Genomic DNA, 57671 nt, shown 5'->3' with positions numbered 1-57671 from the left:
CGTGCCACCGCATTTAAATGCCCTGCTAGCGCTTTGGCATCGATATTGGTTCCTTCAAGCATGCGACTTGCATTGCCACGCAAAGTTTTCCAATCAATAAAGCCTTTTTTATTCGGCCAAATGCCCAGCATCAGGTTTTCTTCTGCGGTCATGTTGTCAATGATCATTGGCTCTTGTGTCACCAAGAAAACCCCAGCGGCTACCATTGCTTTGACATCAACATGCTCAAGTACACGACCATTTAAAATAATTCGCCCAGATGTGGGGGTGACTTGTCCCGAAATAATGCCAACCAATGTGGATTTACCTGCACCGTTTTCACCCAGCAAGCCATGAATAGAACCTTTACCAATCTCAACCGTGACACCGCGTAGTGCTTGAACCACACCATAACTTTTAGTCACATTCTCAATGCTTAGGATCTTCTCATTAATTGCCTTATCAATATTCCGTTCATGTAATCCCATTTTTTCTCTCAACATTGCTTATTTGTCATCACTGGAACAAGTCTGCTTTACTCAATACGAATTAAGCATAGGGAATGCCCCAATCCTTCTCAGCCACTGCCCCCCAATGTCTTGCATCGCTTGCATTGTCCTTATTGATGACAAAAGCAGGAATAATCAGTGTTGGTCCTGTTTTACCTTTTACGATGACGCCTTTTTCCCAAAAATACTTGGTGTTGTGGTATTCACCCAAAGGCACTTCTGCATTTTTCAATGAATGCTTGGTTAGCATTTCAACCGCAATCTCACCATAAGCAATTGGGTCTTGAGATACACATGCATCCATATAGCCTTCCTGAATCCATTTCAAAGCAATTGGCTCACCATCAATCGTCACGAAAATAACATGGCCTTCCTCACCGACCTTCTTCCAGCGATTTCTTTGTTGCAATGCAGTCGCAATACCGCGAGCAGGAGAGTCTGAAGGTGCATGTACTGCATCTAGATCAGGATGCTCAGATAAAGTAGATAAAGTTACCGCCAGCATTTTTTCCAGTTGCCCTTCAGTCGGTCGAGACAAATAGGTAATTTCTGGGTATTTCGCAAAAACTGAATCCATGCCTTCTTTACGTAAACGCCATGCCACAGAAGCCAAGGCACCAAAACAATTTAAGACTTTACCTTTTGGCTTTCCGTACTTTTTGACCAGACGACTTACAATTTCCTCTGCAGCAATGACACCGCCTTGAAAATTATCAAAACTCACAGTAATTGCGACATCACCACCATCCGCAGGCGTATCGATAATACCGACAGGAATTTTTTGCTGGTTATAGCGCTGGATGGCAGAAACAATCGCCTGACTGTCTATTGAATCTGAAATAATCGCCGATGGTTTTGATAAGAGTAAGCTCTGCCACTGCTCAAGCTGACGGGTACTGTCAAAGTTTGCATTGGTGGCTTGAAACTCGCCTGAGTTGGCTTGCACCGCACGTTTAACAGCTTCTTCCTGAATCACAAAAAAGTAGTAATCAAGACTTTTATTGGAATATGGAATTGAAAGACGAGTTGCGGTTGATGTAGAACGACTACATCCTATCAGCCCTCCCCCCAAACTCAGTCCTATACCTGCTGCAACTGCGCTTTTAAATAGATTACGGCGGGTTATTCCGCCCTGATTTGATTTTGTCATTGGAATATCTCCTTTATTCCTTATTTATTAAATCTAGTAATACTACATTTTTAATTAAACTGTCAATAACATCCCATGCAGAATATTTAAAAAATAATCTTTAGATACAATAAATAGATACTTAAAATTAAACAATAAAAGCTTAAATATATAATAAACACGGATATTTAAGAGAAATATCAACCATTTTATTCTGGTAAATCGATTTTAGTTTTATAACGATAAAATATAGTTTTACTATATTATCGCATTTTTACGTAAGAGGTTCCATCAAAACACGCCACCACCATCCCCACCGCTTCACGGGTAAACAGACCATTTTCGACCACACCTGGAATTCGATTGAGCTCAATCTCTAATGGTGATGGATCTTTGATTATTGGCCCACAATGGCAGTCTAGAATAAAATGACCACTGTCTGTCACGACGGGTTGCCCATCACGCATTCGACGTTCAATCCGTATATTGTCAATACCATGTTCTGCAAGTACACGTTTAACCATTGCTAAGGTTTGCTTCCATGCAAATTGCACCACCTCAACTGGAAGCGGAAAGCCACCCAAACAATCGACAATCTTGGTTTCATCACAAATACAGATCATTTGTTTAGAAGCGTGTGCGATGATCTTCTCCCAAAGCAAACAAGCACCACCACCTTTGATCATATTAAACTGGTGATCAACTTCATCTGGACCATCAATGGTCAGATCAATTTCACCGATCTCATTGGGATCCGTGATTTCAATCCCCACCTGTTGTGCCACCTCAATGGTTGAACGAGAAGTGGTGGTACACGTCAAGGTTAATCCATGTTCTCGGATGTGTGCACCCAACTCTCGAACAAAAAAATGCGACGTCGTTCCAGAACCTAAGCCCAATTTCATACCATCATGGATAAAATCCTGAATTACTCGGCGTCCTGCTACTTTTTTTGCTTCATCCTGTTGATTACTCATTCAGTACTCCTGTTACTTACGCAGCTTCACTGCTATTTTTTTAATCGATCAAATCTTATCCGTGTGCCATAAATCAAGCGCCGGCAATTGATCAGGAAATTGACTACCACTTGCGATTGCAATGGCAGTGACTAACATATTGGTCACCAGATGATGGTTCAGACGTGAAGCCAACGGCGTCATAAGCTCTGTATGCTCATAAGGCTGCACGGCAATCAGCACATCTGAAATCTGTGCCAATGGACTATCATGTGCCGTAATCGAAACCACTTTTGCACCACGTTTACGAGCAATGCTAGCAATCTCAACCATTTTCCGTGTATGTCCAGACTGCGAATAAATCAAAATAACTTCTTCAGGTCTGGCGCTATCGGCATGAATACGTTGGTGCTTTGTACCAAGCAAGGCCTGACAGCGGATACCCAGTCGTTGAAATTTATGTTCTGCATCCACAGCATTGATTTCAGACATTCCAGTGGCATAAATGCCAACCCAATTTGCTGCTTGTAGGCAACCTGCTCCCGCCGTGATTTGCTCTGGCACTAAATCTTCAGCCAAGCGCTGAATTGCATTCAGTGAATTACGACAGGTTTTTCGCACAATATTTTCAATACTGTCATTGGGAATAATTTGCTCATAAGCAAATGGTGCAGATGGCACTAAGCTCTGCGCCAACTGAAGTTTTAAATCCTGATAACCCTCAAAACCAAAACGGCGGCAAAAGCGCATAATGGTTGGATCACTGACAGAACAGACTTCAGACAGACTCGCCATACTCATCTGGATCACTTCAGATGGGGATGTCACCACAAAATCAGCCACACGTCGTTCAGCACGATGCATGTTTTCACTTTCTTGAAGAATCCGCTGTAACAAACTGACGGTCATACCACCACACTCCTAGCCGCCACTTGACAGCACATCAAATCAAACTTGTAATAAATCCGCCAAACGACTTAAACGTTGCTTGGCAGAAATTTCTACTTCTGGGCCACCGCCCCAAGGTACAACAAAAAAAGGCACATCGGCACCCACTGCGGCTTGTTGATCAATGGGTGTATCGCCAACATAAGCCCAGCCGCCAGAAACCAAATTCATCGCGTCCGCCACAGCCAACAAATGTTTTGGATCTGGTTTACAGGCAGGTACCGCATCCGCACCCAAGGCCACATCAAATAATTCAGATAAGCCCAATTGCTGCAACACTTTAGCAGTGATTGCATGGGTTTTGTTGGTACAAATGCCCAATTTTATCCCAGCCGATTTTAACGCCTCAAGATCTTCACGTACGTGTGGAAAAATTCGGGTATGCCCCGCAGGATTGGCCAGATACGCCTGTTGGTAACATTGTAGAGTTTGCTGTAATGTTACTTCGTCATACGTAACATCCAATTCATCTAAAATATCGATAATCAGCCGACGTGGGCCATTGCCAAGAAATTTTTCAACAAAATGCGCCTCAAGCTTGGGCCAACCATTTTGAGCAAAGCCAATATTTAAAGCCTCCGCAATATCAGGCGCACTATCAATCAGCGTGCCATCTAAATCAAAGATAAATGCAGAATAAGCAGTCATAAAAAACTCCTGAGAATTATTGGTCAAAAATTGGAGAACTTAACGCGGTAAGCGTTTGCCCCAATACGGGATAGAGACTGCGATACATTTCATGCGCTTGTGCATACACCTCAGTGACTGCCAAATTTGGCTGTTCTCTAGAAATTGCCCGAAAGTTTTTGATCGCACTCTGTGCATCGGGCCAAACCCCCATTGCCAAGCCAGCAACCAATGCAGCACCAAAGGCGGCACCTTCAGCAGCACCATCGGTCGTCACCACCTCACAACCAAATACATCGGCCTGGATTTGTCGCCAAAGGGTAGACTTTGCGCCGCCCCCAGAAGCTTTAATCACATGCTTTTCAATCCCTAATGGCTGCATTAAGGAATACATATCCGCCAAGGCATGCACCACCCCTTCCATCACAGACCGAGCAACATCACCACAATCATGTCGCGCAGTGAGACCGATAAGCGCACCACGCGCTTTAGGGTCGGCATGTGGGCAACGCTCGCCATACAGATAAGGTAAAAACAATAAGCCCTTTGCACCCGCCGTACTCGCTGTTGCTTTGGCAACAATTTGTTCAAATGAAAGATGTTGCCCGTCAGCAATATGACAAAAATTCTCACGAAACCAATTCATTGCACTGCCAGCATTGAGGGAGACACCCATACAATGCCATTTATCAGCAGCCACATTGCAGAAAACCTGCAAACGACCTTTTGGGTTTTCTTGTGCTGTATCTAAGGCAGCAGCGAGGATCCCACCTGTACCAAGTGTGGTTTGCAATTCACCCGGCTCAATCACCCCAGAACCAAAAGTCTGAATTACCGAATCCCCGCCCCCACCCGCAACAGGCAATCCCTCTGGAAGACCGAAGAGTGCTGCACCTGCTGCTGAGACGTGTCCTGAAATCACTTGTGATTCAAATACCGGTGGGAGTATTGCAGGATTAATTCCTATCTTTTCAATCAAGCCCATCGCCCATTGTCGTGAACGCACATCAAACAAGCCTGTGCCAGAAGCATCAGAAACTTCAGTGGCAATCACCCCAGTCAGACGTAAACGCAAATAATCTTTCGGGTTCAACATGCTACGCATACGCGCAAACAGTTCAGGCTCATGGCGTTGCATCCAAAGAATTTTGCCACCGGTATAGCCCACCAACATTCTGTTATTGGTTGCCGCAAGTAATCCATCTAAACCACCAGCAGCCACGACAATATCATCACATTCAGCTTGATTACGTTGATCATTCCATAAAATAGCTGGGCGTAAAACTTGCTGTGAAGCATCAAGTGGAACCAAGCCATGCATCTGCCCAGACAAGCCTATACACAATATTTGCACTGGAGGCGCTTTGGCCAATGCCCCTGCGACAGCCTGACGAGCACCCTCCACCCACAATTCAGGATCTTGCTCAGTCCAACCTGGTCGAGGCCTAGACAATGGATAAGTTGCGATATCGGCTGCAACAACTTTTCCTTCAATATCGATCAATAAAGCCTTACATCCTGAAGTTCCTATATCTATCCCTAGAAGTACTTGCATAAATCAATTCTCCACGCCGTGGTGTAAACGAATATGTTTGAAATTAAAATATTCAAGCAATCCTTCACGACCATGTTCGTAGCCAACGCCACTTTGCTTACGCCCACCATAAGCAGCATTCATTATTCCAGCGTCAACGTTATTGATCGCAACATTGCCATAGTCAAGACCCGCTGAAACCCGATGAATTTCTGTCAAATTTTGTGCATAACAATAAGCCGCTAAACCATAAGGCGTATCATTGGCATAGCTGATTGCCTCATCCAAATCATCAAAATGCGCAACCCCAACCAAAGGACCAAACGTTTCTTCGCTCATGACTTGCATACTATGCTTACAATCCGCGATCACAGTTGGGCGAAAAAAATGTCCTTTGGCATATTGGGTCCCCTCTGGTGCTTTACCACCAGCCACCAATCGTGCACCTTTAACCAAAGCATCTTGGAGATGGATACGCGTTTTATCCAAAGGCTCAGCAGATGCCATTGCGCCGAGATCAGCGGCTGGATTTTCCAAGCCATTATCGACACTCAATGCATCAGCCGCCGCTGCAAGTTGAGTAACAAACTCCTCATATACTGCGCGATGTACATAGATGCGATTAATCGCAATACAGATTTGCCCACAATTACGGAAGCTACGACGTGCTGCACCTTTGACCGCTGCATCAAGATCGGCACTCGCAGTGACAATCATCGGGCAATTGCCACCCAACTCTAAAGACAGACGTTTCACTTGTGGGCAGCTTTGTTGAATATGCAAACCCACTGCACTTGAGCCTGTAAATGCAATTTTATCCACTTGCGGATGCTCGACCAGTGCCTGCCCCACTTGTGAGCCTTTACCTGTCAATACATTGACTACACCTGCAGGAATACCCGCTGCATGACATTTTTGTGCAATTGCCAAAGCAGTAAATGGCGTCAATTCAGCAGGTTTAATAACGATGCTACATCCAGCAGCAAGGCTGGCACATAATTTCCATCCCACCAACTCAGCGGGATAGTTCCATGGTGTAATTGCAGCAACCACACCAATCGGTTCACGTACCACTAAACTTTGGAATCCTTGTTGATCATTGGGAATAATTTCACCATGCACTCGCGTGGCTTCTTCAGCATAAAAATGACATGCTTCAGCGAGTTTTAGAATTTCACCTTTTGCTTCATTAACAGGCTTGCCTTGTTCCGCTGTCATGATCATTGCCATATTTAAGGCATCCGCAGCAATAAGGTCGCCTAAACGATGCAAAGCGATCGCACGCGTTTTTGGCACAAGCTTAGACCATGAAGCAAATGCATGACGTGCAGCAGAAACAGCCGCATCAATCTCATCCGTTGTTGCTGCAGCAATATGACCAATCACCTCACCCGTTGCAGGGTTTAGCACAGGCAAGCGAGGTCCTTTACCTTTAGAAAATGTTCCGTCGATATATAAAGTACTGTCGAGTACAGCGATTGATTCAGCTAAAGCATTATTTTTCATCATTTACTTCACGCCTTCCTATGCGAGTAATCTTGTTATTCATTGTTAAAATATATAGTAATACTATTTTTATGCAAGAATAATTTATAAATTATCTAAAAACCCTTTGGAAAAACATCAAAATCAATAATAAAAATAAAATAATTTATAATTAAAAAACAATTATATAAATACATAATCTATTAATATAAGCGAATAATCTCTGCATATACTCAATACACTACTTGACCAAAGCTAAAATTAAAAAGTAGTATTACTAGATAGAACAAATGATAAACAAAGGAAGGATTCTCCATGTTACCCACATCACTCAACAGCGCCAAATTGGTTGGACGTGTTTGGCTTCCTCACAAAGGGCCATCGGTTGTCATCTTACGTGACAACATACTGATTGATGTCACCGAGTCGGTCATCTCAATGGCTGATTTTCTTGACCATGATCCTGCTGGTCGTTTTGACAAACTCTCAGGTGAAGTACTTGGAAGAGTTGAAGATTTGGTGCTTGATCCTACAGAAATGGGTTACCACGCAGATCATCCTTGCTTACTTGCGCCCTGTGACTTTCAATCCTTAAAAGCATGTGGGGTTACTTTTGCCAAAAGTATGGTTGAACGTGTCATCGATGAACGAACCTCGGGGGATCCTGCTCGTGCCGAAGCATTACGTCAACGTATAGGTATACTAATCGGGGGCAGTTTATCGAATATTCAAGCGGGTTCTGAGCAAGCAGCCGAAGTTAAAGCGACCTTGATTGCTGAAGGTTTATGGTCACAATATCTCGAAGTCGGGATTGGGCCAGATGCCGAAGTCTTCACCAAGTCACAACCCATGTCTGCTGTAGGTTATGGTGCACAAGTGGGAATTAATCGGATTTCAGCATGGAACAACCCTGAGCCAGAAATAGTGTTGGCGGTGGATAGCCAAGGCAATATTCGTGGTGCAACGCTGGGCAATGATGTCAATCTACGCGATGTTGAAGGCCGTTCAGCGCTATTACTCGGTAAGGCAAAAGACAATAACGCATCATGTTCAATTGGCCCGTTTATCCGTCTATTTGACTCAGATTTCACCCTTAGCGATATTGAGAATGCCACGCTTCACATGTCTGTAACTGGTGCAGAAGATGGTTTTAGCATGTCGGGACACTCCAATATGGCGGAAATCAGTCGCAAACCCGCGCATCTGGTCGCACAAACCTACAATGACTCGCATCAGTACCCAGATGGCTTTATGTTATTTTTAGGCACAATGTTTGCACCAACACAAGATCGAGAAGGTCAAGGTTCTGGCTTTACCCATAAACCAGGTGACGTGGTCGAAATCTCGACTCCGCTTTTAGGCACATTACGCAACACGGTTGTTTATGCTGATCAAGCACAACCATGGACTTATGGAACCCGTGCACTGATGCGTAATTTAGTAAAACGAGGAGTGCTCTAATGAAATTAGTGGTCACTGATCAAGCCTTTGGTAATACACGACATGAGCAAGCAGCCGCACAAGTTGCTGGGGCAAGTTTTGCAGCATTTCAATGCCATAATGAAGCAGAAACAGTACAAGCCGTTGCAGGAGCAAATGTAGTACTCAACAACTTTGCACCCATGACCCATCGTGTGATGCAGGCCATGGCAACTGGTGCAACCATTGTACGTTATGGCGTTGGTGTCGATAATGTTGATCTCGTCGCCGCAAAACAACTTGGGATACAGGTATGTAATGTACCTGATTATGGTATTGAAGAAGTCGCTGATCATGCAGCTGCCATGACCTTGATGATGGCTCGTAAACTCAATCAGTATGATCAAGGTATCCGCGTAGGTGAATGGAAGATCGACCAGATGGTTACAGGTATTCGTTCGTTGCGTAATACCACTGTAGGTTTAATCGGGCTGGGACGTATTGCGAAAGCTTATGCCTCACGCCTCGCAGTCTTTGGTTGTCATATGATTGGCTTTGACCCATATGTCACCGAAGCGCAAGCAAAAACACTAGGCGTTCACCTGATGTCACAGGATCAAGTGATTTCTTCTGCCCATGTTTTATCGCTACATGTTCCACTGACTCCTGCAACACGTCATTTGATTGATGCTGAGGCGATGGCAAAAATGCCTCAAGGTTCAATCATTATAAATTGCTCAAGAGGTGGACTGATTGATGAATCAGCATTAGCCACAGCCTTGGTCAATGGACAAATCTCAGGCGCAGGACTCGATGTCTTTGCACAAGAGCCATTACCAGCAGACTCGCCTTTACGTACAGCACCTCATTTAATCATGTCTCCACATGCAGCGTTTTTTTCTGATACATCGGTAGATACCTTACAGCGCTTAGCCGCTGAAGAAGCATTACGCAGTTTACGTGGTGAACCGTTACGATGCTCACTCATCACATAAAATGGAAAAGACAAAGAGAAAAGATATGGATTATCGCAAGAAAATGGACTTAAGCAATAAACTGGCACTGGTCACAGGTGCAGGTCAAGGCATAGGTGCAGCAATTGCTGAAGCACTTGCTGCGACAGGCGCCGAAGTTATTTGTACCGACATCTTACTGGATCGTGCAACAACAACTGCACAAGCGTTAAAGGCCAAGGGCTATCTTGCACGTGCGGAAAGCTTAGATGTCACGGATAGTGCAGCGATTAACGCGCTTGCTCAAGCATTACCAGCGCTGGATATATTGGTATGTAATGCGGGCATTGTGACGAATACCCCAGCTGAGCATATGACAGATGAGGAGTGGGATAATGTCATCAACATCAACTTGACTGGCATCTTTAAGACTTGTCGTGGCTTTGCCCGTCAAATGCTGGATGCTGGGCGAGGATCGATTATCAATATTGGTTCAATGTCAGGACAGATTGTCAACGTGCCACAACCACAATGTCACTACAATGCCTCAAAAGCAGGCGTGCATCATTTAACTAAATCTCTTGCGGTTGAATGGGCTCAACGTCATATTCGGGTGAACGCTGTTGCCCCCACCTATATTGAAACACCGCTATTAAAAAACCTTGAAAACCAAGATAACTTAGTCAATCAATGGCTGGATATGACACCTGCTAACCGTATGGGGCAAGCGCATGAAATTGCGTCTATTGTGCAATTTCTGGCTTCAGATGCCTCAAGTCTAATCACAGGTTCAATCATTACGGCGGATGCTGGTTATACCTGTATTTAAAATCAACACGCTCAATGCGATCTATTAAGCTTGGGTCTAACTCGAAAATAAAGGAAGATGATCTTATTCAAGCATTGGAACAGAATCAGATTATGGGGTATGGTACAGATATAGTGGATCAGCAATCCAGTTGAGCGGCTTGTTGTTTAATCAAGCCGAATAGCCCAAAGCAACTCGAACCTCATCTGCTTAATTTATCCATTACAGGAGATGACTAAAACAACCACTGAAACATAGCAATGATTATTTTCAACGCTATTTCGATATTGAAAGACGATTTAAACAAGAATATCCCAAGGATTAAACGGAATTTAATTGACTGGACAAACAAAGTGAAAATAATGCTGAAAGAGAAAAAATTCTTGTGAATTTATTGAAATTTTCTTTTTTAAAAACTTAACTTATACCCTACTCGCTCAAAACCTATTCATTTTAAATACACTGCTTTTAAGTGTAAGACCCTAAATGATTAGGTTATTTAAAACAATGAATTGAATCAATGGATGTTGATCTCAATACAGTAAAAATCAATTCTCATGGACAGGAATAACAAGGGAGAACACTATGGCTGGTTTATCAATTTGGCATGTGATCATTTTTGCAATTGTGGTTATTTTATTATTCGGGACATCTAAGCTTAAAAATATTGGTAAAGATGTTGGCGGCGCAGTCAAAGACTTTAAAAAATCAATGCGTGAGGAAGAAAACATCGCATTGAAAGAGACCAACACGCTTGAACATGAGGAGACCAAGAAACCATCCGACTCAACCATTAACAGCTAAGTTTAGGGATGATATAGATGTTTAATGTTGGAATGTCTGAACTTTTTGTGTTTGGCATTATCGCTCTTCTGGTACTTGGGCCAGAAAAACTGCCAGAAGCCGCTCGTTTCGCGGGGAAATGGTATGCCAAACTCATGCATTTTGTGAACAATGCCAAACAAGATATTGACCGTGAACTCGGGTTATCCGAACTACGTGAGCAAGTCCAACAAGAAATGCAGCGTATGGCCGAGCTTGAACAAAAAATGCAATCCCAACTTGCTGAACTTCGGCAGCAAACAGAGGCAAGCGACGCTAAACAACAGCTACAAAGCAGCGCTACTGAAAAAACAGTAAAGTTTAACAGTTTGATTTATCGTGACTTATTGAATAATCAAGCCTATTACTCAGTATTTACACCCCATTATTTGCAGAACTATTTACAGCATCAACACGCATCTGATGATCATCAGACAGAGCCTAAAGCCTCATCTCTGGTAAAATTAAAGGTGATCGCATGAATACACAGCTCCCTCAATCTTCATCACCCGCTGTGATTGCAAAAGACCTACCGTCTGAAGAACTACAGCAAATGCCACTGATTGAACATTTAGTGGCGCTTCGTCAACATTTGTTTAAAACGGTAGGGGTTCTATTCGCACTATTTTTTTGTTTATTGCCTTTTGCCAATCGAACGTATCAACTACTCTCAGAACCGTTAAGAGCTCAGCTTCCTGCCAATTCATCCATGATCGCAACAGATGTTACTGCAACATTTATGGCACCATTTAAGCTTAACTTTTTTGTGGCGATTCTGCTGGCAATGCCTTTTATTATTTATCAGCTCTGGAGTTTTATTAAACCCGCACTTTATGAAAAAGAAAGATCACTGGCACTTCCCTTGTTGTTAGGTAGCATCCTATTATTTTACGCAGGGATTGCCTTCGCTTACTTTATTGTACTGCCTTCTATTCTGCATTTTTTCATCAGTGTCTCCCCCGAAACCGTCGCACCCATGACCGATATCAATAGTTATCTCAGCTTTTGTTTAAAGTTATTTTTGGTGTTTGGGGTAACTTTTGAAATTCCAATGATCACACTTTTATTGATTTTAATTGGTGTGGTTAGCACTCAGAGTTTAATTGCAAAACGCCGCTTTATTATAGTGGGCTGTTTTTTTATCGCTATGTTTGTAACACCACCTGATGCAATTTCCATGATTATGCTTGCGATCCCAATGTGGTTATTGTTTGAACTAGGTTTATTATTTGGAAAATTACTGGAAAAGCGAAGAAAGCGCTAAACTCATCCAACTAGCTTAAAACACTTAACCTAAAATCTGAAACTAAACCCAAAATTTAAACCTCAAAACGCTTAAAATCAAAGAAATGGCATGCTCATCAATGAGCATGCCATGCAAGATTATGCAATTTTAATAATCGGTTTGAGTGTAATACCCTTGTGACTATCTATCGCAGCTTGATTGATTTCATCAAATGCATAGAATTTTACAAGTTGGTCAAATGGAAATTTCCCTTGTTGATATAAGCGGACTAACTCAGGGATAAATTTCTTGGGCGAACCACTCCCCTCAACGACACCTAAAATAGTTTTCCCACCCAATAACAGATCGTTTACATCAAATTGTGCAGTTGTGCCTAATTGAGGTGCACCTACCACGGCGATTTTGCCTAAAATACCCAGCGCATCAACACCTTGTTTTAATATCTCAGGTCGCCCAGTAGATTCCAATGCAAAGTTGGCTCCACCATCGGTAATCTCTTTAATCGCAGCCACAGGATCTTGAGTTTTACTATTGATCACATGGGTTGCACCCAATTGTTTTGCCAGCTCCAAACGAGATTCAACAATATCAACAGCAATAATGATCGAAGCACCACACACTTTTGCCGCAAGCAAAGCACTCAGACCAACAGCACCAGCACCCCAAGTCACAAAACTACTGGAAGGTGTCACTTTTAAAGCATTTATACATGCACCAGCACCTGTTTGAATACCACAACCTAATGGTCCTAATAGTTCAATTGGTACGTCTTTGGTCACTTTAACCGTGTTATTTTCACGACTTAAAGCATAGGTTGCAAAGGAGGATTGGGCAAAAAAATGATCATTTACCACGCCATGATCATGGGTACAAAGTGCATGATTCCCTTCTGAATCCGCCCCACTAAAATTTCGTCCAAAAAACTCTGAACAATAGGCAGGATTTCCAGTATTACATTGGGTACATTTTCCACAATACCCGTAACTTAAGACCACATGATCGCCCACTTGAAGCTCGGTTACATTAGGGCCAATCGCCTCGATAATTCCTGACCCTTCATGTCCAAGGACAGCAGGCAGCGGAACCGGATAATATTGATCACGTACAATCAGATCGGTATGGCACATTCCTGTAGCAACCACTTTTACCAATACTTCATCACCTTGCGGCTGACGTATTTTTAAAGCTTGCAGCTCAAAGTCAGCACCTTTACATGGGGTCACTGCGGCAATAATATCTTTTAATTCACTCATCGTATAACGTCCTGTAATGATTTATTTAATTGTTTAAAAAGGATAATGTGGCGCTTGAGCCTGTACTGTAATCCATTGCCATTGGGTAAATTCATCGGCATTGGCAGGGCCGCCAATACGCGTACCATTACCTGATGAACCAAAACCACCAAATGGATTGACCGTTTCATCATTTACGGTCTGATCGTTGATATGTAGCAAGCCCACTTTAAGCTGCGCTCCGAGTTGCATACCTCGTCCCACATTGGAGGTAATAATGCCTGCTGAAAGCCCATAATCGCCGTCATTGGCTAATTCAATGGCCTGTTCATCTGAGCTAAACGGGATCAACACGGCAACAGGACCAAAAATCTCTTCACTAAAAATCGAATTGTTTGCAGTCACATCGGTCAGTACAGTCGGTTGAAAAAACACCCCATCGGCATGTCCACCGATTTCCAATGTTGCGCCTTCATTAACCGCAGCGCTGACCAATTGTTCTACACGTTGCGCTTGTTTGGCATTGATCAATGGCCCAATGGTGACATTCTTGTCACAAGGATTCCCTACCACAAAATTCTGCACTTTTTCAATGACACGCTGTTTGACCTGTTGATAAATTTTTTGGTGAATCAAAATCTTGCCAGAGGTCATACAAATCTGCCCAGAATGTAAAAATGCACCCCATGCAATATTTTCTGCTGCCAACTCAATATCCGCATCATCCAAAATAATCAGTGAGTTTTTCCCACCCAATTCTAGAGAGACTTTCTTTAAGGTCTTTGCCGCATTCGCCCCCACAATCCGTCCAACTTGGGTTGATCCCGTAAATTGGATACTGGCAATATTTTTATCCAAAGTCAGTGCTTCACCAACTTCTGCCCCACCTGGCAATACATGCAGCAGCCCCTTTGGCAATCCTGCAAGTTCAAAAATCCGTGCAATCACATAGCCACTGCACACTGCTGTACGCTCATCAGGTTTTAACACCACCGCATTACCAAAGGCCAAAGCCGGTGCCACAGCACGTAAAGCTAAGTACAGTGGAAAGTTAAATGGAGAAATGACCCCAACAACACCTAAGGGCAAGCGTTTCGCTATACTTAATTTGCCATTTTGCGTAGGTAATAATGTGCCCTGTTCAGTTGCAGGTGAAGCAATACAATGTTTAAGCACTTGAATCGCAATACTCACTTCAAAGCCTGCTTTCAGTTGTAATGAGCCACTTTCCTTAACCAGCCACTCAATCACTTCCGCTTGATTTTCTGTCAGTAAAGCAGCAGCTCGCTCAAACACTGCCTGACGCTCTTGATAATTTAAAGCCCACCACTGTTGTTGAGCGGCTTTGGCTTGTTGTGCAGCACTCACCACATCAGCGGCAGAGGCATAACCGATTTCACCAAGCACTTGACCTGTTGCAACCTCAATCACACTGTAGGTGTCTTGGGCTGACTGCCATGAACCGTTAAATAATTTTTTATCCCAAACTTCTTTTGTGAATATAGACATGATGACCTCTTCAAAATTTATTTAAACAATTGCTTTACTGTTCCAACTGCATCCTTGTAAAAAATGACGCAATCAATGTGTTACACCTGCTTTAAATTAAAAAATGTAAAAAACACGAAAATTCAAACCGTAATCCTTCTTAAATCCGCTTTCTGTTCGTGTGTCTGAAAGCAACTGCGCACTTAATTGAGTTTTTGCATTCAGCATTTGCTGAAACTCCAATCGCGCTTGTTGTTTTTCCATGTTCTGATCCAGTTTGATTCCATCCAATTGTTGCTCACCCCCATAATTTGCGGCATAACCGAGGGCTATTCTCTGTTTAGAATTCAAGTCGTAACGTAAGTTAAATTGAGTTTGATAGCTGGTCGCTTGTGAAAGTGTTTGATCGCCCTTTCCCGCTTCATCGTTGTCTCCATACAAAATCACATCTTGATAAAGTTCAAAAGCAAGCTTGCCATATAGCGGCTGTACCCATGCCAGTTGAAGATCATACTTAAATCGGTTTTCGCCTAAATTCACCGCGTCATTTCGATCATATTGCCCAAATGGCAGATAAATAAATGGGGTAAATGCCAGATAACGACCCGATGAACCTTGTTCAGGTTGATTAATCAACCAAAAAGCAGAAGCAATCACTGGATCTGCAAAACCTGAGGCATTGTTTAAATCAGTATCGCCAATTTGCGTATGCCGTATTGTTCCAAATGGTAAAATTATTTGAGGTGTTGCACGTAAACCAGCGATGTCGGTGTAATGAATTAAGCGCGCAATACCGATATCCGATTTAGATTCAGCTCTGGTTTTATCGCCATTTTGGTAATAACCCTCCATTTGACTATGTTGATAATAGAACACACCTGCATTGGTCCCTTTTGGCAATGCTGTATAATCCCCCACGTTTACGTCAATCGCATGGCTATACTGTACAAACATGCCACTCAACATAAGAAGCAGGCTATTTTTATTGCTAAAACGCATCATTTATTCCCTTTAGTTTCAAGCATCCTTTTCACTACTCATTGCACTTGTTTAAATTTTGAATCAAAAATCAATCGATTTATCCATGACGAATTGACCATCTACACTTGATAAATCGTTTGATAGATTTGTTTTAATCAAATATGAGCCATAGAATATTTGCAGTTAGCGTGCCAATATTTTTATAATTCATAATCATAGACTTAAAACAAGGTTACATTTCCAATGTCCAATAAATGGACAGCATTGAGAATGCACTGTCCAATCAATGGACAATCACTGGGGGCATAAAACAAGGATGGGGGTTAAATATGAATAAGGATTAAAAACAAGAATAAGGGCTAGTTAAGTTTAAAAATAATGCGTACATAATAAGTTGATATTTAGGCAACGTTGAGTTGCCCTAGCATGATGAACAATCAGAAAAAAAGCCCAAGCTGTTCCGACAAGACCTAATATACAGTCCCAAGATCAAGCTTTGGATGGAGTAAACGTTGCAATAAAATCAGTATTAATTGCCAATATATTTATATATCGTTGTTCTTGAAATGTTTAAGCGTTTCGCTGTCCTTGCGATATTGCCATTTTCTTCTTGTAATACCTGCACAATCATTTGCTTGGTCAAGCTATTTAAGTTTTTATTTTCATCTAATATCAATTGCTTACTTTGCTGCTGAATCGCTAAATCAGCTTCAGGTAAATATAAATGATTTAAAATTTCACTGTCTTTAAACGCTGCAGATAGCTTCACCACATGAATTAATTCACGAATATTTCCTTCCCATGTGTGCCTATCAAATTGTTGCTCTACATGGCTCGACCATTGTGCTATACCAAATTGATCCAGAACGTGGTGTAAAATGATCTGTTTATCTTGACGTAAGCGTAAGGGTTGTAAATGTACCTGAAAACCGCAAATACGATAATATAAATCACGGCGGAATGACTGCTGTTGTATTTTACTTTTTAAATCCTGATGTGTTGCACATAACAGTTTAAATGCTGACTTGATCGGTTTACGTCCTCCAACCCGATAGAACTGCTGATCTTGTAACACTCTTAAAATTTTCACTTGTAAATGTAAAGGTAAATCACCAATCTCGTCGAGAAAGAGTATGCCCTGATCTGCCAGTTCAATTAAGCCTTTTTCGCCTTGCCGTTTAGCACCTGTAAAAGCGCCGCCTTCATAACCAAATAATTCTGCTTCAAGCAAATGATCTGGTATTGCACCGCAATTAATTGAAATAAAAGGCAAATCTACATCGAGCTTCTGATGTAACTGCTGAGCAAAATGATCCTTACCTGTACCTGTTTCTCCGGTAATCAATACAGGAATATCGGCTTTTAATGCTTTTAGCGCTTGATCAAGCAAATGCTGTGTCGTGAATTTGCTTGTTTTATTCTGCAACGGCCCATTCACACTACGTAGCTGGGCATAAAAAAATGCATGGTCAAAACTTTGAATTAAAAAACAATCACTCGAATTTAATGGATTCAAATGCTCGGTTAGCAAAAAATGATCCATTGGTTGCTGCAACAATTGCTCAATAGAACAATTCAGCAATTTCAACGCCATTTGGTTGGCTTTGAGGATTTTTCCTGATTGATCCAGTACGATCATGCCCGTATAGGCATTGTCCAGCAAATCTTTGGAATGTTGAAAATAAAGGACCCGTTGTTCAGGTTGTAGTGCTACCTGAATAATCTTATTTTCCAAAATATAACTTTGGTAAAGTAAGTGACGCAACCAATTGCTCGCCAAAAGCCCTTGTGGTGAAGTGATATCTAAAGCGCCGAGTACATCACCACAGCCATTGAATATCGGAACCGATGCACAAGAATAATTCGAAAATTCATCCAGATAATGTTGATGCCCTGTCATGATCATAGGCTGTTTAGACATCACACTACATGTCGGTGCAATCGCACCAAACACAGAGGGCTCAATAATACGACCCGTGCATAAATAATGATATTGGTCATCTAAATCAGGATTGTGACGTTCAGCAATAATTTTAAGCTGATGATTAATTAAGAAAACGATAACATCCTGTTGCCCAAATAAGCGCCAGACATCATTTAATACACCTTCAGCCAATGCAGCTAATTTTATATCACCCTGTGAAAGGTCAGCGACAGGAAACTCGTCTAAGTCAGTGATTTTGGAGAAAGGACTTAAGCCCGATTTTTTTGCACTTTCCCAAAGCTGTAAGATGGGTGAATCTCGTTGCAGAAGCTCTGGCAGTTCTCCAGTATTGTAAAAGTTATATTTAATATTTTGCCAAGAAAATTCAGATAACCCATCCATAAGCCTATTCCAAATCCAGCAGTTGCTTTCGATCATCCCGTTGATGATCCTAATATAAAATCACCCTCTCTAGAATATGACAAGGGCTAAATACAATTAAATATGTAGCGCAAAATCTGCACCGTCACAAAATCCCATACGGAGATTTAAAATAAATATTCATGTAAATCAATTACCTTTAACATTGCATACTGTCTTTAAATGCCGCTTAGACTTCATTTTTAAAGATTATTTTTCAATCTAAATAAAATGAAATCAAACAATATGTTTGGGGTCTGTTGAAAATTCGTCTATGTTTGCGACTATGTGTGTTTTTTAGGCGATACTAGGCGCGAAATACGAAATTTAGTCATTCTAAATGATGAGAAACATCGTTTCGCAAGGTAACACGAAGCGGCAAAAAACACGCTAGTCCCCCGCTGCGCCTTGCGCTGCAAACAAAGCAGTGCTTTGTTCTTGCTCAGGGTTGTGGCTAAAATTATCTCAGCCTTCGTTATGAAACTTGAAAATAGTCTCGCTATTCTCTTCGTTTCATGCCTTGCCTGCTCAATTTTAACCTACAACGCAAGCCATTTATGAAATATCAACAGCCCCTCATCAATGAAATTATAAATGGCGCAAATAACACCATGATGATCCCTGAAATAATCATGGATAGACTGGCAATCACCCCTTCTAACTCATGACGTTGTCTTGCTCGCGCAATCCCCATCGCATGAGCGGCATTTCCTAGAGCAGCGCCTTGTGCAATACGGTTTTTATAGCGCATCCATAACAGTAAAAAATCACCAAATAACATCCCCACTAAGCCGGTTATGACCGTAAACAAAGGAATTAAACTGATTGAGCCGCCAATTTTTTCAGTCAATTCCAAGGCAAATGGAATAGAAATCGAACGCGCCAAAAGACTATTTTTCAAAATTTCGTCGAAATTGAACATACTTGCCAATAGCCAGCTACTTAAGATTCCCACCAGCATAGACATACTAGAACTGACGATTAAAACGAAAAAATACTGTTTGACGATCGCTCTATAACGAAATACAGGAATCGCAAATGCCACTGTAATTGGTCCTAACATGGCAACCAAATATTGGGTGTATAGGTAATAGTCTTGAAAGCGATGCTGAAATATAAAGATCAAAATAATACTGAGACTCGGCACTACAATAATCGGAGAAAAATATATTTTCTGGGTAAAAACAAATACGCGCTTTGCCACGAAATAACACAGTACCGTCCACAGCAAGTAAAAAACGCCCCACAACTCCGTCATTCCACATCATCCTGTTGCAAGAATAGTTTCACCATCAACACAGAGCTTGCCATCACCAAAGCGGTACTGAGTAAAATCACTAGAAATATTTTCCAACCACTGATCAAAAGTAATTGCTGATACTGAATCACACCGACCACTGGCGGAATAAAAAACAGTAACAGCTCACCCAACAGCATATCTGCACCTAGACTCACCTTTTCCAAGTTGAGCCATTGCATTTGCAATAAAATCAGCAATATAAAAAAACCGAAAACACCTGATGCAATGGGTAAATTGAACAGTTTTTGCAACATATATGCAAAACCCCAAATCGCTATAATCAAGCTGATTTGGTAGCTCGCGCGCTTAATGGTGGTTAACTCAGATATTGTATAAAACACTGTCATTTACATCCATATATTCATCATAACTCAAGCTAAATTTAACGGTACATACCTTTTTTCAACTTAAAATTGAGTGATATATCCGCAGTTTGCAGTGCATTAAAGAAAAAATATAGCTACAAAAGCAGCCGATAAAAATATAACAGTTTAGCCATTTTTTAAAAATCTGTTATATTTTTTCTCCTCATTTTCTGTACCTACATCCCAACTAAATAATGGTGCAAGATCTCAGGGTCTGTTGACAATTCGTCTATGTTTGCGACAACGAGTGTTTTTTAGGTGATACGAGACACGAAATACGTAATTTAGTCATTCTAAATCAGTAGTTCGTAACGATGTAGCAGCAAAAAACACTCTAGTCCCGAAGGGTTGTGGCTAAAATTATCTCAGCCTACGTTATGAAACTCGAAAATAGTCTCGCTATTCTCTTCATTTCATGCCTTGCCTGCTCAATTTTTGCCTACAACGCAAGCCATTTATGAAATATCAACAGACCCTAAACATTATTTCTAAGTAGGTAGTTTTTATGGAACGATCTATGGTTTTTTCCAAACTTAATCATGACGGTCATGGGTCTATAGCGGTCCAATGCCTCAAGCAACGATGGGGCATGCAATGAGTCTCGGATTAACTGCACTAGAACTGGCAAGAATTCAGTTTGCTTTCACTGTGTCTTTTCACATTATTTTCCCTGCAACCTCCATTGGTTTAGCCTGTTTCCTTGCACTGCTGGAATGGAAATGGTTGCGTACACAAAACCCAGTTTACAAAGACCTTTTCAAATACTGGATTAAGATTTTTGCTGTTGCATTTGCTATGGGTGTTGTTTCAGGCATTGTCATGGCCTACCAGTTTGGTACCAACTGGAGTGAGTTTTCGCGTATCTCAGGCAGTGTGACGGGACCATTACTCACCTATGAGGTTTTAAGCGCATTTTTCTTAGAAGCAGGCTTCTTAGGAATCATGCTTTTTGGTTGGGGCCGAGTCACCGCAAAAGCACATTTTTTTGCCACACTTATGGTCGCCATCGGAACCTGTATTTCCATGTTCTGGATTTTGTCCTCTAACAGTTGGATGCAAACACCACAAGGTTTTGCAATAGAAAATGGCATCATTGTCCCGACAGACTGGTGGGCAATTGTATTTAACCCATCGTTCCCCTATCGCTTTGCACATATGGCAACAGCTGCATTTTTAGTGTCTTCATTATTGGTTGTGGGCACAGCTGGCTGGCATCTGCTTAAAGGTCGTCGTGATGAATTAATTAAAAAATCATTCTCTATGGGTTTATGGATGGTGCTGGCAACCTCTTGTTTACAAGTGGTTATTGGTGACAACCATGGTTTAAACACCTTAAAACATCAACCAGCGAAATTGGCAGCAATTGAAGGACACTGGGAGACCAACCGTGACCATGCGATGCCACTTCTGCTGTTTGCGACACCAAACATGCAACAAGAAAAAAATACAACTGAATTCGGTATTCCCTATTTAGGCAGTTTGATTCTAACCCACTCCTTAGATGGCGAAGTCACTGGATTAAAGGACTTTGCAGCTGAAGATCGTCCAAATGTAGCCATCGTTTTCTGGAGCTTCCGTGTCATGGTGGGTCTTGGCATGTTAATGGTATTGCTGTCTTTAACAGCCTTATGGTTACGCAAAAAGAATCGCCTCTATGAGTCTACATGGTTTCATAAATTTGCCATTGTGATGGGGCCAACGGGTTATATCACTTTACTCGCAGGTTGGGTTACAACAGAAGTGGGAAGACAGCCTTGGGTGGTTTATGGCGTGTTACGTACCAAAGATGCGTTATCGCATACCGTAACAGCAGACCAAGTGGGACTCAGTCTGATCATTTTTGTACTGGTGTATACCGTTGTATTTGGTGCAGGGATTTATTATATGTTCAGACTCATGAAATCTGGACCTGAGTTTTTAACTCATTTAGATCCTGAAATAACCGGTTTAGGACATTTTAAAACCCCATTACGCCCCCTCAGTGCTGTGGATGATCCAATCGATGGACAACAAGCGCCGCTAGATCAAAATAAGGAGAAACATCATGATTGATCTCGCTTTAATATGGGTCGGCATTATCGGTTTAGGTGTACTGATTTATGTAGTGATGGATGGCTTTGATTTAGGCATTGGAATTCTCTTTCCATTTATTCCAGACCGACAAGAACGTGATGTCATGATGAATACGGTCGCCCCTGTCTGGGATGGTAACGAAACATGGATGGTGCTTGGCGGCGCGGGATTATTTGCAGCCTTTCCGCTGGTCTATTCTACGGTACTCTCTGCTTTACACCTTCCCATTATATTTATGGTGGTCGCATTGATTTTCCGTGGTGTTGCCTTCGAGTTCCGCTTTAAAGCAACTCGAACCAAATACTTATGGGATCAAGCCTTTATTTGGGGATCGATCTTATCCAGCTTTTTCCAAGGGGTTATCCTTGGTGCATATATCCAAGGTATTCAAACCACTGCGGGTATTTATAGTGGCGGTGTATGGGATTGGTTTACCCCTTTTTCACTTTTCACTGGTTTAGGTGTTGTTGTCATGTACGCCACTTTAGGTTGTGGCTGGTTGATTTTAAAAACGGAAGCGCGTTTACAAGACATCATGTATACGCTGATGCCAAAGCTATTAATCACGTTAATGGTTATTTTTGCTGCTGTCAGTATCTATACCCCGATCACACATCCTGAAATTGCCCAGCGCTGGTTTGCATTACCAAACCTTATCTATTTCAGCCCTGTGCCTATTTTAGTTGTACTCTTTTCTGGTTTAATTTTACATGCTTGTAAGCAACGACATGAGATCAAACCTTTTGTTTATACGCTGGCATTGGTTTTTCTGGCATTTACTGGATTTGTAATTAGTTTATGGCCAAACATCATTCCACCTTCAGTTTCAATTTGGCAAGCCGCTGCACCAGAATCAAGTCTTAAATTTACCTTGGTCGGTGCGGCAATTCTGATCCCAATTATTATCGCTTATACCTTCTTGTCTTACTGGGTTTTCCGAGACAAAGTCCGTATTGGTGATGAAGGCTATCATTGATCAAGGAGTTTTAGATGAACAAATACATCAAACAACTCAACCCTGTAACATGGTTTATTTTGTTGTGGTGTTTCGGTTTTGCAGCATTGGCTTTAATTGCGGGTTTATTTAGATTGATGCTTAGTTTTGCCTATTAGGCATATACTTGTTGATGATCTGACTAGCGAAGAAAGGATAAGCATTTAACTATGCTTATCCTTATTTATAGCCAAACCACCTAATTATTTATACAACTGATTTGCATCAAGTCATTGATCAGAAATGAAGCTTAAGTATTTGTATAAACTTTTAGAAACTGCTGGTTATCAATTCACTTTTTGTGCTTTTGAAGCATAGATACTTATCCTACCGTGGGGCGACAAGGATGTCGCCGTTGAGCGGGGGTATAGGATGTACCCCTCGCTCAATAAAAGATTTTTGTCCCTTTTTATCTCTAAAAAGGGAGGCATCGCCTACGCAAAGATATTTAAACTTTGAATGTAAGGTGTGGCATTGCAAGCTTTTTAGAATCAAACAATTTATTTTCTCCATACAATTGATTTAATTAAAAATGTTAATTAAGAGAAATTATATTCTTGTGTCTCAGTTTTTACAGGTTAACTATACTTGGACGCTTAAATGTCCTGACTACTAAAGATGATGCCCCTTATTTTTAATAGGGGCATCACTCGATTTATCGGATTAAGCAAAAATTAGAATTTAAAGGTATAGGTTGTGATAAAACGATTTTCCACAAAATCTTTGCCTGGCATGTTTCCAACACCATATTTAATATTGGCATCAATATAGCGCCATTCCACTCCAAGCCCCTTTAACCATCCTTCTGGAACAGTATAGTTTACAATCAAATTTTTCTCGGTTTCTTTATTATCCTTAAAGCCAGCCCGATAAATGTCACTACCATTTAAATAACGCAAGGTCAGTTTCAAGCCCGGTACGCCATGATCTTTAAAGTCATAACTATATAAGGCATGCCAAGTAAACTCTTTCGCTTTATAAAAAGCAATTGCAGACCAAGTCTGTAAATATCCTTGCGGAACATAACCATTTAAAAGTGGAATATTGTCCTCACCGAAGTGTTTTTGCACACCCGCTAAAAAGGTATTTGGGCCATGTTGTGCACTCGCTTGTAATCCTAGAGATTGAACATCGATGTTTCCAAAATAAGCATCACCATCCTCTTTATAATTAAAATAACGTGCATCTACTTTTAGCTTGGTCTCATTGACTTTTTCTGTATAAACCGCATTGAAATAGTGTTGTTGATAAATATCTTCCAACTGACCAAACCAGTATGAACCAGTGAAGTTTGGGGTAAACTTATAGTCTAAGCCGATAAAATTTAAACCATCACTTCTTTTGTTGGGATCTGTGGAGTTGCCCAAAGTGAATTTTCTATATTCATCATCATCTCGGGCATTAACACGGGTAAAACGGCCTGCAGACAGTTTTAAATTTTGAATGTCTTGGCTTTCTAACATTACCCCAGCATAGGTTGTCACCAATTGTCGAGAATCATCAATAAATAAAACCGGTGTTTTTGGAAAAAGCTCCCCCACTTTAAGCTCTGTATTTTGATATTTAAGTTTTAAGGTGGCACCTAATTTTAAATAATCCCGTGCTTGTTGGGCTTCACTTTTGTCATATTTAAAAACGGTATCTAAACGTTGATCATAACGATCATTTAAACGTAGGGCATATTGAAAACCAAAATCCAAACCGACTTGTAGCGCAGTGTCGCTATAACCCGATTCAAAGCGCCCAGATGCCGCCTGCGACCAACTGCCGAGGTCATGTTTGGTATCTTCGTAGTCACGTTCATTATAGAAATTACGTAAATAAATACTGGTGTTACTCTCTTCTAAAAACTCGGCATAAGCAGCATCTATACTCAGACATCCAAACAGCGTATAAAGTGCAACTCGTTGAGTTCTATAAAGCAGATCTAGCTTTAACATGGGAAATCCTTTCCTGAATCTTTGAAATTCTTGTTGTGTAAGTTCTAGGGTGTTCTTTGTCTTATCCTCCAGACAAAAACTTTTGCACTTCCTTAAAATATAAATAAATTCAAAATGATATAATTAAGGAAATACATCAGCATTATTCATTATCAGAATTATTAATGTAATTTTCCATGTATAATGTGGTATATGTTTATACCTTTTCAGTCATACCACTGCTATTTTAAATCTAGATAAACAATTTTTTGCTGTATAAAACCCCACATTAAGATATTGAAAAATAAATATTTTTTATTATTTTGATGATCTAACAACATTGTTATTTTCAAGCTATAGCATGACAGCATCACAGTTTTATCATTTGAGCGGGTTAAATATACCTTTTAAGTATTTAAAGATACCGAATTCAGTCTAGATAAGGGGATTACATTCAATTAAGGTATATAGAAGGATTTATGAACCAAGCAAGATTAGGAATGATGCTGGCTCAACGCACAACATATCTTAAAAGATATGACGCAAGCCAGCATTATGGCAAGATTAAGGAGATAGCCATGACAGCCAATAATATTAGAATTTTCGAGACGGAAGAAGTACAGAATTTCATTAACCTACTCAGCGGACTTGAGCAAGACGGTGGAAATCCTCGTACTAAGCAAATCATTCATCGGGTGGTTTCTGACTTATTTAAGACCATTGAAGATTTAGAGATTTCTTCTGACGAATATTGGGCTGCAATTGCATATTTAAACCAGTTAGGTACCAGTCATGAAGCAGGCTTACTTTCTCCTGGTTTAGGCTTTGACCACTTCCTTGATATGCGTATGGATGCAATTGATGCCGCTTTGGGTATTGAGAACCCAACCCCGCGTACCATTGAAGGCCCACTTTATGTCGCAGGTGCACCTGTTGCCCAAGGTTTTGCTCGTATGGATGATGGCAGTGATCCAAATGGTCATACCCTGATTTTGCACGGTACAATTTACGCTGCAGATGGTCAACCACTGCCAAATGCACAAGTTGAAATCTGGCATGCCAATACCAAAGGTTTTTATTCACACTTTGACCCAACTGGCGAACAACGGCCTTTTAATATGCGTCGTACTATTATGACAGATGCTCAAGGTCAATACCGTGTACAAACGATTCTGCCCGCAGGTTATGGCTGTCCACCAGAAGGCCCAACTCAACAATTGTTAAATCAATTAGGCCGTCATGGTAATCGTCCTGCACATATTCATTTCTTTGTATCTGCAGATGGTCATCGCAAACTCACCACGCAAATTAACGTTGCTGGCGACCCGTACACCTATGATGACTTCGCCTACGCAACACGTGAAGGCCTTGTTGTTGACGCAATCGAACATACAGATGCAGCAGCGATCCAAGCCAACGGTGTTGAAGGTCCATTTGCCGAAATGGTATTTGACCTCAGACTTAGCCGTCTTGTAGATGGTGTTGATAACCATGTGGTTGACCGCCCTCGCCTACAAGCTTAATTCAGCTAAAAGTCATTTTGTGAATCTTGAAATCAGGCGAGCTGTAACGGTTTAGCCTGATTTATTTTATGGAAAAGATATTTAGATGGATATTCATACTTTTGATGCAGCAAGCAATACTATTTTAGCCGTTGTACCTGAAGATGCGAAAGCTCTGGCTCGACTGCGTGCCATTCTACAGGCAGGGAAATTTCCTACGGTTACAGTGATTGGCAAATATAATCATGGTAAAAGCCGACTGCTAAATGAGCTTATTGGTCAAGATATTTTCTCAGTCGCGGATAAACGAGAAACGGTAGCCCTCTCCGAACATCTGCAACATCAAATCCGCTGGTTAGATGCACCGGGTTTGGATGCTGATGTGGCGACAATCGATGATCAACTTGCTCAAGATGCGATGTGGAATAAAGCGGATATTCGCCTCATGGTCCATTCGGTACGTGAAGGTGAGTTTGATCCTTATGAATTACACTTATTCCAGCAATTCGAGCAAGATGCAAAGCAAACCCAACGTCAAAGCTTACTGCTGCTTACTCAAATTGACCAAATTCCAGATCAAGCCGTTTTAGCGCAGATTATTGAGAGCATTCAAAATCAAGCACCAACTGCAACGATACGACCTGTATCAGCTACACGGCACCGTCAAGGTATCGAAAATTCCAAACCCGTACTGGTACAACGCAGTGGTATCCCCGAACTACAACACACACTTCATCTGATGCTTGAGCAAGTCCCCGCAATACGTCAATTTGAAAAAAAACAGATCATTGTTGATCTAAAAACGCGCTTATCCCAGCACCTAGAAACCATTCAAAGCAACATTCAGCAACTTACAACAAGCTTACAGCAGCAACGCCAAAATTTTGAGCGTGATCTCAATCAAATATTAGATAAAGTGCGTCAAGATTTACAACCGGTCCTACAGGTCTCTGGGCAGGATAATTCGCTAGAACCAGATTCTTTTGCCAATATGTATAAAGTAACCGCAGGCAAACGTGATCGTAACCGTATTCAAGTGGCTTATTCTCGTGCCTGTATCGAAATCAATAGCCATCTGGTGCACTATGGTGTGGTGGGTTTACCTGATACGCAAAAAAGTAATGTCCGCAGTCTAGATACGGTCATGGTTGCGGTGATGGGTGTCTCGGTCAAACTGCGTAAGGATCTCAATCTTATTTTTGTGGAAGAATCAGGTCGTCAGCGTTTACGTGGTGAATTTGCCCATTATTTGGAATTGTCTTCTGATCGAATGCAGTTGCAACAGCAATTACTTAATTTGCAGCAGCAACAGCAGCTCATCATACAAGCTCAACAAGCATCAACCACTTTGGAGCAGGTATAATGACCGTCCATGATTCGCATGATTCGACTCAGACGCTGATTGCGAGTAGCAAAGCTTTTGATCAGCAGGAACAGGATATCATCCTGCATTTAAATAAGATGCACACTTGGCATCAGCAACTGGCGATCAATCTTAATAAACAACGTATCAATCCCATTGGACTGACATCATATAGTCAGATTGCCCAAGACATCGCAGTACTCAATTCGCAGCTTGAAAGCTATCTCAGCCATTGGGAAACACAATTAGAAACCCTACATGCTGCACAATCCATCGCAGATCATTTTGACGATAAGATTATTTTGCTGATTTTCGGAAAATTCAATGCGGGTAAAAGTTCATTCTGTAATGTATTGGCAGAGTGTTTTCACAGACGCCAGCAAAGCGTTGAATATTTTTATCTCGACTCAGGTCAAATTATCAATAGTCAGGAGCATTTTAAAGAAGGTGCCACAGAAACCACCACACGCTTACAAGGGGTTTGTTTAGCAAACAATCTCATTTTACTGGATACCCCAGGACTTCATTCTGTTACGCCAGAAAATGAAGCATTAACCCAACGCTTTATGGATAGTGCGGATGGTGTCCTTTGGCTCAGTAGTTCCTCCTCACCCGGTCAGGTCAAAGAATTAGCGGCTTTGGGACAGGAATTACGCCGACATAAACCGTTATTGCCAGTGCTTACACGAAGTGATTATTTTGAAGAAGATGAAGTCGATGGCGACATTTGCCAGATTCTATGCAATAAAACCTCTAACCAACGTTATCTGCAAGAAACCGATGTTCAAACCCGTGCTATTGACCAACTGATCGCAATGCAAGTTGATCCTGTGCTGTTGCAATCGCCAATTTCAACCTCCTCTCAGATGTTGAAAAATGCGGATTTCAATGATCAGGCCATGCAAATGGCAGGTTTTAATCGTTTATTTGATGCACTTTTACATTTGATCCAACCTGCTCTAGCTTATAAACAGCGTAAACCTGCGGAAGCCCTGTTACATCATTTACAAGAACAAATTCTAACGCCTTTACAACTTGAGGTTGTGCCACAACTGCATCAATTACAGCAGCAGCTAAGCAATGCTATGAGCGCTTTGCTGCAACATAAACAGCAGATCATTACGCAAACATGGCGCAGTATGATTGCAACCCTGCCAAGCTTATTAGAGCAACATGCCGAGCAGCAAGCGGTGGATGAATTGTATAGTGCACTGACCCAACAGGCTCAACAGCTTCTATCACAACATATTGCAAATACTTTATCGGATTATCAACTGCAATATGCCCCTCTCAGTCCGTTACAGTTTGCTGAGCATCTGGCGTATGAAGTGATTTATGCTGATGATGCAACCGAGATCTTGGCCATTGGCCATGACCGTTTATATAGCGAGATCTCACATAGTTTATGGCAAAAGCTTGATCTATATAGCGATGAAGTTATTTCACAATGCCAAGAACTGCTGAGCAATCTTCAAGAGCAAATTGCCACCATCCAGCAAGGCTTAATCAATGACGAACAGGAACTACAATACATTGCGAATTCATTAAGAATGAAGGGATAAAGACTGATAATGTCATTTTAAAATCAATATTTTAAAATCATGGTTTCAAATCATTAACTCAATAGATCTCATTCATAAATCAAAAAATGATCATATTGAGTGAATTAGATTGGTATTAAAAGTCCCTTCTCCCGTTGGGAGAAGGCGAGGATGAGGGGATTTTAGCTTGATCTCAGCGCAGACCTATACTCGATTAATCCCCATCGAGTTGAAGTGGAATCCCTTCTTCTTCAAAGACTTGTCGAATACATTCTAAAATCTTAGGCAAATAAGGACTTTGATCCATATTTCTCACGGCTAATGAAATAGGACTATAGGCCTCTATATCCAAAATCGGAATATAGACCAGATTTTTCATGCCTATTTCACTGGCGCTTTCAGGAATAATGCATATCCCTTCCCCTGACGACACCAAACCCAAAGCCATATGGATTTCTCGAACTTCAACCATATCTTTCGGTACCAAGCCTAATTCGGTAAAAATGGATTGAATCAAGGTTGAGAAATTGGGCTTCTGTGTGGCTGGATAAGAAAAAATAGGTTCATTGATAATTTGCGATAAATAAATACCTTTATCAATATAACTGGTTAAATGATGATTTTTATGCGCGGCTAATTTTAATTTCTCTTTGTACAATAAAATGCGCTTAATCGATGGATCACTAATTCTTAAACGACCAAAGCCTAAATCTATTTTACCAAGTTTGAGTGCTTCGATTTGATCCTTGGTACTGTGTTCAATCAGCTCAACCTGAATATCAGGGTTATTTTGACGAAATAAATAAATTACCTGAGGCAATAACGCATACAGCAATGAACTGACATAACCAATACGGACAATTGTATTCATTGAACTAATACGCTTCGCCATTGAGGTGGCTTGCGCAGTATGAGTCAAAATTTGTACCGCATGTTGGTAAAAGAATTGTCCTGCTTCAGTTGTTCTTACTGGACGTGTGCCACGCTCAAATAAAAGAATACCGAGTTCTTCTTCTAACTTTTGAATCTGACGGCTCAATGGCGGTTGAGCAATACATAATTTTTCTGCAGCTTTGGTAATACTCTGCTCTTCGACCACTGTAACGAAATAACGAAGATATCTTAATTCCATCTCTATAAATCCCTTTTATATACCTTTTAAGTATCTAAAAATACCAAAATCGGCCTAGTTAAAGATATTACATTAAATTAGGGTATATAAATAGATTGATACTTAAGAAATAACCACGATGTACAAGTCCATAGAAACGCTGTTAATCGAAATTCCAACGATACGTCCTCACAAGATGGCCGTTGCGACAATGCAAACCCAAACCTTGGTCCTGATTAAAATCACGACTGAAGATGGTTTAATTGGCTGGGGTGAAGCGACCACAATTGGCGGTTTAGGTTATGGCGAAGAAAGCCCTGAAAGTGTAAAAACCAATATTGAAACCTATTTTTCGCCATTGTTAAAAACACTGTCTGGTGCCAATATTGCCCAAACAATGCAAGTGATCCATCGTAATATCAACGGTAATCGTTTTGCGAAATGTGCTGTTCAAACTGCATTATTAGATATTCAAGCGCAACGTTTAGGTCAACCCCTGAGTGAGATTCTAGGCGGTCGCTTACGTGACAGTATTCCTGTGCTTTGGGTTTTGGCGTCGGGCAATACCGAAAAAGACATTGCCGAAGCAGAAAAAATGATTGCGTTAAAACGTCACAATGTCTTTAAGTTAAAAATCGGTTCACGTCCTGTTGAACAAGATGTTGAGCATGTATTGGCAATCAAAAAAGCCTTGGGAGCAGACATCTCAATTCGTGTAGACGTTAACCGTGCTTGGTCTGAACTGAATGCAATTAAAGGAATTCAAATGCTTCAAGATGGTGGCGTTGACCTGATTGAACAGCCTTGCGCAATACATAATATTGATGCCATGCAACGTCTTAGCCGTAAGTTTGATATCGCGATCATGGCAGATGAGTCGTTAACAGGTCCACAAAGTGCTTATAACTTGGCAAAAACCAATGCAGCCTCAGTTTTTGCGGTAAAAGTTGCGCAATCTGGTGGTCTGATTGAAGCATGCGAAGTCGGTAAAATCGCCAATCTGGCAGGTATTGATCTTTATGGTGGCACTATGCTTGAAGGTCCTGTTGGAACAATTGCCTCAGCACATGCCTTCTCTACATTTAGCAATCTCGCAGCGGGAACTGAATTATTTGGCCCACTGCTACTGACTGAAGAAATTTTAAAAACACCGCTTCAATATGGCAATTTTGAGCTCAAAATTCCAACTGGTCCGGGCCTCGGCATTGAACTAGATGAAGACAAAATCGACAACCTACGTCGTCAATAATTCAAGGAGCTGACATGCTTTTCCAAGTACGAATGGATGTACACATCCCCCTCGATATGCCCGTCGAAAAAGCCAATGAAATTAAAACAATTGAAAAGGCTTATTCACAAGATTTACAACGTCAAGGGAAATGGCGTCATATCTGGCGTATTACAGGTCAATACTCAAACACCAGTATTTTTGATGTAGAGAGCAATGAAGAACTCCACAATATTTTACAGGGATTGCCTTTATATCCTTATATGAATATCGAAGTGACTGCCTTAAACCGTCATCCGTCTTCAATTCGAGAAGATGACCATTAAGCAGCGGGTGTAAATTCATTGACCAAATAACTGTGAGATAAGTTCTTTCTCACAGTTTTTTAAGTTTCTATACATGTCTATCTTTGCTAATGCGGCATGTATAGAAATTTAAAAACATGGATAAAAGGTTCGTCTTATGATTGATAAAAGTAAGCTCTCGTTGACTGAGGTTCTGTCACAAATCAAAGATGGTGCAACCATTATGATTGGTGGCTTTGGAACAGCAGGACAGCCCGCAGAGCTGATCGATGGGCTGATTGAACTTGGCGTTAAAGATCTGGTGATTGTCAATAACAATGCAGGCAATGGCGATTACGGTCTGGCTAAACTGCTTAAATCGGGTGCAGTCCGTAAAATCATTTGTTCTTTCCCTCGTCAGTCTGATTCTTGGGTATTTGACGAACTCTATCATGCGGGCAAGATCGAACTGGAACTGGTTCCACAAGGTAATCTTGCGTGTCGTATTCAAGCTGCTGGGATGGGTTTAGGTGCAGTATTTACCCCAACAGGCTTTGGCACCTTATTGGCAGATGGTAAAGAAACTCGTCATATCGATGGCAAAGACTACGTGCTTGAATATCCGATTAAAGCAGATTTTGCACTGATTAAAGCACATCAAGGCGACCGTTGGGGCAACTTGGTTTATAACAAATCAGCACGTAACTTTGGTCCAATCATGGCGATGGCTGCAGATGTCACCATTGCACAGGTTTCAGAGGTGGTTGAACTGGGTCAGCTAGATCCTGAACACATTATTACCCCAGGGATTTTTGTTCAGCATGTGGTTGCAGTTGATGCAGCCAATGGTAATGGAGAATAACAATGAGCTACCAAAAACTAAGCCGTGACCAAATTGCTGAACGTGTTGCCCAAGATATTCCCGATGGGGCTTATGTCAATTTAGGCATTGGTTTACCAACCAAGATTTCAAAATATCTGCCAACAGATAAAGATGTATTTCTACATTCTGAAAATGGTTTATTGGCTTTTGGTCCTCCACCTGCCAAAGGTGAAGAAGATCCTGAGCTGATTAATGCTGGTAAGGAATATGTCACCATGCTAACGGGTGGCTCGTTTTTCCATCATGGTGATTCTTTTGCCATGATGCGTGGTGGACATCTGGATATTGCTGTATTGGGTGCATTCCAAGTGGCAGCCAATGGTGATCTTGCCAACTGGCATACCGGTGCGCCAGATGCGATTCCTGCGGTGGGTGGTGCAATGGATTTGGCTGTAGGAGCTAAGAAAGTGTTTATCACCACCGATCATGTGACCAAGCAAGGTGAACCTAAGATTGTTGAAGAACTGACTTATCCAGTAACAGGTAAGCATTGTGTTGATCGTATTTATACCGACTTATGCGTGATTGATGTGACTACAGATGGCTTAAAAGTGCTTGAAAAAGTTGCAGGTCTGAGCTTTGAAGAATTACAGGCTTTGACGGGTGCTCAGTTGATTGATGCGACACAGGGATAATAAATCCTTCCTTTGCGGAATGATTAAATCTCTCCTAACGGAATGATTAAATCTCCCCTAACCCCTCTTTATGAAAGAGGGGAACTTCTTCTTTTACAAAGAGGTGAGCTGCGGCTGTAGCAGCACAAGGGAGATTATTTAAGGATATAAACAACATGAAAAACGCTTACATCATAGATGCCATCCGTACCCCATTTGGTCGTTATGCCGGTGGTCTTGCGGTAGTCCGTGCAGATGACCTCGGTGCTATTCCAATTCAAGCATTGATACAACGTAATCCAACGGTAGATTGGCAGCAAGTTGATGATGTGATTTATGGCTGTGCCAATCAGGCCGGTGAAGACAATCGTAATATCGGGCGTATGTCAGCATTATTGGCGGGTGTGCCATACCAAGTGCCAGCAACCACTGTGAACCGTTTATGTGGATCATCACTGGATGCGATTGCCATGGCAGCCCGCGCCATCAAAGCCAATGAAGCAGATTTAATTATTGCCGGTGGTGTAGAAAGTATGAGCCGTGCGCCCTATGTGATGGGTAAGTCGGACAGCGCTTTTGGACGTAGTCAAAAGATCGAAGACACCACTATGGGCTGGCGCTTTATCAATCCAAAACTTAAAGAATTGTATGGTGTGGACAGCATGCCACAAACCGCTGAAAACGTGGCAGAACAATTCAATATTAACCGTGCGGATCAAGATCAGTTTGCGCTGAATAGCCAACAACGTACTGCAGCAGCACAAGCTCAAGGCTTTTTCCAAAATGAGATTGTGCCTGTCACTATTCCACAGCGTAAAGGCGATGCTGTGCTTGTGGATACGGATGAACATCCACGTGCATCAACCACTTTAGCTGCGCTGACAAAACTTAAAGGTGTGGTCAAAGCTGATGGCACAGTCACGGCGGGTAATGCATCAGGGATTAATGATGGTGCTGCGGCATTATTAATTGCTTCAGATGAAGCCGTAGAAAAATACCAATTAAAACCACGTGGCAAAATTATTGCAGCAACCACGGTGGGTGTTGAACCACGAATTATGGGCTTTGCGCCAGCGCCTGCGATTAAGAAACTGCTTAAACAAGCCGATCTTAGCTTAGCGCAAATGGATGTGATTGAACTGAATGAAGCTTTTGCAGCCCAAGCTTTGGCGGTAACCCGTGATTTAGGTTTGGCAGATGATGATGCACGTGTCAATCCCAATGGTGGGGCGATTGCTTTAGGTCATCCTTTGGGTGCATCAGGTGCCAGACTGGTGACCACAGCCTTAAATCAACTTGAACAAATCAAGGGTGAATATGCCTTATGTTCAATGTGTATTGGGGTGGGACAAGGTATCGCACTCATTATTCAACGTGTTGATCAAAATTAAGGAACGAGCAATGCCAACTTTTCAATCAGCGGATGCACAAATTAATTATCAAAGTTTTGGAAACCCTAACTCCCCTGCACTGGTCTTTTCAAATTCCTTAGGGACCAACTATGGCATGTGGCAAAAGCAGTTCAATTATTTTAAAGAACGTTTTTTTGTCATTTGCTATGACACCCGTGGACATGGTTCTTCATCTGCGCCACAAGGTCCTTATACCTTGCCCCAATTGGCTGAAGATGTGATTCGATTACTGGATCATTTAAATATTGAAAAAGCCAGTTTCTGTGGCATTTCTATGGGGGGGTTAACAGGTCAATGGTTAGCCATCCATTATCCACAACGATTTAATGCTGTTGTTATCAGTAATACCGCAGCAAAAATTGGACAAGAACAAGCATGGCTAGATCGTGCCCAACTTGTCCGAGAACAAGGTTTAACCAACATCGCAGCAACCGCTGCATCACGTTGGTTTACAGATCCCTTTATCCAAAGTCATCCTGCAATTGTCAATAATCTGTGTAACGACTTAAGTGCTGGCAGCGCAATAGGTTATGCCAATTGTTGTGAGGCTTTGGCTAAAGCGGATGTCCGCAATCAACTCAAAGATATCACGATTCCAGTTTTGGTCATTGCAGGGACGCAAGACCCTGTAACTACAGTCGCAGATGGGCAATTTATGCAACAGCACATTCCAGAATCCCAACTTGTGGAAATTCAAGCATCGCATATTTCAAATATTGAATGTCCTGAAGCTTTCAATGCTGTACTTGAAAAATTTCTCTCAGCAATTTTTGCGACTGAACTTTGACACTTTATCTTTGACACTTAATTTTTGAAGCAGCATAAAGGGATAGAACATATCCCTTTATTTTTTGGCATTTCACCAAGACTTGATAAAGCATATTTAAAATAAAATGTTGAGATAAAATTAAGTGTATTTATTTAAAAGTATAAATATATACCCACAAAGTAATAGAAAATTACATATAAAAATAACAATCATTTTATTTAATCAGGACCTGCATATCGATAAATCTGTTGTTTTTAGAAAACATCTAAAAGTATTTCTTTCTCAATACTCTATTTCTCAACAATAATGAAAAGGATATTTCAATTGAAAAAAAGCCCCTCAAATAATCAACTGAGCGATAAACACCACTTAATCAAATTAGGTGTTTTAAGTTGTTTATTGCTTGCAGGATGTAGTTCATCCTCTCGTTTAGAATCAAACCCAGTGCAAAAACAGGTCACGATTCAACGTGACAATTTTGGCACACCGCATGTCTATGCCAAGGACACTTATGGTCTTTTTTATGGTTATGCCTATGCAGTCGCAACTGATCGTTTATTTCAAATGGAAATGTCAAAACGTACAGGTTTAGGCACTGTTGCTGAAGTGCTCGGCCCCGATTATCTACAATATGATATTGCAACCCATAGTCGTTTTAATCCTGAACAGATTAAACAACAAATTGCCCAACTTTCTCCTGAAGATCGTGCCATTTTCGATGGCTATGCTGCTGGTTTTAATAAGCGTGTCCAAGAGGTTTTGGCCAATCCAGCGCTGATGCCTAAAGAATTTATTGATTATGACTTTAAACCATCGACGTGGCAGCCAGAAGATATCGCAATGGTCTGGGTGGGCTTAATTCTCAATCGGTTTTTTTCAGCCAGTTCAGAAGTCTCAAATTTAGATTTACTGACTCAACTACAAAAAGAAAAAGGTCCAGAAACAGGATTAAAAGTTTATCAGCAATTACGTTGGTTAGATGATCCGAGTGCTCCTACAATTATTCAATCTAAAGTAAAACCACAAGTTTCAGCACGTCAGCAACACATGTTAGAAGGTATAGCGCCTATCTCAGACCAAGCAGCCAAAAACTATTTAGCTCAAGCGCGTATCGCATTGGGTAAAAGTGTGGTTGATGGCGTCCCTACAGCCAGTAATGCTTGGGTGGTCAAAGGAGATAAAACGGTAGAAGGCCAAACGGTTTTATATAATGGCCCTCAACAAGGCTGGTACACGCCTGCAATTACTTATGCGGTTGGGTTACATGGTGCTGGCTATAATCTCACTGGGATTACCCCTGTCGGTCTACCTGCTATTTTATTTGGAACCAATGGAAAAATTGCTTGGGGTTCAACTGTCGGTTCGCTTGATACCAATGACGTCTATCAACTCAGCTTAAATCCGAGTAATCCAAAACAGTATCGTTATCAAGGCAGTTATATTCCCTTTGAACATCAACAGATCAAAATTAAAGTCCATAATCAACCAGACCACGTTTTAGATGTGTATCAAAGTAAACAAGGCTTTGTCAGCACATGGGATGAAAAAAATCATACCGCCTATGCACAAAAACGTAGCTGGGAAGGTGTAGAGATTGAAACTTTATTGGGCTGGGCCAATGCTGCAAAAGCGAGCAACTGGCAAGAATTCCTAGATCAAGCCAAACGTGTCGCGGCTTCGATTACATGGTTTTATGCCGATACCCAAAATAATATTGGTGTCGCTGCATTGGGTCGTTTACCGATCCGCCCTGAAAACCAGCATATTCAACTGCCTGCTCAAGGTGATGGCTCAATGGAATGGCAGGGTTTCTATGATTTCTCAGATAATCCCAAAGCCTATAACCCTGAAAAAGGCTATATTAGCAGTTGGAACAATAAAGCTTATGCGGATTTACGTTCCGATTCCTCCAACTTCTCTCATGTTGACCGTGTCAATGAACTGATTGAACCCCTAGAAAGTAAAGCAAAATTAAGCCAACAAGACATTTGGGATATCAATAAAATGGGCGCTTGGTCTGATCTGAATGCGCGTTATTTTATTCCCTATATGGTCAAAGCTGCACAAAGCCCGAACGCCTCACCTCTGGCAAAGAAAATCGCACCGATATTGGCGAGTTGGGACTTCAAACTTCGTCCTGACAGTGAGGCTAAATTCTATCAAGGCGCAGCACCTGTCATTATGCGTACATGGCTCAATCAAATGATTGAATTGGTGCTTAAACCAAATCTATCCGAAAATATTTATGCACGTTACACAGATACCCTTTACCCAGTAAATAATGACCCACGGAGTACACAACCTGCCAATGCATCCAAACTAATCTGGAATGCACTGCAAGGCAAACAAGCCAGCGTTGTTCAAATCGTTGATTTCTTAAAAGGACAATCAGCAGATGATGTGGTGTTAACTGCCTTAGAAAACACCTTAATTCAGCTTTCAAAACAATATCATTCAGACCAACCCAATGATTGGAAAATTCCTGTTGCCACAATGGGATTCTCCAACAAAAACTCAGTGGGTATTCCATGGGCTGATCAGGCACATCAACAACAGCTGAGCACCTATGGGAATACAGGGAGTGCAACCTTTAGAGTGGTACTTAATCCCAATCAAGTCAGCATGTGTTCAATTCTTGCACCTGGTCAAAGTGGATTTATTCATCGCAATGGAAAGACTGATCCACACTTTGCCGATCAGCTGCCATTATTTGAGAACTATCAATGTAAGGATGATGCGGTAAGCCAAAAGCAAATTGATCAAGCAACACAGCAAAGTATGACTTTAACCTATTAATTTTTACTCGAAACAGCCCAATATATAGATATATTGGGCTGTTTAAATTTTAAAGCTTGTTCAATACATCATTTATGAAAATGATGTACATACCGAAAAATCATACTGGTCCCTTGTGGTCGATTTTCTGCATCTTGTTCAAAATAAGCATTTGCAACAAGATGGTCATGGGGAGAAAAACTATACATCGCCCCTGGACCAATCGCCCAGACCTGCTCACGTCGCCCTTTGATATTTTCACCATCCACCTGTGTATCGGTGATTTGATTAAGCCAATACCCATTTATTCCTAACCGAAGCTGTGGTGTGACTGCATAACTACTTTCAAAGTTGGCATGTAACGCTTGCCCAGCCTGTATGTCTTCAGCATTCCCAAAACTATAATTTGGATCATTATTCTTAAAGTTATAAAGATAGTGTAGGCGTGTCGAAAGCGTCCATTTAGGATTCAGCCAATAGGTTGCAGCCCAGTATGGATCAAGTGACACCGCATTGGCACTAGGGTTTATATCCTTATTACGATCATATTCACCTGTAGGTAAATTGATTTGAAATTCAAAACGATGGGAAAACTTAGGCCCGTCTTGCCCCATCACTGGATCAAATTGGATAAAAGGGCCAATAATAATGTCGCCCAATCCCCTATTTGCTTTAATGGCTTGATTATTAAGGCCATCATCCACATCTACATGTGCCAGCACAGGAATCACCATATTTAAGCCAAGATTACCACTGCCCAATTTGATATCTGACATATAACTGATTTGCTGAACAATCGATTGATAATCAATCTCTGACTGAGGGAGTGCGATCTTGTTGCCATGTGTATCGCGAATACTATCCGCGCGATAATTCTGAAAATAGGTTTGTGCATACCAACCACTTCCTGCTGGAACTGCACCGTCTACAAAACTCGATAGACCTAAATTCACAGTTGGCAGATCACTGGCAAAGCTTGTATGTGTAATAAAAATAAGACCCAGTATTTTCTTATTCATCTTCAATATCCTTATTGTTGAGGCAAAATCCTCCTACAGGTAGCAATTGATGCTGCTACCTTTTTCTAACTGGATTTGCCTGTTTAAATAATATTGTGCATTGTTAATAGCGGATCATCACTGACTTTAATTCAGTGTAATCCTCAATAAATGCGTCTGAAAATTCACGACCCAGACCAGATGCTTTGACACCACCAAAAGGAACGGCAGGATCAAGGAATGTGTGCATATTCACCCAGACTGAGCCTGCTTCAATTTGCGGAATGAGTCGCAAAGCTTTCGCCAAATCATTGGTCCATATACTTGCAGTTAAACCAAAACGAGAATGATTCATCATTGAAATTAACTCTTCATCACTTTCAAAAGCAATCACATCCACCACAGGTCCAAATGTTTCCTCAATAAATAATGGATCATCAATACCCCGCACTGTTAATAAAGTTGGCTCTACAAAATAGCCTGTTCCTGCAATGACTTTACCACCACAAATGATTTGATTATTTTGATGCGCAAGATCCAGATAATGTTTAACCTTCTCAAAATGTGGCTTATTTGAAAGTGGACCAAACATAGAGGATTCATCCAGCGGTGAACCTATTTTAAATTGCTGAAGAGCTGCGGCTGCTTTTTGAATAAACTCTTCATATTTAGAGCGATGCACAAAAAAACGTTCTGGTGCTGCACACACTTGACCTTGATGGACAAAACTGGCTTGTAACAGTGTTGGTAAAATTTCATCGATTTGAGTATCCGCTAAAATCGCAGCTGCATTTTTTCCGCCTAGTTCTAAGCTGACACGGGTTAAATCGTTATGCATCGCTTGTTTGCCAATCGCAATTCCTGTGGGTACAGAACCTGTAAACGAGACTTTTTTAATCTTTTTAGAGTCAATTAAATATTGGCCAGTTTCTCCTGTGCCTGTGACAATATTAATCACACCTGCGGGGATGCCTGCTTCTATTGCAAGCTCGGCTAAACGTAATAATGAAAGTGTTGTGAACTCACTAGGTTTAAGCACGATTGTACAACCCGTTGACAATGCCGAACCAATCTTCCAACATCCGATCATCAAGGAAAAATTCCACGGCACGATCCCTGCCACAACCCCAACAGGTTGACGCACCGTATAAGCTGTATATTTTTCACCATTGGCTGAGGGAATAGAAGGTTGCATGGTTTGACCATGAATCTTGGTGGCCCAACCAGCAAAATATCTTAAAAACACGACAGTCTGAGCAACTTCTAAGTGTCGAGAAAGATTAATCAACTTGCCTGTAGTCAAAGTTTCTAGTTGTGCTAATTCCTCCGCATGCTGTTCAACCAGATCAGCAAGCTTATTCAGCTTTTGCCCACGCTCATAAGGTGATGTATTGGCCCAAGTATTTAGAAAAGCATCTTGTGCACTGTTTACAGCGGCCTCAACATCGGGTTTAGTCCCAATTGCAATACTTGAAACAGGCTGTTCCGTTGCTGGGTTAATCAGCTCAATTCGAGTCCGCGTATCATCAACTTTAATATGTTGGCCATGAATAAAATGACCGTGTTGACGTTGCAAAAAAGTTTGGACACTCGCTAAAATTTGTACTTGGTTCATCTTATTATCCTGTGTTCTATATAGAAATCTTGACAATTTAGGTTCAGCAATCTCTATGAGATTTAGTTATGCATTTAGAATAAAGTCAGCACCGCGCTCACCAATCATGATGGCAATGGCGTTGGTATTTCCACTTGGTACTTGTGGGCAAATGGAACAGTCAATCACGCGTAAATTTTGAAAACCATACACTTTAAGGGTTTGGTCAGTAACGGAGTCTTGTGAAGAATTGCCCATTTTACAGCTGCCCGCGGGATGGTAGACCGTTTTAATATTTTGACGCATCCACAAATCAATCGCAGCAATGTCATCGGGATCAATATTTGCTGGTTCAATAATGTCTTTGACTATAGATTTTAATGCAGGCTGTTGTAGTAAACGCAGCCCTGCCTGAACCGCGCGGATATTGGCATCAATATCTTCTTGATGACCTAAATAGTTTGGATCAATGATCGGCAAAGCATTTGGGTCTTTACTGCTTAAACGTAAACTGCCTCGTGCTTTGGGTTGTACATGTCCAACTTTAATGGTGAGACCATGTTCTTGTGCCACTGCTTTTTCACCTGGCGTATTATCAAAATTATCCAGTACTGGCAAGAAATGGAACTGTACATCAGGTCGGCCATGGTTATTGGTATCAATAAAGCCACCACCTTCTAAAATATTAGACGTTAATAAACCAGAACGGGTAAAGTGCCATTGTAAAAAGTGCCGTAGTGCTTTTAGACCTTGATCTTCCCCAAGCAAACTATTCTTGGTTGTAACAGTTGCATTCACTGACATATGTAAATGATCATGAAAATTCTCCCCCACAGGTAAGTCTTGAATACATTCAATGCCCAGTTCATTTAAGTGCTGTTTTGGGCCAATCCCTGAGAGTAATAAAACTTTTGGACTACCAATTGCACCAGCACTGACAATAATTTCTTTGCTTGCGTATACAGTAACAGCCGATTTTCCAGCAATGCTATAGGTTACACCTGTCGCCCGACCAGCATGTGTTTCGATTTTATGAACCAGTGCATCGGTCACCACAGTAAGATCTGCAAGATGTTCAACCGCTTTTAAATAGGTCTTTGCAGTGCTGGCTCTTTCACCATGCAGGGTTGTGGTTTGATAAAAGCCTACACCTGCTTGATCCCATCCATTGAGATCATTGACATATTTCATCCCCATTTGCTGACCTGCTTGAATACAGGCAAGTGTTAAAGGATGACGATAACGATTTTCACTGACAGGCAAAATACCCTCTTGTCCATGATACTCATCCGCAAGACTTTCATTTTTTTCAGCTTTTTTAAAAAATGGAAGCACCTTTTGATAAGACCAATTGTTGCAGCCCCATTCAGATGCCCATAGATCATAATCCTGACGTTGTCCACGACAGTACACCATGCCATTGACAGAGCTCCCTCCGCCAAGGACTTTTCCTTGTGCAAGAATCATTTCACGGTGATTACAATGCTTTTGTGGAACCGTCATATACGGCCATGATTTTTGTTGAAATACTTTGATCACTGTTGCAGGAATCGTATGGAACATACTATTGTCCTTCGTCCCCGCCTCTAAAACCAGCACTCGTCCTGCTTTTGCTTGTAATAATCGTGCTGCGACCACACAGCCTGCCGACCCTGCCCCAATAATAATATAGTCATATTCTGCTTGCATCATGCTTGCCTACTCATCCAATTCCTTGAATAAGATTTCACCATGATTACAGCGGATGTTCTTGTTTAAACGTGACTCACTTTATGCAAAATTGTGACATTGACAGCAGATCTAAAAATTCATCGACTACACTTTTAAGCGATATTGTTTCGGTGAAAGCCCGATCATCTTACGGAACAATTTTGAGAAATGAGCACTGTCACCAAATCCCCACTTCAAAGCAATTTCAGTAATCGACAGACTTTTATTTTTGCCATCTTTTAATTCATACTGAATTTTTTCGATACGATGCATTTGAATAAACTTGTGTACAGATTGCTGTTGATGTTCAAATAATCGGTGTAAATGCCGAAGTGAAATCCCTAAGTGATTTGCGATCATTTGTGCATTTAAACTTTGCTGATTGAGATGTTCAAAAATAAATCGCTCAGCTTTTATTTTGAGATGACTGGAAATTTCAATATTTTTATAGTTAATTGTCGGTTTGATTAAAGCAATCAAGGCATCTTCAAAAGCATTGCCATCCTCTTTTGCATACCAAAGTTCAATATTTTCAGGTGATAGATTTTGCAACATACCTTTCAGCAAATGCCCACTCATATTGGAAGTGTTTAATTTGCCAAAATGATCAACTGTAATGCCTTGCTTGAATAATTTCTCACGCGATAAATGCACTGAAACATGACTAAATAAACCTTGTGGATACATATCAATCGTTTCATCAGGATCAAGTAAGGTAATCTCTCCTTCATTTAAATCAATATTTTGCTCTTTATAAACAATCCGCATCTTGCCTGTGTACTGAATTACCAAAAAACAGAAACGATCTTTCACTCGATCAGGCATACCACTTTTTCTGCAAATATGACTGGCATTACTTTTTATAAAAGCAACCTCTGTCTCACCCAATAGGAAGAACTTTACTTCACCAATAAATAAATTATTTTGTTTATCAAAGGTCGTTTCAAAATCACCACAAACCTTTTGAATAGATTGCTTCCACTGCACAATTTCATTTTCTTTAGCTTGATTCATATCCATTCCCCTTGGACAGATCGATTCAATAATTTGAGTAGCTTTGCTTTGTCTTTTCCAACACCGTTAAAAATTCTATCTCAATAAATCCAAATAACCGACAAATTCATCTAGATATTTGTCGGTTAGTTGATGTTTATACAATCCCCGCAATATCCTTTAAAATTTTAATAAAAATTTCCTTTTCATTTTCAGGATATTTTTCAAAAACTTCATTTTGATGGCTATCGGCAATATCAAACAGATAATGTGCGGTTTTCTTGCCCTTTTCCGTTAACTTAAAAAAACCTTCCGTTTCAATCAATAAACCATCTTTTTTTAAGATAAGCGCAGCTTGTTCGATCTCACGCATCGGCATGGCAATATCACGTGGTAAATCTGCTTTATTGGATGCGGTACCACTGCCTAACACCAATAATAATCTTGCTTCACTGGTTCGAAATCCAGTGATTAACTGCTTCGGAATATAATCGGTCTGATAAAATTTAAACGCCCGACTCATTAAATAGCAGACATTACTATATAAATGCCCTTGATGTAATTCGCCTAAGTCTTCTGCTTCTACAGTATCTTTAAGCTGTAATAATGGATGAGGAATCACACCTGAATACGCACCTTGGTGATACACCAACGGACTACGCCCTTGATCATGAAACTTAACGACTTTGCCAATAATAATCCAGTGATCACCACCTTCAATAATTTCATGTCGCTCACATTCAAACACTGCTGAACAATGGTCTAGAACTGGTGATTGACCTGCACCAACCTGATAACTTGTGCCTTCATACTTATCGATATTGCGACGCGAAAACTTATTGGATAACTCAATTTGAGAACCCGATAAAATATTTACCGCAAAATGTGTAGCTTGCTCAAATACAGAAAAACTCGATGATTTTTTATCGATACTCCATAAAATGAGTGGTGGGTCTAAAGACACTGAATTAAAACTATTTGCAGTGACTCCAACCTTCTCACCTTGCTCATTTTGTGCCGTCACAATGGTCACACCTGTAGCAAAATTACCCAATGCCCGTCTAAATTGCATTGGATCTATTTTGATTTCATCCATTGATTTTAATGAATTCATTATTCTCTCCTGAATCTTTTATCCTATTTAGCTCGGTATCTGAAATTGCTTCGTCCTGTTAAAAGCAATTAAATATCCAGTACCAATCGTGCTGACTTTGCACGGGAACAGCACACCAGTATTTGTTCATTACTGGCTTTTTCTTCATCAGTAAAATACACATCACGATGATCAGGCTCACCTTCGATCACATCGCACATACAGGTTCCGCAGACGCCCTGTTCGCAAGACATTTCAATCTCAATCCCTTCACGTGCCAGTGCTTGCAGAATGGTTTCTTCGGCATTGACCATGATGATCTTGCCGCTACGCTCAGCAACAACTTCAAATGCATCACCGTTGGTTTCAAGCTCAACCTGAAAATATTCCTTATGAATCTGTTGCTCAGGAAAATTTTGCGTCAATGCCAAATTAATCACCCAATCCATAAATCCATTGGGACCACAGGTATAGATATGGCTTGCTTTGTCTATGTCCTGAATGGCAGATTGAAAAAACTCACGATGGCTAGCCCCTTCCGATTTAAAATGGAAGGTGGTAAAGGGCGCCAATACACTATTTCTAATTTCATCGACAAAGGCACATTGCTCTGGGCTTGCCCCGCAATAATGCAGTTCAAAAGATGCATTTTCTTGTACCAATTGATAGGCCATAGTGATCAAAGGGGTAATTCCAATCCCCCCACCCACCAGTACAGCATGTTTGGCTTTGACTAATGGAAACAGGTTTTTGGGTTCACTGACCTGTATTTGCATACCATCTTTTAAATCATCAAAAGCCGAGACTGAACCACCACGCGATTCTGGATCGCGTAAAATCCCCAATCGGAATATGCCGATATCTTTTGGGTTTTGGCATAGTGAGTACTGACGCACCATACCATTGGGTAAGTGCACATCAATATGCGCACCTGCTTCAATTTTTGGTAATGTGGCAGAATTTGCAGATTCAAACTCCATGACTGCAACATTCCCACCTTCTACATGACGGTTTCTGACAACCACGTTATAGAGTGTAGCCATGATTTATCTCCCTTTTATGCATCTCGCCCAAGGCTTAACGCATAAATAATCCACCGTTAATATCCCACGTCGCCCCAGTGACAAATGCAGCGCTTGGGCTTGCCAACAAGGCACAGGTTTCAGCAATAAATTCCATGCTACCTAATGCTTTGACTGGGATATTTTGAATAAATTGCGCCATTTTCTCGTCAGATACCACACTGTGTACAATCGGTGATTCCATTGGCCCAGGTGCTATGGCGTTTACAGTCACGCCTTTAGCAGCAAACTCTTTGGCAAAGATTTTAGTCAAAGTCACAATTGCACCTTTGGTTGCAGCATAGTGTGCTCCTGTTGCAGTGCCTCCATTTTGTCCTGCCAATGAAGCCATATTGACGATACGGCCATAGCCTTGATCTGCCATATATTTGCCAATAATCTGACATGCTTGAAAGGTTCCTCGCTGATTCACTTGAGTGATCCAGTCGAAGTCAGCTGCAGTAATCTCTAAAACAGGGGTTGCCTTGGTGACCGTCGCATTATTAATCAACACATCTAATTTGCTGAATTTTTGTTGAATCCACTGCACTGCAGCATGAAAATCTTGCTCAACTGAAATATCCAGTTTTAACGCAAACATATTCTCCGCATTAGGACTACGTGCTTTGGCATTTTCAGCCTTTTCTAAGCTGCTGGCAGAGACAATCACTTGATGCCCCTGTGCTGCAAAATATTCGGCGATCACATTCCCTAAACCAGATGCTGCGCCCGTGACTAAAACAACCTGTTTCATTTTTTGCGCTCCTAGAGGATGTAACTGATACCCGCCAAAGTATCGGTCGAGTTGACTAAGTTGATAATTTTACGATTGATCTTAAAGCCTTGTTCTGGATCACGAACCAAATGAAAAATCACATCTGCGGTGTAATGTTTTAAGCTTTCCTTACGGAATTCACGGAGGTTTTGTGCACAACGTAAAATGATTTCACCATCCTCATCTTTTACGACACGGATACGTGACACGCTACGGACGGTATTGGCTTTGGGTGCAGTCGAAATCGCTTCACCATTTTCCAAACGTTCGACCCGTAATGTACGCATATGATTGTTGTCATAGGCATAGTTCAAATTGTTTTCATAATCCTTCAGCGTCGGATCAATCGGAATGATATACACGCCTTTTTCATTCCAGAGATTGAGCCATTCACGGTATTCACTGTGATCTAACATGTCAGCTTCAGCCCAAACAAAAGCAGTCACTTCATTTAATAATTGCAAATTCATGTTCATGCTACTCTCCTTAAGCCGTCATCATCTTTTTCCACTGCTGATAAGCAGCGCGCATTCCAGTTTCTGCACTGACATCGCTCTTTAAGCCATCTTCAGTTTTTACTTCGCCGGGTAAACCACGGTTCAACATGATCCATAAATCATGACCAGCATTGGCACCATGTTGCACACGTTCCCACGCTTCTGAGTCATCAGGCGTACCGAAACCAAATGGACCTTGGAAATGTTCATGTAGACGTAAGCGATATTGATTGGCAATCTGTGGACCACCATCCATCGTGATCACAGAATGGTGAATTTCAGTTTCATTGACTGAAATCGGTTGCATAACACGGAAGAACGCCATTGAACAGGCAATGTTCGGGAACAGGTTTAAGTTAAACCCAGAACCACCCACAGCACGTACAATACGGCGTACTTCAAGTTCTTCATGTCCTTCATCACGTAACGCTTGAGCAAGCTCTTCAAAACGTTCCTGAATTGGGCGTTCCATCAACTCTTCATCTAAATCCACCAGCTCAGGAATCATCACCATGACACTGTGACCATTGCCTAAGTCTTCAACATAGCCAGGTTGATTTTCAAAATTAAATAATTCTTCAGTCTTCTCATCGACTGAACTTAAGAACGACTTATGTACCAAGGGGAAATGATAGGCATCGGTGGTGTTTTCCAGCTGGATTTTCCAGTTGCCTGGGAAACGGAAACGATGTTCACCCAATACTTTAATTGGATAACCTGCGCCTTGTTTCATAAACAAATCAATCCATTTTTTCGCTGCACCTAAGAAATCCGCTAAAGGTTCAATATCATCTTTAAAGGTGGCGAAAATCATACCGTTGTATTCTTCAACACGTAGGCTAATCAATGGAAACTCTGATTTATCCAGACACTCACCGTAACTTTCAGGCGAAGGTACACCACGCAATGAACCATCCAGTGCATAGCTCCATCCGTGATATGGGCAAACAAAACTGTTGGTTTTGCCTTTTTTATGTTCACATACAGTTGCTGCACGATGGCGGCAACGATTGAGCAATACATGGACTTTTTTCTTACGGTCACGTACAACGACCACAGGTTGCTTACCAATATTAATGGTTTTATAGCTACCACCATCTGGAATTTCGCTGGCATGTGCCACCCAAACCCAAGTGCTGTAATAAATCTTTTCCATTTCATCATCAAAGACACGTGCATCTTTATATAAAGAGGTATGCGCACGATCACTTTGAACTAACTCGCTGTAATCAATGTTAATATTCTGCATTGGAATAATACTGTTCATATCCATTATCCTTTTCAATTTATCCATAACTTATTGCTGAGACGGTACTGGCAATATCGCTGTACTGTTCCAGTGAGACACGGGGCGACTAAAAATATTTTCAGTCTGAAAATGCTTGATCTTCCATAGACCATCGGTTTGCTGTTTAAATTTCACGCTGAGTTTTGCGGCATTTAAATGGCTATCTCCATTGAGAAAGGTCGAGGTTTGCAACATCAACCAGCTTGCATTGGCCTGATCGCCTGCAATATAAATTTGTTCTGAACTGACAAAATGCGCATTCATCACAAAATGTGATTCGGTTTGGGTATAGCTTTTAAACATGTCAAAAATGGCTTGCCATGAAGCATAGCGACCAAAAGATCGCGCATATTTCTCACCAATTCCTTCCCAAATACTGTCCTGATCAAATAAATCCATTAATTCATTGAGATCAGTCTTGGCATTTAATCCATCACAAATTTCCATATAACGATGAATACAATTACGAATCGCGTTTTGCGCTTCGAGCTGTTCTAAGCGTTGTAAGATAACGGTCAAATCTATCTGGCTATTCATGTCATATTCATCCTTGGACATCTCGTGATTATTTAAATTCGGCTTATAAATAACCGGGTGCTGGCTGCATACCAAAGCTCACCAAAGCGGCATTTTGTAAAGTGGCATCGCCCATAAAGGCATGCTGAGTCACCACATTGGTATCATTCACAAAACGGCTAAATGGGTTATGGGTATAAATTGCAGTCATGCCCGCCAGCATTTGAATTTTGCGCGTTACACGTGCGCAAACTCGAGCAACATGGGTACAAGACAAGCGCATCTCACTGATCTGTTCTGGTGTTGGCGTACCACCTGCAATAATCTCATTCCAAACGATTTGCATAGTGTCGTAGAACCAAACACGTGCTGCTTTAAACTCAGCTTCGACTTGGGCAAATTCATATTGAGTGACTGGGCGACTGGCAATTTCAGCACCACCTGTAATGGATGATTTCCCTGGCGCTAACTTTTGGAATTCTTCCAACGCTGCTGCTGCAACACCGATCCCGACCACAGTTAACACCTGTGTTGCCAACGACAGTGATGGATATTTAAAAAAAGGTTCCGAAAGTTTGGACGGTTCACCACGAATAAAGGTCCAGTCATTGTTTACAAAGACATTATCCACCAACAGATCATGACTGCCTGTTCCCTTTAAACCGACCGTATCCCAAGTCATTTCGATTTGCGCTTGTTTTGCAGGAATAATTGCTAAACGGGGGAGACCTTGTGTGGTGTTATTGACCTGTGGACTAATCCCCACCCCAATAATATCGGCCCCCATACAACCACTTGAAAATTTCCATCGACCTTTTACCACCACGCCATCAGCTCTTAAATCTGCGGGTTGCGGTGGAAAAATACCTGCTGCAAATACAATATCTGGGCTCTCTTTATATAATTCTTCAAGTGTTGCTTCAGGCAGGCTACCCAAATAGGCAGGGCTCATCCCAAAACTCGCAACCCAGCCCACGGACCCATCTGCTTTAGACAAACGTTCAATCAACTCACAAAATTGTTGAGGTGACCATTCATTGCCGCCAAAACGTTTCGGTACCAATGCACGATAGACACCAATCTGCTTTAACTTATCGATGATGTCTTGACTCACATACGCTTGGTTATCGAACTCGCCTGTACAAGCCCGTTCTCGAATCTCCTGACAGAGTGCTTCTAATTCCGTTATTGTTGTGTCCATTACAAATTCCTTTGTCGATAAATTATTCATTACCCAACTCCTTGTCATTTATTGCGCGGCATCCACGATATATTTCGCAATTGCACACACCAGCTCATCCGAATTTCGTTTTGCCACAATTTGTAAACCCACGGGTTGCCCTTCGCTGGTTTTGAGCGGTATTGAAATTGCCGGATGTCCAGATAAATTGAATGGACGCACCAATGAAGTTAAGTTCAACAGTGCAACCATATGTTCTGCATCGATTAATTTGGGTGGGATTTGCGGAAGAGTTGGCAGTAACACGGCATCATATTTTTCCAATAAGCCGTCAATTTCATTGATAAATTGTGCTTTGACCGCTTCCGCCTCTTTTACTTGTTGCGCCGTGGTTTGCGCAGATTTGAGCAAGCGAGCATGGATATCGTCACCCAGCAAACCAGTTTTGGTTAACTCACCATACGCCTGCCAATTTTCATAATTAATGATCTGCATCCCTGCATCATAAGCAGGTTCAAACCATTCAGATTTCACTGGTGTAGCTGACAGATTCGCCTGAGCAAGAAAATGCTGAATACAGTTCAATACCGTTGGATTCGCATTTACCTCAAGCCAAGCCAGTTTCGGCGTATGCGCTAATTTTTCCAAAGCATGGAAACTTGGATCAATTATCTGCATCGCGGTTTCAATCATTGCAACCGAAGCGGCAAATGGTCCCACGCAATCCAGCGAACTCATGGCTGGATGTATCCCTTGACGACTGACGCGATTGAATGTCGGCTTAAAACCATACACGCCACAACATGCCGCTGGCATACGAATTGAACCACCAGTATCGGTACCTAAAGTAAAATCAGCCAGACCTGCGGCTACGGCAGCAGCAGACCCACTCGATGAACCACCTGGAATTAGATCAGGATATTGAGGATTGATTGCAGTGCCAAAAACAGGATTGATCCCGGTAATACCAAAAGCCAACTCATGTAGATTGGTTTTTGCGGTAATTTGGCAATCCGCTGCCAAAATACGCTCTACCACTTCTGCATTTTTTGTTGCAGAAGGCTTATCCATCAAGGCTTTGCTCCCGATCATGGTCTTTAGACCTTGAATATCAATGGAATCTTTCACCATGACTTTTAAAGCACCGCGTCCTATTTGTACGTCTTGTACAACAATATTCATTCACTTTTCCATGTATTTTTGTACTTAATACCAATATCGGAAAAAGTAATGTAATTGTCAAGATGTTTTTATCAGAAAGAGCAAAGATTTTTTCTTTAATTTTTGTATAATGATGAATATTCATCTTTATAAAGTTATCACTTTGCTATGCTTACTCATTTAGAACAATTTCTACCTAATAATGAACCTAGCAGTTTACAAAGCTATCCTTTCTTTTGGATTTCTCAAGTGAATGGTAAATATACACAACTTATTGAAAAATCAATAAAAAAACTTGGTATCGACAATACACGTCGTAAAATCATTTTAAGTACCAATGCTTTGCAACAAGCCAGTATTACCGAAATTGCCAACCTCTCTACCCTTAAATTGACCACAGCAACCAAAGCCATTTATCGCCTAGTTGAAGATGATATTGTGCAGGTTTTTTCGTCAGAGTCTGATGAACGTATCTCGATGGTCAAGCTCACAGACAAAGGCAAAGAACTAGTGGAGCAGATCAATCAAATCAGCCAAGTGACTTTATCTGGGATTTTAAATGCCTTTGAAGATGAAGAATTGCATCAGTTAAATGCACAATTGAAAAAGCTATTCAATTTGATGCCATCAAGCTAAATGCTGTAAATAAACGCCCATTAGCTGAATGCAATGGGCGAATTGTTCAGTTCATCACGTTGTGGACTGTAAAATATTAAACGGTGGTTTTAACTTACTTTTTTCAATTCGATCTGAAAAAGTCCGCAAAACATCTTGTTTATATTGATGAATATCCACATCTGCATAATTATAAAAGCCCTGCTTTTCACGAAGGCCATTACGTTGCTGACGCATATTTTCCGCAATAATTTCAGGTGTACGAAAACGTTCACCCAGCTCTTTTTGCAAATATTGCGAGGCATAATACAAAATATCGCCACCGCCCCAATCAATAAACTCCAATAAGCCTAAAACAGAAAAACGCAAACCAAAACCGGTACGAATAGCAATATCAATATCTTCTGCCGAAGCGACTCCATCTTCAACCATACGTGCCGCTTCATTCATTGCCAAGGCCTGAATCCTTGGCACGATATAACCCGCCTTGGCATTACAAACCACAGGTACCTTACCAATCGCCTGTAGAAATTGCTTAAGCTGAGTCAGCATCTCATTTGAGGTCTGGTCAGAACGGCTTAACTCCACCAAAGGCATGAGATAAGCAGGATTTAGCCAGTGTGCATTGACCACTCGCTCAGGATGCGAAATCATTTGCGCAATATCCGTCACTAAAAATGTGGATGTGGTCGAAGCCACAATACACTGCTGTGAAAGATATTGATCCAGCCAAGCAAAAATTTCTTGTTTGGCTTGTTTTACTTCTGGTACAGCCTCAAGGATCAACGCACAGCTTGGCAATATGCCTGTAGCAGCCTGTTTAGATAAAATCGCAATCTTATCCAAAACAAAAACTTGCTGCTCCGCTTGAATAAACTGAATTTTCTCAAGCAACTGTAACTCTTGCTGTAAATCAGCACGAATTTGAGTTTGATATTGTTCAAATTCAGCTTCACTGCGTTGTTTTGCATCAATCAAATCAACGTTTAGTCCTGCATAAGCAAAAGCAATCGCAATGGCTTTGCCCATACGCCCAGCACCGAGCACCGCAATTTTTTCGATCATCTGCATTTTAGACTCCTTGTTGCAAAATCGCTTGCAGTTCTGCTGGGCCTTTATCCGCAAGACCTAAACGCTCAAAAGTACGTCCTTGTTGATATAAATCCTTACCCGTGACCGCTGACGCGATATTCAACAAGCCCTCAGCAACAGGGGTTGCAACACCTGCCCAACGTCCCACAGAAACTAAAAAAGATAATCCTAAACGAGTGTCTTCTAACATATAGCGATGTGAATCTAAATCGATATCCTCACGCCAGTCACCGCTGTCAGTTAATTTTCCATGTGCCCCACGTCCATACATCCATTCATCACCCTCACCTTCACGATTATAATGATCCGCCAAAGGAAAATGTGGTGCGGCATATCCCAATGCTTCACGTACTTGCATTCGTTCCGCATCGAGTTGATTAGTGACACGACGAATTGAGGGTTGAGTACCTTCGTTATGAATATCCCACACTTCAAAATGTTCAAGTGGACCCGCATTCATCAAAATCAAAGGTGGATGAATAATAGGTCCAGCATTCATCAATGCACCACTTAAGCTGTCTTCAACGGGTTCAACGCTAGGATATGCCTGCTTAAGCACTTGAAATGCATGTTGTGACAACACACTTGGAAATACGCCTGTGGGTAACCGGGTCGCATACCCACTAATCACAATTTGATTCACCCCATGTTTACGCACCAAATAAGGCAAAGTCCCAGTTTCTGCAAATGCCACTTGGGCAGTGTTACCTGCTTGTTGCATCGCCTTGGCAAAGATAAAACTACCAAATGTCGCTGGTGGTAAGTACACCACTTGCCCTGCTTTAAAAAATGGCGCTGCTTGACGGGCTAAATCATCATGTGTGGTCGCAGGTAATGGAATAATAATTAACTCAGCATGTGCAATGGCGCGTTGCAAATCATCAGACAAATTAATCTGACTCTTTTCAAAACCCACTGTCACAGTGCGATCGCCCTGATAATCCTTAATCTTTAATTGCCCAGTGGCAGCAAGTTGTTGCAAAGCATCTGAATCACGGCGCCATAACAGCACCTCATGCCCTTTTTCAGCCATTTCTGCCGCAGCTGCATAACATCCATGACCGCCACCTAAAACTGTAATTTTCATCATTGCTCTTCCTGATTTATTTCAATTCATCATAGAAGCGCAATAACCTGCTGGCTTATCCAAACACGCAACACCTGTTCAGTTTACGAAAGCATTGTACTCATTTGAACAGGACTCATTTTTAAAGTTTTAGAGGGCAAACACCCATAGCGTTTTTTATACAGCGTAGAAAAATGCCCTAAACTTTGGAAGCCATGACGCAGCACAATATCCGTCACTGTTTCATTGGTTTGAGCATGCTGTAAAGCCAGATGTACCCGTTCAAGTCGCTGATCACGGATATACTCGACTGGGGTTTGTTGTAAATACTGACTAAAGCCTTTTTGCAATGTGCGGATCGACACCTCACAACACTGGCTTAAATCCGCTAATGAAATTGGTTGTTCTAAATGATTGTGAATATATTTTTGTGCTTTTTTCAGATAGCCGGGCAAAATATGCTGTCTTTGCAAATTAAGCTGATCACTATAGTTATTTGGGATCTTTAATAAAATTAGTTCAATTAAATACTGGGTAAAACTCGCAGAGATAAAGCTCCAATTTTGAATATGATAATAGGCATGGCACAAATAATTGAGGGTTTCAATAATCGAGTCTATGCCTTCTTCGGTACAGGACAGGCTCATATCAAAGATAACCGGTTCATGACTGGTATGCCCCAACATTTTAAACAATTGGGTTTCTACATCATGTTGAGCAAGTTTTAAAATAATATTTCGGCAATGCTGATTGGTCTGGATTTGCTGTTGAGTATGCGGATGCGTAATCGACATAATCCCGACTGACTGTAACACCTGTTGGTCTTCTATACCGACTTTACATTGGCCTTCCAGTGTTAAACGAAATAAATAAAAATCGGAAACTTCATCAATGGTAATTATCACAGGGGCACTATATTTAAGATCGTACAAGGCACAATTTCCAAAGCGAAAACCATTTAAACGGGTATTTAACGGTTCACGTACTTCCACTTCAAAACGATGAGGGCTTAAATAATAGCTGACCTGATCTTTAATGGTTTGATAATCATCCGATTTAAACAACAGCAGCTCATTTAGATAATCCAACTTGAAAAACTGTTCCATCCTTTCACTCCCTGATTATGGATTGACCAAACAAGTCACAAAGCCCATTACAAAGAATGGGCGTTGTGACTGATTGAGAATACCATTGAATTAAGAGGCATGTTCCTGCTGCATACTGGCGCTAAATGCCTTACAGCCCTTTTTCAATAAGATAAATGCCAACACACATGAAATCGTACCCACGATAGACAAAGACATCCCCACCATCAGTGGATTTTCAAAGATTTTATCTGTAATCAATGCCACCAACGTGGTACCGATTCCAACTGCAACCAAATTACTGATCAGCAAAAATACGGCTGAGATTTGTGCACGCAACTGATTCGGTGCCAGCATTTGCATTGCTGTAGTTGAAATTGGCATTGGGAAAGAAGCAAAAAACATGGCAGGAACCAGAAATACCACAGAAAGCCACAGCTCATTGACTTGGGTAAAGACCATAATTGGTAAAATTAATCCTACGATTCCGATCACACCGGTAATCATTGGCGCGTCCTTACGTCCTTTTTGAATAAACCAGTCATTGAGCCAGCCTGCACAGAATACGCCAAGAATATTTGCCACCAATAACACCGTGCCTAGCATATAGCCTGCTTCTGTCGGTGTAAGGCCAAACTTACGCATGTAAAATGCTGGTGACCAACTAATCAAGCAATACAGCGCCATTGCATAGAAAGTAAAACCTAAATAATGGCAAGTAAAAGTACGACTATGTTTTTTGATAAACTTAAACGCATCTTTCATATTGGTCTTTTCAACTTGACCTTGTGCATTTAAACGCTGACCTTTACGTTGCGGTTCTCTCACCGTAAGCAACACCAGTAAGCCAATAAATACCCCAGGTAAGCCCACGATAATAAATGCCGCCTGCCATGCTCTTAATGCACCAAATAAAGGAACCTGAATGGTGTCCATATTTTTAAGCAAGCCAATCACATAACCGCCGACCAGAAAAGCAATCCCTCCACCGACAAATGAACCAATTGAATATACTGCAACAGCACGGCCTAATTTGTCCTTACTGAACATATCACTAAACATTGAATACGCTGCTGGAGATAAAGCAGCTTCGCCCACTCCAACCCCCATACGGCTTAAAAACAGTTGAATAAAGTTTTTACTTAAGCCACAGAATGCAGTTGCAATGCTCCAAAACACTACCCCGACTGCAATAATTTTTGGTCGAGAAAATCGGTCTGCCAAATAGGCCAGTGGCAACCCCATAAAGGCGTAAAACAATGAAAAGGCAAGACCATGTAATAGACTAAATTGGGTATCTGACAAACCTAGATCAGCCTTAATCGGTTCAATCATCAGTGCCAGTATTTGCCGATCTATAAATGAAAAGATATAAGCCAACATGCAAAGTGAAACAACATACCATGCATATGTATTTGAATGAGAGCCTGTTGACTCTGGTGAATGAGTATCCATTTTTCTTCCTTGTCCATGCATTTTTATGATTGGTATCTTTAAGAAGATGTCGCGTATTTAAGGAAATATCCATTTCCTATCCACCTTCTTGATAAAAGCTTAACCCACTATAGTTATTTTTACATGTAATTTTCCATGTTATTTTAAGTATATAGTTATACCTTTTACTTCACAATGCTCAACTCTAACAAATTTATTTCATTTAAAATATTATATATCAATAAGATAATACATTTTTAAATTGTAAATTACTTTTGGGAGCATTCTCGAAACATACGCTAAAAATTTAATTCTAAAATAATATTGAATTTTACATTTATTTTTACATAATATAGAAAATACACCTCTCATAGGAAATGGATATGCCGCTGTCAAAACAAGATGCAATTGAAAGTATACATAGCATGCACGTACTGATTGAACGTATTTTTAACGGGAAACATACAGAACAAGATCTTCCCCTACTTATTGAATATTTTTCCGATCATTTTGAGATGGTCGGTGCAGCTGGAAAGCGCTTTTCCTTAGCCGATGTCAAAGGTCTGTTTAGCAATAATCAGGGCAAGATGCCAGATCTACAGATCGAAATTTATGATGAACAAATTTTGATGCAAAGCGAACAAAGCATTGTTCTCACCTATACTGAAAAACACACCAAGGAATCAGGAATTCTAGTTCGACGTTCTTGTGCGCTGATTGAAGAAATTCAAGGAAAAATGCAGTGGAGTTACTTACAGGAGACTTTTTTACCTTAAATAGCGGTCAGTCATAATAACTCCATTATTCAATGCAACGCTTTAAGTTCAATAAGATATCAATTTAGAATATAAATGATTGAGTTGCGACTTAAAGCTTAGCTCCCCGTTTTTCGCAAACACTTTGTCTATTTTCATCCCCAT

Annotated in this window: 52 protein-coding genes (1 of these 52 cut by a window edge); 21 read left to right on the top strand and 31 right to left on the bottom strand. The window is 41.1% G+C overall.

Features of this window, described 5'->3' with window-relative positions:
• From MTO68_RS08645 to MTO68_RS08615, 7 genes are all read right to left on the bottom strand, one after another.
• Positions 1 to 482 carry the 5' end (the start) of a sugar ABC transporter ATP-binding protein gene (locus MTO68_RS08645; protein WP_244015635.1) on the bottom strand. Its footprint begins 1048 nt before the window's first position, so 482 of the gene's 1530 nt are visible here — the first part of the coding sequence; the start codon lies at positions 480 to 482; its stop codon lies off the left edge, out of view.
• A 46-nt stretch (positions 483 to 528) separates the two neighbouring features.
• Positions 529 to 1638: a sugar ABC transporter substrate-binding protein gene (locus tag MTO68_RS08640; RefSeq protein WP_004820493.1), complete on the bottom strand. Its 1110-nt coding sequence runs from the start codon at positions 1636 to 1638 to the stop codon at positions 529 to 531.
• A 242-nt stretch (positions 1639 to 1880) separates the two neighbouring features.
• Positions 1881 to 2594, bottom strand: a complete 714-nt coding sequence (gene rpiA, locus MTO68_RS08635; protein ID WP_244015634.1) for a ribose 5-phosphate isomerase A — start codon at positions 2592 to 2594, stop codon at positions 1881 to 1883.
• 48 nt (positions 2595 to 2642) lie between these two features.
• The gene (locus MTO68_RS08630) at positions 2643 to 3482 is read right to left on the bottom strand and encodes a MurR/RpiR family transcriptional regulator (RefSeq protein WP_004721513.1); all 840 of its coding nucleotides are present in this window, start codon (positions 3480 to 3482) and stop codon (positions 2643 to 2645) included.
• Between the two features lie 39 nt (positions 3483 to 3521).
• On the bottom strand, positions 3522 to 4169 hold the full coding sequence (locus MTO68_RS08625; RefSeq protein WP_244015633.1) for an HAD-IA family hydrolase: 648 nt from the start codon (positions 4167 to 4169) through the stop codon (positions 3522 to 3524).
• 16 nt (positions 4170 to 4185) lie between these two features.
• A complete protein-coding gene (xylB, locus tag MTO68_RS08620; RefSeq protein ID WP_244015632.1) occupies positions 4186 to 5703 on the bottom strand; it encodes a xylulokinase in 1518 nt (505 codons plus the stop codon).
• Positions 5704 to 5706: 3 nt separating this feature from the next.
• Positions 5707 to 7191, bottom strand: a complete 1485-nt coding sequence (locus MTO68_RS08615) for an NAD-dependent succinate-semialdehyde dehydrogenase (protein WP_244015631.1) — start codon at positions 7189 to 7191, stop codon at positions 5707 to 5709.
• 291 nt (positions 7192 to 7482) lie between these two features.
• Here MTO68_RS08615 and MTO68_RS08610 point away from each other — a divergent pair, with 291 nt between their 5' ends.
• From MTO68_RS08610 to tatC, 6 genes are all read left to right on the top strand, one after another.
• Positions 7483 to 8628 (top strand): fumarylacetoacetate hydrolase family protein, encoded by a 1146-nt coding sequence (locus tag MTO68_RS08610; protein WP_244015630.1) that lies wholly within the window; start codon positions 7483 to 7485, stop codon positions 8626 to 8628.
• Positions 8628 to 9581 (top strand): C-terminal binding protein, encoded by a 954-nt coding sequence (locus tag MTO68_RS08605; RefSeq protein WP_244015629.1) that lies wholly within the window; start codon positions 8628 to 8630, stop codon positions 9579 to 9581. Before MTO68_RS08610 ends, MTO68_RS08605 begins: the two co-directional genes overlap by 1 nt.
• Before the next feature lie 25 nt (positions 9582 to 9606).
• Positions 9607 to 10368 (top strand): SDR family NAD(P)-dependent oxidoreductase, encoded by a 762-nt coding sequence (locus MTO68_RS08600; RefSeq protein WP_244015628.1) that lies wholly within the window; start codon positions 9607 to 9609, stop codon positions 10366 to 10368.
• Positions 10369 to 10932: 564 nt separating this feature from the next.
• Positions 10933 to 11151: a Sec-independent protein translocase subunit TatA gene (gene tatA, locus MTO68_RS08595; RefSeq protein WP_004721526.1), complete on the top strand. Its 219-nt coding sequence runs from the start codon at positions 10933 to 10935 to the stop codon at positions 11149 to 11151.
• Between the two features lie 17 nt (positions 11152 to 11168).
• A complete protein-coding gene (gene tatB, locus MTO68_RS08590; RefSeq protein ID WP_244015627.1) occupies positions 11169 to 11651 on the top strand; it encodes a Sec-independent protein translocase protein TatB in 483 nt (160 codons plus the stop codon).
• Positions 11648 to 12433, top strand: coding sequence for a twin-arginine translocase subunit TatC (gene tatC, locus MTO68_RS08585; RefSeq protein WP_034616039.1), 786 nt, complete (start codon positions 11648 to 11650; stop codon positions 12431 to 12433). Before tatB ends, tatC begins: the two co-directional genes overlap by 4 nt.
• Before the next feature lie 119 nt (positions 12434 to 12552).
• Here tatC and MTO68_RS08580 read toward each other — a convergent pair whose 3' ends face one another.
• From MTO68_RS08580 to MTO68_RS08555, 6 genes are all read right to left on the bottom strand, one after another.
• A complete protein-coding gene (locus MTO68_RS08580; RefSeq protein ID WP_034616037.1) occupies positions 12553 to 13668 on the bottom strand; it encodes an NAD(P)-dependent alcohol dehydrogenase in 1116 nt (371 codons plus the stop codon).
• Between the two features lie 33 nt (positions 13669 to 13701).
• Positions 13702 to 15156 carry a benzaldehyde dehydrogenase gene (locus tag MTO68_RS08575; protein WP_034616035.1) on the bottom strand — a complete coding sequence of 485 codons (1455 nt, stop codon included), beginning with the start codon at positions 15154 to 15156 and terminating at the stop codon, positions 13702 to 13704.
• Between the two features lie 96 nt (positions 15157 to 15252).
• Positions 15253 to 16134 (bottom strand): transporter, encoded by an 882-nt coding sequence (locus MTO68_RS08570; RefSeq protein WP_034616032.1) that lies wholly within the window; start codon positions 16132 to 16134, stop codon positions 15253 to 15255.
• Positions 16135 to 16645: 511 nt separating this feature from the next.
• A complete protein-coding gene (locus tag MTO68_RS08565) occupies positions 16646 to 18442 on the bottom strand; it encodes a sigma 54-interacting transcriptional regulator (RefSeq protein WP_244015626.1) in 1797 nt (598 codons plus the stop codon).
• Positions 18443 to 19025: 583 nt separating this feature from the next.
• Positions 19026 to 19718: an LrgB family protein gene (locus tag MTO68_RS08560; RefSeq protein WP_244015625.1), complete on the bottom strand. Its 693-nt coding sequence runs from the start codon at positions 19716 to 19718 to the stop codon at positions 19026 to 19028.
• Positions 19715 to 20107 carry a CidA/LrgA family protein gene (locus tag MTO68_RS08555; protein ID WP_244015624.1) on the bottom strand — a complete coding sequence of 131 codons (393 nt, stop codon included), beginning with the start codon at positions 20105 to 20107 and terminating at the stop codon, positions 19715 to 19717. Before MTO68_RS08555 ends, MTO68_RS08560 begins: the two co-directional genes overlap by 4 nt.
• 612 nt (positions 20108 to 20719) lie before the next feature.
• On the opposite strand from MTO68_RS08555, the gene MTO68_RS08550 reads away from it, so the two are divergent.
• Genes MTO68_RS08550 through MTO68_RS08540 form a run of 3 tightly spaced genes read left to right on the top strand, consistent with a single transcriptional unit; the run spans position 20720 to position 23311 of the window.
• Entirely contained in the window at positions 20720 to 22177 is a 1458-nt protein-coding gene (locus MTO68_RS08550; RefSeq protein ID WP_244015623.1) for a cytochrome ubiquinol oxidase subunit I, read from the top strand.
• Positions 22170 to 23174: a cytochrome d ubiquinol oxidase subunit II gene (gene cydB, locus MTO68_RS08545; protein WP_244015622.1), complete on the top strand. Its 1005-nt coding sequence runs from the start codon at positions 22170 to 22172 to the stop codon at positions 23172 to 23174. The genes MTO68_RS08550 and cydB overlap by 8 nt, the downstream gene beginning before the upstream one ends.
• 14 nt (positions 23175 to 23188) lie before the next feature.
• Entirely contained in the window at positions 23189 to 23311 is a 123-nt protein-coding gene (locus MTO68_RS08540; protein WP_004820453.1) for a DUF2474 family protein, read from the top strand.
• A 555-nt stretch (positions 23312 to 23866) separates the two neighbouring features.
• Here MTO68_RS08540 and MTO68_RS08535 read toward each other — a convergent pair.
• Positions 23867 to 25132 carry an OprD family outer membrane porin gene (locus tag MTO68_RS08535; RefSeq protein ID WP_244015621.1) on the bottom strand — a complete coding sequence of 422 codons (1266 nt, stop codon included), beginning with the start codon at positions 25130 to 25132 and terminating at the stop codon, positions 23867 to 23869.
• A gap of 557 nt (positions 25133 to 25689) precedes the next feature.
• On the opposite strand from MTO68_RS08535, the gene catA reads away from it, so the two are divergent.
• From catA to MTO68_RS08520, 3 genes are all read left to right on the top strand, one after another.
• Positions 25690 to 26634, top strand: coding sequence for a catechol 1,2-dioxygenase (gene catA, locus MTO68_RS08530; RefSeq protein ID WP_244015965.1), 945 nt, complete (start codon positions 25690 to 25692; stop codon positions 26632 to 26634).
• Positions 26635 to 26719: 85 nt separating this feature from the next.
• Entirely contained in the window at positions 26720 to 27976 is a 1257-nt protein-coding gene (locus MTO68_RS08525; protein WP_244015620.1) for a GTPase, read from the top strand.
• On the top strand, positions 27976 to 29538 hold the full coding sequence (locus MTO68_RS08520; RefSeq protein ID WP_244015619.1) for a dynamin family protein: 1563 nt from the start codon (positions 27976 to 27978) through the stop codon (positions 29536 to 29538). The genes MTO68_RS08525 and MTO68_RS08520 overlap by 1 nt, the downstream gene beginning before the upstream one ends.
• A 193-nt stretch (positions 29539 to 29731) precedes the next feature.
• Here MTO68_RS08520 and catM read toward each other — a convergent pair whose 3' ends face one another.
• Positions 29732 to 30649: a cis,cis-muconate-binding transcription regulator CatM gene (gene catM, locus MTO68_RS08515; protein ID WP_004721564.1), complete on the bottom strand. Its 918-nt coding sequence runs from the start codon at positions 30647 to 30649 to the stop codon at positions 29732 to 29734.
• 118 nt (positions 30650 to 30767) lie between these two features.
• On the opposite strand from catM, the gene MTO68_RS08510 reads away from it, so the two are divergent.
• The 7 genes from MTO68_RS08510 to MTO68_RS08480 all read left to right on the top strand — a co-directional run bounded on the left by MTO68_RS08510 (position 30768) and on the right by MTO68_RS08480 (position 38614).
• Complete coding sequence (locus MTO68_RS08510) at positions 30768 to 31877, top strand: muconate/chloromuconate family cycloisomerase (protein WP_244015618.1); 1110 nt, start codon at positions 30768 to 30770, stop codon at positions 31875 to 31877.
• A 14-nt stretch (positions 31878 to 31891) separates the two neighbouring features.
• Positions 31892 to 32182: a muconolactone Delta-isomerase gene (gene catC, locus MTO68_RS08505; protein ID WP_244015617.1), complete on the top strand. Its 291-nt coding sequence runs from the start codon at positions 31892 to 31894 to the stop codon at positions 32180 to 32182.
• A 136-nt stretch (positions 32183 to 32318) separates the two neighbouring features.
• Positions 32319 to 33002: a 3-oxoacid CoA-transferase subunit A gene (locus MTO68_RS08500; RefSeq protein ID WP_244015616.1), complete on the top strand. Its 684-nt coding sequence runs from the start codon at positions 32319 to 32321 to the stop codon at positions 33000 to 33002.
• 2 nt (positions 33003 to 33004) lie between these two features.
• A complete protein-coding gene (locus MTO68_RS08495) occupies positions 33005 to 33658 on the top strand; it encodes a 3-oxoacid CoA-transferase subunit B (protein WP_209826427.1) in 654 nt (217 codons plus the stop codon).
• A gap of 155 nt (positions 33659 to 33813) precedes the next feature.
• Positions 33814 to 35028, top strand: a complete 1215-nt coding sequence (pcaF, locus tag MTO68_RS08490; RefSeq protein ID WP_244015615.1) for a 3-oxoadipyl-CoA thiolase — start codon at positions 33814 to 33816, stop codon at positions 35026 to 35028.
• A 10-nt stretch (positions 35029 to 35038) separates the two neighbouring features.
• Entirely contained in the window at positions 35039 to 35836 is a 798-nt protein-coding gene (gene pcaD, locus MTO68_RS08485) for a 3-oxoadipate enol-lactonase (protein WP_239045981.1), read from the top strand.
• Between the two features lie 288 nt (positions 35837 to 36124).
• Positions 36125 to 38614, top strand: a complete 2490-nt coding sequence (locus MTO68_RS08480; RefSeq protein ID WP_244015614.1) for a penicillin acylase family protein — start codon at positions 36125 to 36127, stop codon at positions 38612 to 38614.
• A 68-nt stretch (positions 38615 to 38682) separates the two neighbouring features.
• Here MTO68_RS08480 and MTO68_RS08475 read toward each other — a convergent pair whose 3' ends face one another.
• The 12 genes from MTO68_RS08475 to MTO68_RS08420 all read right to left on the bottom strand — a co-directional run bounded on the left by MTO68_RS08475 (position 38683) and on the right by MTO68_RS08420 (position 51480).
• Positions 38683 to 39612, bottom strand: a complete 930-nt coding sequence (locus tag MTO68_RS08475; RefSeq protein ID WP_244015613.1) for a transporter — start codon at positions 39610 to 39612, stop codon at positions 38683 to 38685.
• Positions 39613 to 39715: 103 nt separating this feature from the next.
• A complete protein-coding gene (locus MTO68_RS08470) occupies positions 39716 to 41206 on the bottom strand; it encodes an aldehyde dehydrogenase family protein (protein ID WP_244015612.1) in 1491 nt (496 codons plus the stop codon).
• A 66-nt stretch (positions 41207 to 41272) separates the two neighbouring features.
• Positions 41273 to 42874, bottom strand: coding sequence for a GMC family oxidoreductase N-terminal domain-containing protein (locus MTO68_RS08465; protein ID WP_244015964.1), 1602 nt, complete (start codon positions 42872 to 42874; stop codon positions 41273 to 41275).
• Between the two features lie 126 nt (positions 42875 to 43000).
• On the bottom strand, positions 43001 to 43909 hold the full coding sequence (feaR, locus tag MTO68_RS08460; protein ID WP_056515418.1) for a transcriptional regulator FeaR: 909 nt from the start codon (positions 43907 to 43909) through the stop codon (positions 43001 to 43003).
• A gap of 136 nt (positions 43910 to 44045) precedes the next feature.
• Positions 44046 to 45002 (bottom strand): p-hydroxyphenylacetate 3-hydroxylase reductase component, encoded by a 957-nt coding sequence (locus tag MTO68_RS08455; protein ID WP_034614186.1) that lies wholly within the window; start codon positions 45000 to 45002, stop codon positions 44046 to 44048.
• Positions 45003 to 45070: 68 nt separating this feature from the next.
• Positions 45071 to 46024: a PDR/VanB family oxidoreductase gene (locus MTO68_RS08450; protein ID WP_244015611.1), complete on the bottom strand. Its 954-nt coding sequence runs from the start codon at positions 46022 to 46024 to the stop codon at positions 45071 to 45073.
• 34 nt (positions 46025 to 46058) lie between these two features.
• The gene (locus MTO68_RS08445; RefSeq protein WP_004820415.1) at positions 46059 to 46796 is read right to left on the bottom strand and encodes an SDR family NAD(P)-dependent oxidoreductase; all 738 of its coding nucleotides are present in this window, start codon (positions 46794 to 46796) and stop codon (positions 46059 to 46061) included.
• 11 nt (positions 46797 to 46807) lie between these two features.
• Positions 46808 to 47293 carry an aromatic-ring-hydroxylating dioxygenase subunit beta gene (locus MTO68_RS08440; protein WP_004721595.1) on the bottom strand — a complete coding sequence of 162 codons (486 nt, stop codon included), beginning with the start codon at positions 47291 to 47293 and terminating at the stop codon, positions 46808 to 46810.
• A gap of 10 nt (positions 47294 to 47303) precedes the next feature.
• Positions 47304 to 48581, bottom strand: coding sequence for an aromatic ring-hydroxylating dioxygenase subunit alpha (locus MTO68_RS08435; RefSeq protein WP_004721598.1), 1278 nt, complete (start codon positions 48579 to 48581; stop codon positions 47304 to 47306).
• A 30-nt stretch (positions 48582 to 48611) separates the two neighbouring features.
• Complete coding sequence (locus MTO68_RS08430; RefSeq protein WP_244015610.1) at positions 48612 to 49139, bottom strand: nuclear transport factor 2 family protein; 528 nt, start codon at positions 49137 to 49139, stop codon at positions 48612 to 48614.
• Positions 49140 to 49182: 43 nt separating this feature from the next.
• Positions 49183 to 50319 (bottom strand): acyl-CoA dehydrogenase family protein, encoded by a 1137-nt coding sequence (locus MTO68_RS08425; RefSeq protein WP_227548142.1) that lies wholly within the window; start codon positions 50317 to 50319, stop codon positions 49183 to 49185.
• 48 nt (positions 50320 to 50367) lie between these two features.
• Positions 50368 to 51480: an amidase gene (locus tag MTO68_RS08420; RefSeq protein ID WP_244015609.1), complete on the bottom strand. Its 1113-nt coding sequence runs from the start codon at positions 51478 to 51480 to the stop codon at positions 50368 to 50370.
• A gap of 147 nt (positions 51481 to 51627) precedes the next feature.
• On the opposite strand from MTO68_RS08420, the gene MTO68_RS08415 reads away from it, so the two are divergent.
• The gene (locus tag MTO68_RS08415; protein WP_004721604.1) at positions 51628 to 52095 is read left to right on the top strand and encodes a hypothetical protein; all 468 of its coding nucleotides are present in this window, start codon (positions 51628 to 51630) and stop codon (positions 52093 to 52095) included.
• A 54-nt stretch (positions 52096 to 52149) separates the two neighbouring features.
• On the opposite strand, the gene MTO68_RS08410 is transcribed toward MTO68_RS08415, so the two are convergent.
• The 4 genes from MTO68_RS08410 to MTO68_RS08395 all read right to left on the bottom strand — a co-directional run bounded on the left by MTO68_RS08410 (position 52150) and on the right by MTO68_RS08395 (position 56772).
• Positions 52150 to 53145, bottom strand: a complete 996-nt coding sequence (locus MTO68_RS08410) for a 3-hydroxybutyryl-CoA dehydrogenase (RefSeq protein ID WP_244015608.1) — start codon at positions 53143 to 53145, stop codon at positions 52150 to 52152.
• A 1-nt stretch (position 53146) separates the two neighbouring features.
• Positions 53147 to 54253: an NAD/NADP-dependent octopine/nopaline dehydrogenase family protein gene (locus MTO68_RS08405; RefSeq protein WP_244015963.1), complete on the bottom strand. Its 1107-nt coding sequence runs from the start codon at positions 54251 to 54253 to the stop codon at positions 53147 to 53149.
• Positions 54254 to 54336: 83 nt separating this feature from the next.
• Complete coding sequence (locus tag MTO68_RS08400) at positions 54337 to 55338, bottom strand: AraC family transcriptional regulator (RefSeq protein ID WP_244015607.1); 1002 nt, start codon at positions 55336 to 55338, stop codon at positions 54337 to 54339.
• Between the two features lie 90 nt (positions 55339 to 55428).
• Complete coding sequence (locus tag MTO68_RS08395) at positions 55429 to 56772, bottom strand: MFS transporter (protein ID WP_004721612.1); 1344 nt, start codon at positions 56770 to 56772, stop codon at positions 55429 to 55431.
• A 362-nt stretch (positions 56773 to 57134) separates the two neighbouring features.
• Between MTO68_RS08395 and MTO68_RS08390 the strand changes: the two genes are divergently transcribed.
• A complete protein-coding gene (locus tag MTO68_RS08390; RefSeq protein ID WP_004820393.1) occupies positions 57135 to 57527 on the top strand; it encodes a hypothetical protein in 393 nt (130 codons plus the stop codon).
• Positions 57528 to 57671: the final 144 nt, after the last annotated feature.

The organism is Acinetobacter sp. NyZ410, assembly GCF_022828975.1.
GTDB lineage: Bacteria > Pseudomonadota > Gammaproteobacteria > Pseudomonadales > Moraxellaceae > Acinetobacter > Acinetobacter guillouiae.
This window is presented reverse-complemented; position numbering and strand designations above follow the sequence as displayed.

Coding starts and splice junctions, on each gene's coding strand:
- tatC (WP_034616039.1), top strand. CDS start 11,648: ATGAATACACAGCTCCCTCAATCTTCATCACCCGCTGTGATTGCAAAA.
- MTO68_RS08610 (WP_244015630.1), top strand. CDS start 7,483: ATGTTACCCACATCACTCAACAGCGCCAAATTGGTTGGACGTGTTTGG.
- MTO68_RS08405 (WP_244015963.1), bottom strand. CDS start 54,253: ATGAAAATTACAGTTTTAGGTGGCGGTCATGGATGTTATGCAGCTGCG.
- MTO68_RS08495 (WP_209826427.1), top strand. CDS start 33,005: ATGAGCTACCAAAAACTAAGCCGTGACCAAATTGCTGAACGTGTTGCC.
- tatA (WP_004721526.1), top strand. CDS start 10,933: ATGGCTGGTTTATCAATTTGGCATGTGATCATTTTTGCAATTGTGGTT.
- MTO68_RS08600 (WP_244015628.1), top strand. CDS start 9,607: ATGGATTATCGCAAGAAAATGGACTTAAGCAATAAACTGGCACTGGTC.
- MTO68_RS08445 (WP_004820415.1), bottom strand. CDS start 46,796: ATGAAACAGGTTGTTTTAGTCACGGGCGCAGCATCTGGTTTAGGGAAT.
- MTO68_RS08480 (WP_244015614.1), top strand. CDS start 36,125: ATGAAAAGGATATTTCAATTGAAAAAAAGCCCCTCAAATAATCAACTG.
- catC (WP_244015617.1), top strand. CDS start 31,892: ATGCTTTTCCAAGTACGAATGGATGTACACATCCCCCTCGATATGCCC.
- cydB (WP_244015622.1), top strand. CDS start 22,170: ATGATTGATCTCGCTTTAATATGGGTCGGCATTATCGGTTTAGGTGTA.
- xylB (WP_244015632.1), bottom strand. CDS start 5,703: ATGCAAGTACTTCTAGGGATAGATATAGGAACTTCAGGATGTAAGGCT.
- MTO68_RS08560 (WP_244015625.1), bottom strand. CDS start 19,718: ATGACGGAGTTGTGGGGCGTTTTTTACTTGCTGTGGACGGTACTGTGT.
- MTO68_RS08440 (WP_004721595.1), bottom strand. CDS start 47,293: ATGAACATGAATTTGCAATTATTAAATGAAGTGACTGCTTTTGTTTGG.
- MTO68_RS08550 (WP_244015623.1), top strand. CDS start 20,720: ATGAGTCTCGGATTAACTGCACTAGAACTGGCAAGAATTCAGTTTGCT.
- MTO68_RS08540 (WP_004820453.1), top strand. CDS start 23,189: ATGAACAAATACATCAAACAACTCAACCCTGTAACATGGTTTATTTTG.
- MTO68_RS08470 (WP_244015612.1), bottom strand. CDS start 41,206: ATGAACCAAGTACAAATTTTAGCGAGTGTCCAAACTTTTTTGCAACGT.
- MTO68_RS08575 (WP_034616035.1), bottom strand. CDS start 15,156: ATGTCTATATTCACAAAAGAAGTTTGGGATAAAAAATTATTTAACGGT.
- pcaD (WP_239045981.1), top strand. CDS start 35,039: ATGCCAACTTTTCAATCAGCGGATGCACAAATTAATTATCAAAGTTTT.
- MTO68_RS08605 (WP_244015629.1), top strand. CDS start 8,628: ATGAAATTAGTGGTCACTGATCAAGCCTTTGGTAATACACGACATGAG.
- MTO68_RS08570 (WP_034616032.1), bottom strand. CDS start 16,134: ATGCGTTTTAGCAATAAAAATAGCCTGCTTCTTATGTTGAGTGGCATG.
- MTO68_RS08580 (WP_034616037.1), bottom strand. CDS start 13,668: ATGAGTGAATTAAAAGATATTATTGCCGCAGTGACCCCATGTAAAGGT.
- MTO68_RS08420 (WP_244015609.1), bottom strand. CDS start 51,480: ATGAATATTGTTGTACAAGACGTACAAATAGGACGCGGTGCTTTAAAA.
- MTO68_RS08450 (WP_244015611.1), bottom strand. CDS start 46,024: ATGGCTACACTCTATAACGTGGTTGTCAGAAACCGTCATGTAGAAGGT.
- MTO68_RS08625 (WP_244015633.1), bottom strand. CDS start 4,169: ATGACTGCTTATTCTGCATTTATCTTTGATTTAGATGGCACGCTGATT.
- MTO68_RS08640 (WP_004820493.1), bottom strand. CDS start 1,638: ATGACAAAATCAAATCAGGGCGGAATAACCCGCCGTAATCTATTTAAA.
- rpiA (WP_244015634.1), bottom strand. CDS start 2,594: ATGAGTAATCAACAGGATGAAGCAAAAAAAGTAGCAGGACGCCGAGTA.
- MTO68_RS08525 (WP_244015620.1), top strand. CDS start 26,720: ATGGATATTCATACTTTTGATGCAGCAAGCAATACTATTTTAGCCGTT.
- MTO68_RS08415 (WP_004721604.1), top strand. CDS start 51,628: ATGCTTACTCATTTAGAACAATTTCTACCTAATAATGAACCTAGCAGT.
- MTO68_RS08475 (WP_244015613.1), bottom strand. CDS start 39,612: ATGAATAAGAAAATACTGGGTCTTATTTTTATTACACATACAAGCTTT.
- MTO68_RS08630 (WP_004721513.1), bottom strand. CDS start 3,482: ATGACCGTCAGTTTGTTACAGCGGATTCTTCAAGAAAGTGAAAACATG.
- MTO68_RS08390 (WP_004820393.1), top strand. CDS start 57,135: ATGCCGCTGTCAAAACAAGATGCAATTGAAAGTATACATAGCATGCAC.
- MTO68_RS08395 (WP_004721612.1), bottom strand. CDS start 56,772: ATGGATACTCATTCACCAGAGTCAACAGGCTCTCATTCAAATACATAT.
- MTO68_RS08435 (WP_004721598.1), bottom strand. CDS start 48,581: ATGAACAGTATTATTCCAATGCAGAATATTAACATTGATTACAGCGAG.
- MTO68_RS08520 (WP_244015619.1), top strand. CDS start 27,976: ATGACCGTCCATGATTCGCATGATTCGACTCAGACGCTGATTGCGAGT.
- MTO68_RS08500 (WP_244015616.1), top strand. CDS start 32,319: ATGATTGATAAAAGTAAGCTCTCGTTGACTGAGGTTCTGTCACAAATC.
- MTO68_RS08465 (WP_244015964.1), bottom strand. CDS start 42,874: ATGCAAGCAGAATATGACTATATTATTATTGGGGCAGGGTCGGCAGGC.
- catM (WP_004721564.1), bottom strand. CDS start 30,649: ATGGAATTAAGATATCTTCGTTATTTCGTTACAGTGGTCGAAGAGCAG.
- MTO68_RS08425 (WP_227548142.1), bottom strand. CDS start 50,319: ATGGACACAACAATAACGGAATTAGAAGCACTCTGTCAGGAGATTCGA.
- pcaF (WP_244015615.1), top strand. CDS start 33,814: ATGAAAAACGCTTACATCATAGATGCCATCCGTACCCCATTTGGTCGT.
- MTO68_RS08535 (WP_244015621.1), bottom strand. CDS start 25,132: ATGTTAAAGCTAGATCTGCTTTATAGAACTCAACGAGTTGCACTTTAT.
- catA (WP_244015965.1), top strand. CDS start 25,690: ATGACAGCCAATAATATTAGAATTTTCGAGACGGAAGAAGTACAGAAT.
- MTO68_RS08615 (WP_244015631.1), bottom strand. CDS start 7,191: ATGATGAAAAATAATGCTTTAGCTGAATCAATCGCTGTACTCGACAGT.
- MTO68_RS08410 (WP_244015608.1), bottom strand. CDS start 53,145: ATGCAGATGATCGAAAAAATTGCGGTGCTCGGTGCTGGGCGTATGGGC.
- feaR (WP_056515418.1), bottom strand. CDS start 43,909: ATGAATCAAGCTAAAGAAAATGAAATTGTGCAGTGGAAGCAATCTATT.
- MTO68_RS08510 (WP_244015618.1), top strand. CDS start 30,768: ATGTACAAGTCCATAGAAACGCTGTTAATCGAAATTCCAACGATACGT.
- MTO68_RS08555 (WP_244015624.1), bottom strand. CDS start 20,107: ATGACAGTGTTTTATACAATATCTGAGTTAACCACCATTAAGCGCGCG.
- MTO68_RS08400 (WP_244015607.1), bottom strand. CDS start 55,338: ATGGAACAGTTTTTCAAGTTGGATTATCTAAATGAGCTGCTGTTGTTT.
- tatB (WP_244015627.1), top strand. CDS start 11,169: ATGTTTAATGTTGGAATGTCTGAACTTTTTGTGTTTGGCATTATCGCT.
- MTO68_RS08430 (WP_244015610.1), bottom strand. CDS start 49,139: ATGAATAGCCAGATAGATTTGACCGTTATCTTACAACGCTTAGAACAG.
- MTO68_RS08455 (WP_034614186.1), bottom strand. CDS start 45,002: ATGAATTCATTAAAATCAATGGATGAAATCAAAATAGATCCAATGCAA.
- MTO68_RS08565 (WP_244015626.1), bottom strand. CDS start 18,442: ATGGATGGGTTATCTGAATTTTCTTGGCAAAATATTAAATATAACTTT.